This is a genomic window from Paraburkholderia fungorum (assembly GCF_046026025.1).
GTDB lineage: Bacteria > Pseudomonadota > Gammaproteobacteria > Burkholderiales > Burkholderiaceae > Paraburkholderia > Paraburkholderia fungorum_E.
In genome coordinates, this window is record NZ_JAQQFL010000009.1 from 171813 (window position 1) to 227609 (window position 55797).

Annotated in this window: 55 protein-coding genes (1 of these 55 cut by a window edge); 39 read left to right on the forward strand and 16 right to left on the reverse strand. The window is 61.8% G+C overall.

The features are described from left to right. The 4 genes in view from PQR67_RS12895 to phnG are tightly spaced (each overlapping or abutting the next) and all read right to left on the reverse strand, a layout consistent with a single transcriptional unit that may run on beyond the window. On the reverse strand, positions 1-809 hold the 5' portion of the coding sequence (locus tag PQR67_RS12895) for an alpha-D-ribose 1-methylphosphonate 5-phosphate C-P-lyase PhnJ (RefSeq protein WP_408459168.1). It extends 115 nt beyond the left edge of the window; only the first 809 of its 924 coding nucleotides appear in the window; the start codon lies at positions 807-809; its stop codon lies beyond the left edge, outside the window. Then, positions 806-1978 carry a carbon-phosphorus lyase complex subunit gene (locus PQR67_RS12900; protein WP_408459171.1) on the reverse strand — a complete coding sequence of 391 codons (1173 nt, stop codon included), beginning with the start codon at positions 1976-1978 and terminating at the stop codon, positions 806-808. Before PQR67_RS12900 ends, PQR67_RS12895 begins: the two co-directional genes overlap by 4 nt. Further along, positions 1978-2649: a phosphonate C-P lyase system protein PhnH gene (gene phnH, locus PQR67_RS12905; RefSeq protein WP_408459174.1), complete on the reverse strand. Its 672-nt coding sequence runs from the start codon at positions 2647-2649 to the stop codon at positions 1978-1980. The genes PQR67_RS12900 and phnH overlap by 1 nt, the downstream gene beginning before the upstream one ends. After that, on the reverse strand, positions 2649-3134 hold the full coding sequence (gene phnG, locus PQR67_RS12910; RefSeq protein WP_408459177.1) for a phosphonate C-P lyase system protein PhnG: 486 nt from the start codon (positions 3132-3134) through the stop codon (positions 2649-2651). Before phnG ends, phnH begins: the two co-directional genes overlap by 1 nt. A gap of 181 nt (positions 3135-3315) precedes the next feature. Here phnG and phnF point away from each other — a divergent pair, with 181 nt between their 5' ends. From phnF to phnN, 3 genes are read left to right on the forward strand one after another with little or no spacing between them, the layout of a single operon-like run. Further along, positions 3316-4074 carry a phosphonate metabolism transcriptional regulator PhnF gene (gene phnF, locus PQR67_RS12915; RefSeq protein WP_408459180.1) on the forward strand — a complete coding sequence of 253 codons (759 nt, stop codon included), beginning with the start codon at positions 3316-3318 and terminating at the stop codon, positions 4072-4074. Then, a complete protein-coding gene (locus PQR67_RS12920; protein WP_408459182.1) occupies positions 4071-4793 on the forward strand; it encodes a DUF1045 domain-containing protein in 723 nt (240 codons plus the stop codon). Before phnF ends, PQR67_RS12920 begins: the two co-directional genes overlap by 4 nt. A gap of 2 nt (positions 4794-4795) precedes the next feature. Continuing rightward, positions 4796-5404 (forward strand): phosphonate metabolism protein/1,5-bisphosphokinase (PRPP-forming) PhnN, encoded by a 609-nt coding sequence (gene phnN, locus PQR67_RS12925; RefSeq protein WP_408459185.1) that lies wholly within the window; start codon positions 4796-4798, stop codon positions 5402-5404. 6 nt (positions 5405-5410) lie between these two features. Here phnN and PQR67_RS12930 read toward each other — a convergent pair whose 3' ends face one another. Further along, complete coding sequence (locus PQR67_RS12930) at positions 5411-6319, reverse strand: LysR family transcriptional regulator (RefSeq protein WP_408459188.1); 909 nt, start codon at positions 6317-6319, stop codon at positions 5411-5413. Positions 6320-6449: 130 nt separating this feature from the next. Here PQR67_RS12930 and PQR67_RS12935 point away from each other — a divergent pair, with 130 nt between their 5' ends. Then, the gene (locus tag PQR67_RS12935; protein WP_408459191.1) at positions 6450-7640 is read left to right on the forward strand and encodes a M20 aminoacylase family protein; all 1191 of its coding nucleotides are present in this window, start codon (positions 6450-6452) and stop codon (positions 7638-7640) included. Positions 7641-7735: 95 nt separating this feature from the next. Next, the gene (locus PQR67_RS12940) at positions 7736-9037 is read left to right on the forward strand and encodes an MFS transporter (RefSeq protein WP_408459194.1); all 1302 of its coding nucleotides are present in this window, start codon (positions 7736-7738) and stop codon (positions 9035-9037) included. Between the two features lie 95 nt (positions 9038-9132). On the opposite strand, the gene PQR67_RS12945 is transcribed toward PQR67_RS12940, so the two are convergent. Continuing rightward, the gene (locus PQR67_RS12945; protein ID WP_408459196.1) at positions 9133-9957 is read right to left on the reverse strand and encodes an IclR family transcriptional regulator; all 825 of its coding nucleotides are present in this window, start codon (positions 9955-9957) and stop codon (positions 9133-9135) included. 309 nt (positions 9958-10266) lie between these two features. Here PQR67_RS12945 and PQR67_RS12950 point away from each other — a divergent pair, with 309 nt between their 5' ends. From PQR67_RS12950 to PQR67_RS12975, 6 genes are all read left to right on the forward strand, one after another. Then, complete coding sequence (locus PQR67_RS12950) at positions 10267-11028, forward strand: enoyl-CoA hydratase/isomerase family protein (protein ID WP_408459199.1); 762 nt, start codon at positions 10267-10269, stop codon at positions 11026-11028. An 86-nt stretch (positions 11029-11114) separates the two neighbouring features. Then, positions 11115-12176 (forward strand): ABC transporter substrate-binding protein, encoded by a 1062-nt coding sequence (locus PQR67_RS12955; protein ID WP_408459202.1) that lies wholly within the window; start codon positions 11115-11117, stop codon positions 12174-12176. Between the two features lie 11 nt (positions 12177-12187). Next, positions 12188-13258, forward strand: coding sequence for an ABC transporter ATP-binding protein (locus tag PQR67_RS12960; protein WP_408459204.1), 1071 nt, complete (start codon positions 12188-12190; stop codon positions 13256-13258). Positions 13259-13277: 19 nt separating this feature from the next. Next, a complete protein-coding gene (locus PQR67_RS12965; protein WP_408459207.1) occupies positions 13278-15059 on the forward strand; it encodes an ABC transporter permease subunit in 1782 nt (593 codons plus the stop codon). Between the two features lie 26 nt (positions 15060-15085). Next, entirely contained in the window at positions 15086-16627 is a 1542-nt protein-coding gene (locus PQR67_RS12970; RefSeq protein WP_408459209.1) for an AMP-binding protein, read from the forward strand. A gap of 84 nt (positions 16628-16711) precedes the next feature. Continuing rightward, positions 16712-17548 (forward strand): IclR family transcriptional regulator, encoded by an 837-nt coding sequence (locus PQR67_RS12975; RefSeq protein WP_408459341.1) that lies wholly within the window; start codon positions 16712-16714, stop codon positions 17546-17548. 987 nt (positions 17549-18535) lie between these two features. Here the strand turns inward: PQR67_RS12975 and PQR67_RS12980 are convergent. Continuing rightward, on the reverse strand, positions 18536-19135 hold the full coding sequence (locus tag PQR67_RS12980; protein WP_408459212.1) for a TetR/AcrR family transcriptional regulator: 600 nt from the start codon (positions 19133-19135) through the stop codon (positions 18536-18538). 433 nt (positions 19136-19568) lie between these two features. Between PQR67_RS12980 and PQR67_RS12985 the strand changes: the two genes are divergently transcribed. Further along, positions 19569-19904, forward strand: a complete 336-nt coding sequence (locus PQR67_RS12985) for a hypothetical protein (protein WP_408459215.1) — start codon at positions 19569-19571, stop codon at positions 19902-19904. A 256-nt stretch (positions 19905-20160) separates the two neighbouring features. Then, positions 20161-20727 carry a hypothetical protein gene (locus tag PQR67_RS12990; protein ID WP_408459218.1) on the forward strand — a complete coding sequence of 189 codons (567 nt, stop codon included), beginning with the start codon at positions 20161-20163 and terminating at the stop codon, positions 20725-20727. Between the two features lie 262 nt (positions 20728-20989). On the opposite strand, the gene PQR67_RS12995 is transcribed toward PQR67_RS12990, so the two are convergent. The 3 genes from PQR67_RS12995 to PQR67_RS13005 form a co-directional block, all read right to left on the reverse strand. Further along, positions 20990-21439 carry a hypothetical protein gene (locus tag PQR67_RS12995; protein WP_408459221.1) on the reverse strand — a complete coding sequence of 150 codons (450 nt, stop codon included), beginning with the start codon at positions 21437-21439 and terminating at the stop codon, positions 20990-20992. Between the two features lie 22 nt (positions 21440-21461). Then, complete coding sequence (locus tag PQR67_RS13000) at positions 21462-22196, reverse strand: hypothetical protein (RefSeq protein ID WP_408459224.1); 735 nt, start codon at positions 22194-22196, stop codon at positions 21462-21464. A gap of 77 nt (positions 22197-22273) precedes the next feature. Next, the gene (locus PQR67_RS13005; RefSeq protein ID WP_408459227.1) at positions 22274-23455 is read right to left on the reverse strand and encodes a lysozyme inhibitor LprI family protein; all 1182 of its coding nucleotides are present in this window, start codon (positions 23453-23455) and stop codon (positions 22274-22276) included. Positions 23456-23555: 100 nt separating this feature from the next. On the opposite strand from PQR67_RS13005, the gene PQR67_RS13010 reads away from it, so the two are divergent. Together PQR67_RS13010 and PQR67_RS13015 are read left to right on the forward strand one after the other, a co-directional pair. Continuing rightward, complete coding sequence (locus PQR67_RS13010; protein ID WP_408459230.1) at positions 23556-24308, forward strand: tetratricopeptide repeat protein; 753 nt, start codon at positions 23556-23558, stop codon at positions 24306-24308. Positions 24309-24373: 65 nt separating this feature from the next. Next, positions 24374-24640, forward strand: coding sequence for a GNAT family N-acetyltransferase (locus tag PQR67_RS13015; protein ID WP_408459344.1), 267 nt, complete (start codon positions 24374-24376; stop codon positions 24638-24640). A 79-nt stretch (positions 24641-24719) separates the two neighbouring features. On the opposite strand, the gene PQR67_RS13020 is transcribed toward PQR67_RS13015, so the two are convergent. Together PQR67_RS13020 and PQR67_RS13025 are read right to left on the reverse strand one after the other, a co-directional pair. Then, positions 24720-25463, reverse strand: a complete 744-nt coding sequence (locus PQR67_RS13020) for an SDR family NAD(P)-dependent oxidoreductase (RefSeq protein ID WP_408459233.1) — start codon at positions 25461-25463, stop codon at positions 24720-24722. Between the two features lie 11 nt (positions 25464-25474). Next, on the reverse strand, positions 25475-25888 hold the full coding sequence (locus PQR67_RS13025) for a DoxX family protein (RefSeq protein WP_408459236.1): 414 nt from the start codon (positions 25886-25888) through the stop codon (positions 25475-25477). 93 nt (positions 25889-25981) lie between these two features. Here PQR67_RS13025 and PQR67_RS13030 point away from each other — a divergent pair, with 93 nt between their 5' ends. From PQR67_RS13030 to PQR67_RS13045, 4 genes are all read left to right on the forward strand, one after another. After that, a complete protein-coding gene (locus PQR67_RS13030) occupies positions 25982-26362 on the forward strand; it encodes a winged helix-turn-helix transcriptional regulator (protein ID WP_408459347.1) in 381 nt (126 codons plus the stop codon). Between the two features lie 392 nt (positions 26363-26754). After that, a complete protein-coding gene (locus PQR67_RS13035) occupies positions 26755-27024 on the forward strand; it encodes a glutathione S-transferase family protein (protein ID WP_408459350.1) in 270 nt (89 codons plus the stop codon). A 260-nt stretch (positions 27025-27284) separates the two neighbouring features. After that, the gene (locus PQR67_RS13040) at positions 27285-28028 is read left to right on the forward strand and encodes a YoaK family protein (RefSeq protein ID WP_408459239.1); all 744 of its coding nucleotides are present in this window, start codon (positions 27285-27287) and stop codon (positions 28026-28028) included. Positions 28029-28346: 318 nt separating this feature from the next. Then, positions 28347-29786, forward strand: a complete 1440-nt coding sequence (locus PQR67_RS13045; RefSeq protein ID WP_408459242.1) for a DEAD/DEAH box helicase — start codon at positions 28347-28349, stop codon at positions 29784-29786. 78 nt (positions 29787-29864) lie between these two features. Here the strand turns inward: PQR67_RS13045 and PQR67_RS13050 are convergent, their stop codons facing one another. Next, positions 29865-30440 carry a TetR/AcrR family transcriptional regulator gene (locus PQR67_RS13050; protein WP_408459244.1) on the reverse strand — a complete coding sequence of 192 codons (576 nt, stop codon included), beginning with the start codon at positions 30438-30440 and terminating at the stop codon, positions 29865-29867. A gap of 145 nt (positions 30441-30585) precedes the next feature. Here PQR67_RS13050 and PQR67_RS13055 point away from each other — a divergent pair, with 145 nt between their 5' ends. From PQR67_RS13055 to PQR67_RS13075, 5 genes are all read left to right on the forward strand, one after another. Beyond that, positions 30586-31269, forward strand: a complete 684-nt coding sequence (locus PQR67_RS13055; RefSeq protein WP_408459246.1) for a glutathione S-transferase — start codon at positions 30586-30588, stop codon at positions 31267-31269. Positions 31270-31442: 173 nt separating this feature from the next. Beyond that, complete coding sequence (araD, locus tag PQR67_RS13060; protein WP_408459353.1) at positions 31443-33242, forward strand: L-arabinonate dehydratase; 1800 nt, start codon at positions 31443-31445, stop codon at positions 33240-33242. A 17-nt stretch (positions 33243-33259) separates the two neighbouring features. Continuing rightward, complete coding sequence (locus PQR67_RS13065; protein ID WP_408459249.1) at positions 33260-33994, forward strand: ribonuclease activity regulator RraA; 735 nt, start codon at positions 33260-33262, stop codon at positions 33992-33994. Between the two features lie 69 nt (positions 33995-34063). After that, positions 34064-35389 (forward strand): MFS transporter, encoded by a 1326-nt coding sequence (locus PQR67_RS13070; RefSeq protein ID WP_408459251.1) that lies wholly within the window; start codon positions 34064-34066, stop codon positions 35387-35389. Positions 35390-35500: 111 nt separating this feature from the next. Further along, on the forward strand, positions 35501-36568 hold the full coding sequence (locus tag PQR67_RS13075) for a LacI family DNA-binding transcriptional regulator (RefSeq protein ID WP_408459254.1): 1068 nt from the start codon (positions 35501-35503) through the stop codon (positions 36566-36568). A gap of 7 nt (positions 36569-36575) precedes the next feature. On the opposite strand, the gene PQR67_RS13080 is transcribed toward PQR67_RS13075, so the two are convergent. Beyond that, positions 36576-37472 carry a LysR family transcriptional regulator gene (locus PQR67_RS13080; protein ID WP_408459257.1) on the reverse strand — a complete coding sequence of 299 codons (897 nt, stop codon included), beginning with the start codon at positions 37470-37472 and terminating at the stop codon, positions 36576-36578. A gap of 104 nt (positions 37473-37576) precedes the next feature. On the opposite strand from PQR67_RS13080, the gene PQR67_RS13085 reads away from it, so the two are divergent. The 13 genes from PQR67_RS13085 to PQR67_RS13145 all read left to right on the forward strand — a co-directional run bounded on the left by PQR67_RS13085 (position 37577) and on the right by PQR67_RS13145 (position 51849). Next, a complete protein-coding gene (locus tag PQR67_RS13085; protein WP_408459260.1) occupies positions 37577-38485 on the forward strand; it encodes an HpcH/HpaI aldolase/citrate lyase family protein in 909 nt (302 codons plus the stop codon). 44 nt (positions 38486-38529) lie between these two features. Then, positions 38530-39735, forward strand: coding sequence for a CaiB/BaiF CoA transferase family protein (locus tag PQR67_RS13090; protein WP_408459263.1), 1206 nt, complete (start codon positions 38530-38532; stop codon positions 39733-39735). A 65-nt stretch (positions 39736-39800) separates the two neighbouring features. After that, positions 39801-40592, forward strand: a complete 792-nt coding sequence (locus tag PQR67_RS13095) for an amidohydrolase family protein (RefSeq protein ID WP_408459265.1) — start codon at positions 39801-39803, stop codon at positions 40590-40592. Between the two features lie 66 nt (positions 40593-40658). Then, a complete protein-coding gene (locus tag PQR67_RS13100; RefSeq protein ID WP_408459268.1) occupies positions 40659-42023 on the forward strand; it encodes a short-chain fatty acid transporter in 1365 nt (454 codons plus the stop codon). Between the two features lie 52 nt (positions 42024-42075). Beyond that, complete coding sequence (locus tag PQR67_RS13105; RefSeq protein WP_408459271.1) at positions 42076-43422, forward strand: 2-hydroxycarboxylate transporter family protein; 1347 nt, start codon at positions 42076-42078, stop codon at positions 43420-43422. 87 nt (positions 43423-43509) lie between these two features. Beyond that, positions 43510-44214: a FadR/GntR family transcriptional regulator gene (locus PQR67_RS13110; protein WP_408459274.1), complete on the forward strand. Its 705-nt coding sequence runs from the start codon at positions 43510-43512 to the stop codon at positions 44212-44214. Positions 44215-44277: 63 nt separating this feature from the next. Beyond that, complete coding sequence (gene ltnD, locus PQR67_RS13115; protein WP_408459277.1) at positions 44278-45168, forward strand: L-threonate dehydrogenase; 891 nt, start codon at positions 44278-44280, stop codon at positions 45166-45168. A 14-nt stretch (positions 45169-45182) separates the two neighbouring features. After that, the gene (otnK, locus tag PQR67_RS13120; protein ID WP_408459280.1) at positions 45183-46493 is read left to right on the forward strand and encodes a 3-oxo-tetronate kinase; all 1311 of its coding nucleotides are present in this window, start codon (positions 45183-45185) and stop codon (positions 46491-46493) included. Beyond that, positions 46490-47152, forward strand: a complete 663-nt coding sequence (otnC, locus tag PQR67_RS13125) for a 3-oxo-tetronate 4-phosphate decarboxylase (protein ID WP_408459283.1) — start codon at positions 46490-46492, stop codon at positions 47150-47152. The genes otnK and otnC overlap by 4 nt, the downstream gene beginning before the upstream one ends. A gap of 72 nt (positions 47153-47224) precedes the next feature. After that, positions 47225-48016: a 2-oxo-tetronate isomerase gene (otnI, locus tag PQR67_RS13130; protein WP_408459286.1), complete on the forward strand. Its 792-nt coding sequence runs from the start codon at positions 47225-47227 to the stop codon at positions 48014-48016. A gap of 25 nt (positions 48017-48041) precedes the next feature. After that, positions 48042-49022, forward strand: coding sequence for a D-erythronate dehydrogenase (denD, locus tag PQR67_RS13135; RefSeq protein WP_408459288.1), 981 nt, complete (start codon positions 48042-48044; stop codon positions 49020-49022). Positions 49023-49519: 497 nt separating this feature from the next. Then, positions 49520-50722: a 3-oxoadipyl-CoA thiolase gene (pcaF, locus tag PQR67_RS13140; protein WP_408459291.1), complete on the forward strand. Its 1203-nt coding sequence runs from the start codon at positions 49520-49522 to the stop codon at positions 50720-50722. Positions 50723-51276: 554 nt separating this feature from the next. After that, the gene (locus tag PQR67_RS13145) at positions 51277-51849 is read left to right on the forward strand and encodes a hypothetical protein (protein WP_408459294.1); all 573 of its coding nucleotides are present in this window, start codon (positions 51277-51279) and stop codon (positions 51847-51849) included. A 96-nt stretch (positions 51850-51945) separates the two neighbouring features. Here the strand turns inward: PQR67_RS13145 and PQR67_RS13150 are convergent, their stop codons facing one another. Both PQR67_RS13150 and PQR67_RS13155 read right to left on the reverse strand, forming a co-directional pair. Then, positions 51946-52326: a DUF2917 domain-containing protein gene (locus tag PQR67_RS13150; RefSeq protein ID WP_408459297.1), complete on the reverse strand. Its 381-nt coding sequence runs from the start codon at positions 52324-52326 to the stop codon at positions 51946-51948. A gap of 248 nt (positions 52327-52574) precedes the next feature. Further along, positions 52575-53579 (reverse strand): DUF535 family protein, encoded by a 1005-nt coding sequence (locus PQR67_RS13155; RefSeq protein ID WP_408459300.1) that lies wholly within the window; start codon positions 53577-53579, stop codon positions 52575-52577. 277 nt (positions 53580-53856) lie between these two features. On the opposite strand from PQR67_RS13155, the gene PQR67_RS13160 reads away from it, so the two are divergent. Together PQR67_RS13160 and PQR67_RS13165 are read left to right on the forward strand one after the other, a co-directional pair. Next, positions 53857-54561, forward strand: coding sequence for a response regulator (locus PQR67_RS13160; protein WP_408459303.1), 705 nt, complete (start codon positions 53857-53859; stop codon positions 54559-54561). 181 nt (positions 54562-54742) lie between these two features. Continuing rightward, positions 54743-55528: an alpha/beta hydrolase gene (locus PQR67_RS13165; RefSeq protein ID WP_408459305.1), complete on the forward strand. Its 786-nt coding sequence runs from the start codon at positions 54743-54745 to the stop codon at positions 55526-55528. Positions 55529-55797 lie beyond the last annotated feature (269 nt).

Below are 55797 nucleotides of genomic sequence, written 5' to 3' on the forward strand. Positions count from 1 at the left end.
TCGACGATCATTTCGTCAAGGAAGCTTTCGGTCGATCCGCACAGCGCGCACGCGTGCTGCCACTTCTGCACTTCGAACGGATGATCGTCGAAGTCGAGACTGCGCACGGGGGTGTACGGCGGGATGGCGTAAATGCGCCGCTCGCGGCCCGCGCCGAACAATTGCAGCGCGGGGTTCATATGCATCTTCGGGTTGTCGAACTTCGGAATCGGTGATGGCGAGCTCAGATAGCGGTGGTTGACCATCACCGGGTAGTCGTACGTGGTGGCGATGCTGCCGTGATGGACGATGTCCTCGTACAGCTTCACGCTGATCAACCCGTAATCGGCCAGGGCGTGCAGCTTCTTGCATTCGGCCACGCGCGGCTCCAGGCGAAACAGCGGTTCGGGCATCGGCACCTGATAGACCAGAATCTGTTTGTCGGTGAGCGGTGCTTCGGGAATCCGGTGGCGTGTCTGGACGATCGTCGCTTCGGTCGTGCGGCGCGTGGTCGCCACGCCCGTGGTGCGCGCGAAAAAGCGGCGGATATTGACCGCATTGGTGGTTTCGTCGGAGCCCTGATCGATGACCTTCAGCGTATCGTTCTTGCCGATGATCGCCGCGGTCACCTGAATGCCGCCCGTGCCCCAGCCGTACGGCAAGGGCATTTCCCGCGAGCCGAACGGCACCTGGTAGCCCGGCACGGCAACCGCTTTGAGCAAGGCGCGGCGCAGCATGCGCTTGGTCTGCTCGTCGAGGTAGGCGAAGTTGTAGCCGTCCGCGGCGCTGTCGTACGAAGCGGTGGTGAGGGAGGTGTCTGGCGCGTTCATGCGGCTTGCTCCTGCTGGTCCTGGCCGTGGTCCGTGTCCTTGCCCTGATGTTTGCCTTGATCGTTATCCTGACTTTTGTCCTCTACACCGTGTTGCGCGCGCAGGCGTCGAACGAGTTCGAGTTCGGACTGGAAGTCGACATAGTGAGGCAACTTCAGATGCTGAACGAAGCCGGACGCTTCGACGTTATCGCTGTGCGAGAGCATGAATTCGATGTCCTGCGTCGGCGAGGCGAGCGTTTCGCCGAGTTCTTCAGCGCGCAACGCACGATCCACGAGTGCCATGGCCATCGCTTTGCGCTCCGAGTGTCCGAACGTGAGGCCGTAGCCTTGCGTGAAGGCGGGGGGCACGTCGCCGCTGCCGGCGAACTGATTGATCATCTGGCATTCGGTGACATCGATATCGCCGATCTCGACGGTCTCGCCCAACTCGTCGAGTTCCATTTCGACGGCGATCGTGCCGAAGCGGATCTCGCCGGCAAACGGATGCGAATGCGCGTAGCCGCGTTGCGTGGCATAGCCCATGGCGAGCAGAAAGCCTTCGTCGCCGCGGGCGAGATTCTGCAGGCGCGTGGAGCGGTTTGCGGGAAAGGCGAGCGGTTCGCGCGAGAGGTCGCCGGGTTCCGGCGCGTCCGGCGTGGGGCGTTCCTGTTCGATCAGTCCTTCCTTGTCGAGCAGCGTGACCACGCGCGGCATGGCCTCCGCTGCCGCGCTCTGGGCGGCCTGATGAGCAGGGGGAGCCGTATCGGTTCCGGCATCGCTTTCGGCGAGCAACGCGAAATCCAGCAGACGTTGCGTGTAATCGTAAGTCGCGCCGAGCACCTGACCGCCGGGCACGTCTTTGAACGTGGCCGAAATGCGGCGCGCCACGTGCATGGCTTCGGTATCGATCGCTTCCGTGTAACCGAACCGCGGCAACGTGGTGCGATACGCACGCAACAGAAAGATCGCCTCGACCAGATCGCCCGCGGCCTGCTTGATCGCGAGCGCGGCAAGTTCTTCGTCGTAGACCGAGCCTTCGGTCATCACGCGCGCGACGGCGAGGCGCAATTGTTCGCGAATTTGTGCGACGCTGAGTTCGGCCAGCCGCGTATCGCCGCGACGCGCCTTGTCGAGCAGACGCCACGACGCTTCGATCGCGCGTTCTCCACCCTTGACGGCAACGTACATTAGTTCACCTTTGCTTGAGTTGTGCGCGGCAGGCCGATCAGCGTGCTGCCGCAGACGAGATAGCAATCGATGCCGCATGGAAAGAGCGGCGCGAGGGCGGCGCGTTCGTGCCAGAAATGCTCGGGCAAGCCGGCCGGCGCGATCGTCGTGGTGTGCTGGATGCCGGGGCCGCTGAGCACGATCGGCGTGCCACCCGTCAGTGCTTCGACGCGGATCAGCAAGGTCACCGATTGCTCAGGCGACTCCGCTGCGCCGAGCGGAAAACTTTCCAGCGCCGGCATGACGCCCGCGTCGTGAACATAGGCAAAGGCGGCAAGGCCCGGTTCATCGACGAGCGGGGCGCCGGTGTGAAACCGCAGTGCCGACGCCAGCGCCGTATCGGCTTGCGCGAGCCATACCGGCGTAGCGTAGTCGCACAGCGTCAGCAGTGCGGCGAATGCGGCGAGCGCGGCGGGCGTCTCCCGCACTTCCGGCAAACCCTGTTCGACGACGCCGACCGTGCCGGGGCGCGACAGCGCATCGAGCAGCGTGCGGAATACCGCCTGGGTGTCGTGAACCGGATCGGCGAAACCGGGCGTTAGGGTGGCCAATGAGGTCGCCAGTGAGGTTGCCAATGCGGTGGCCGATGGAGCAGCCGACGAAGTCGGCAATGGATTCTGTGAGTTTTCCATCAGTCACCCCTGACCATGGTGAAGAATTCGACGCGGGTCGCCGCAACATCCTGGCGGCGCTCTGCGCGTTCGGCGGCCTGCTGTGCGGCAAACGGCTCGATCAATTGCTGATGCAAGGCCGCGTGATGCTCGGGCATTTGCAACAGCGCGTCTGCTAACGCAGCCAGTTCTGCGCGGCGGCGGTCGCGGCCCAGATGGCAAGCCACGCCGACTGCCGCAGCGGCCTCGCCCGTGACGCGCAAACGCAACGTGGCGCGCGTGACGGTGGCTTCGCCCAGATTGAACGGGTCGCCGCTGCCGCCGACGCGGCCGCGCACCATCGCGAGGCCGATTTCGGGTGAGCGCAGCCAGTCGTAAGCGGGGGGCGGGACGCCTTGCAGCGCGCGACCCAGTGCAGCTTCGAGATCGGCGCGCGGCGTGCGGGCCAGCACGGCCATCCATGCGCGGCGCATGGCGGAGGAAGGCGAGGCGAAAGTGGCACTCATCGAATTTCCTGTTGATCCAGCGAGTGGACATTTGAGCATCTATTCGTCTAAACGTCTAGACGTTTAGAGATATGCTTGCGAAGCGTTGTCGCGCATACGCACCGATTCACATTTCCATCACGGCTTGCGCACTACAATGCATGACATAGCGAATATTTGAACCCAAGGGAATGACAGCACCATGACATCGAACGACAACGCGACGCCGGGCACGCTGCTCGAACGCGGCGCGGGCGTTGCCGTCTGGCGGCAGATCGAGCAGATTCTGGCGGCGGAAATCGCAGCGAGCGGCTTTGGTGAAGAGGGCCGTTTGCCGAGCGAGGGCGAGCTGGCCAAACGCTTCGACGTGAACCGGCATACCGTGCGCCGCGCCATGCTCGGTCTGGCCGCATTAGGTCTCGTCAGCGTCGAGCAGGGGCGTGGCACCTTCGTGCAGCCCGGCGCGATCGACTATACGATTGGCCGCCGCACGCGGTTTACAGAAAACTTGCGGCAACAGAATCACACGGCTGCTGGCACCATGTTGTCGGCCGCGCGCGTGAAGGCTGAGCCGAACGTCGCGAAGGCTCTGGGCCTGCGGGCGGGCGCGTCGGTCTACCGGGTCGAGTCGCTGCACGAATCCGATGGCGTGCCGCTCACATTTGCGCGCAACTGGTATCCGGCGGCGCGTTTTCCGGATTTGCCCGAGGTACTGGAGCGCACCGGCGGCGTGACCAAGTCGATGGCGGAATTCGGCGTAACCGACTATTTGCGCAAGTGGAGCCGTATCGGCAGCGTGTTGCCTGAGCCGGAAGTGGCGCGGCGTTTGAATATCAACCGGCAGCAGCCGGTGCTGTGGGTCGAGAACGTCGACGTCGATCTGGAAGGCACGCCGGTCAAATATGGTTTCACGCATTTTGCGGCAGACCGTGTGCAACTGCTGGTGGAGCACGACGTATGAGCGGCGCGGTGTGGGGCGCCGAGGCTCGTTTCGCCGTGTACTACACGCCGTCGCGCGAGTCGGCATGGTGGCCGGCGGGTTCGGCGTGGCTGGGGCGTGATGCGGAAAGCGGCGCGCGATGCGTGCCGCCGCAACCGGATGCGCTGGCGCGTCCGCTGGCCGATCTCACCGAAGCGCCGCGTCGCTATGGTTGGCACGGTACGCTGGTTGCGCCGTTTCATCTTGCTCAAGGTGTGACCCAGCAGGACCTGCTCGCAGCGGCGCGCGGATGGGCCGGCACGCAAAGCCCATTCGCTTTGCCTGTCGAAGCCGCGACGCTTGGCGACTTCGTCGCACTGCGTCCTGCTGATCAGGATGGCGAAGCGAAGCTTCGCCGCGTTGCGTCCAGTGCGCTGCAAACGCTCGATGCATTGCGCGCCAGGCCGTCCGCTGCCGCGCTCGCCCGCCGTCTCGCGGCGCCGCTGAGCGAGCGGCAGCGTGCCTTGCTGATCGAATGGGGTTATCCGTACGTCTTCGACGAATTCCGCTTTCACATGACGCTGTCCAGTTCGCTCGCCGATGGCGCCGAGCGCGCGACCCTGGTGGCATGGTGGCAGGCACGAACGCCCGCGCTCGGGCCGCTCGCTATCGATCACGCGGCGCTTTTTGTCGAACCTGCGCCCGGCGAGCCGTTTGTCTTGTGGCAACGCGTACCGTTCCAGACCCGCGAGGTGAAATAACAATGGCAGGTCGTTTGATCTATGTAATGGGGCCGTCCGGTGCAGGCAAGGATTCGTTGCTGAGTTTTGCGCGCAGCCGCCTGATGGGTGAGCCGATTCTGTTTGCGCATCGCTACATCACGCGGCCGAGCGGCAACGGTGAAGCGCATGTTGCATTGAGCGTCGAAGAATTCGCGGCGCGTTCGGTGCTCGGTCTGTTCGCGCTCGAATGGTCGAGCCACTCGCTGCGCTATGGCATTGGTGTCGAGCTCGATGCATGGCTTGCGCGCGGTTGCACGGTCGTCGTCAACGGATCGCGCCAACATTTGCAGCATACGTTGGCGCGTTATCCGCACGCGGAAGTCGTGCATGTGAACGCGGCGCCGCATATCCTCGAAGCCCGGCTCGGGGCGCGGGCGCGGGAATCGGCGGAACAGGTCGCGGCGAGACTCGCGCGCCGGGCGCCGTTTTCGCTGCCGGAGGGGATTCGCTGCACGACGATCGATAACTCCGGCGCGCTGGAAGACGCGGGGCACGCGCTGATTGCTTTTTTGCAGGCGGAAACGGAGGTTGGTGACGTTAGCAACGTTCAGGACGTTGCCGGTGTTGCCAACGTTCTCAACGCTCGATAAGCGCGACTACCCGGGCGCGGCCATCCGCTCCCGGGTCGCTTCCTGCAGGCAGGACACAAACTGCTGAACCGCCGGCGTGGGCAGTAGAGCACGCCGCGAAATGATGCTGAGATCGTAATTCGGCAGCGCTTCTTCTATCTGCGCAACGCGGATACCAAGCGGCGCGACCATCTGCGCAAGCGGCCGCGTAAAGCAGCCGATCACGTCGGTTTGCGACACCAGGCCGAGCGTCACCGCGAACGACGACGGCGCCCGCACCAGCCGCTTCGGCACCGGCAAGCCGTGCGCGTTGAACATCGCCATCATCACGCTATGCGGAAAGTGATCCGCGCCCACCGTCACGATCCACTCCGCGTCGAGCAATTCATGGAGACGCCTGACGTTCGCGAGCGGATGTCCGGCGCGCATCGCGATGACGAACTGCGTCGAGTAGAGCGGCGCCTGCACCAGATCGCTGTCGAGTGCCTGCACATGATGGATCGCCGCGATATCGAGCGCGCCGTTGCGCAATCGTGCGACGGCATCCGGGATCGTGACTTCTTCCAGATGCAGATTCACCAGCGGCATGACCTGGCGAAACTTCGAGACGGCGTGCGGCAGGGCCGTCAACGCGATCGACGGCATCGTGCCCACGCTCACCTTGCCAGCCAGTTCTCCCTTCACCTGCTCGACCGCTTCGGCAGTGCGGCGCATATCGCCCAGCAACTGTTCGGCACGCGGCAACAGCGCCAGCCCGCACGCGGTCAACTCGATGCCGCGCACGCTGCGCACCATCAATTCGGCATTCAGCGCGCTCTCCAGCTCGCGGATCGTGTGCGTGACGGCCGGTTGCGTCACGCCGAGCTCGCGCGCGGCGGCGCGCAAACTGCGGTGATGGGCGGCGGCGACGAACGCTTGCAACTGTTGCAGCTTCATGAGGGTAATCCCGTATATAAAGCTTGTTAATCAGGGTGAAAAAAACAGCATCTTATTCGAACAAAACGGCGTGGCTATAGTGCTTGCCTGTTTGCCGCGTCATGCGGCGTGAATTCCCATGGAGCGATAGATGAGCGAAGCCGCGCGTTTTACTGAAGTGTCCGACCTGGTGCCTGCCGCCGAAAGCCTGCGCGAGATCCGTCATCACATCCATCACCACCCGGAACTGGCCTACGAAGAAGTGCAAACCGCCGCGCTGGTGGCTGAGAAGCTCGAACAATGGGGCTGGCAGGTCACGCGCGGGGTCGGCCAGACGGGTGTGGTGGGGACGCTGAAGGTGGGTGACGGCACGCGCAGTATCGGCATTCGCGCCGACATGGACGCACTGCCGATCATCGAACAAACCGGCTTGCCGTATGCGAGCGGCACCCACGGCAAGATGCATGCATGCGGCCACGACGGCCACACGACGATGCTGCTCGGCGCCGCGCAGCACCTTGGCGCTACGCGCAATTTCTCGGGCACCGTGCATCTGTACTTCCAGCCGGCCGAAGAAAGCGGCATCGACAGCGGCGCGATGAAGATGATCAACGACGGCCTGTTCGAGCGTTTCCCATGCGACGCCGTGTTCGGTCTGCACAATCATCCGGGCGAGGAACCTGGGGTGATGCTGTTCCGCAAGGGGCCGTTCATGTCGGCGGGCGACAAGGCGATCATCACCATCGAAGGCGTCGGCGGTCATGCGGCGCGGCCGCACCTCACGGTCGACCCGGTGGTGGTCGCGGCGAGCATCGTGATGGCGTTGCAGACCATCGTCGCGCGTAATGTCGATCCGTCGCAGCCGGCGGTGGTGACGGTCGGCTCGATGCATGCGGGCACCGCGAACAACGTGATTTCCAGCAGCGCGAAGCTGGAGCTGAGTGTGCGTTCGTTCAGCCCCGAAGTGCGCGCGCTGCTGAAAAAGCGCATTACCGAACTCGCCGAAAGCCAGGCCGCGAGCTATGGCGGCAAGGCGGTGGTGGAGTACATCGAAGGCTATCCGGTGGTGGTCAATTCGGATGCCGAAACGGATTTCGCGGTGAAGGTGGCGCGCGAACTGGTCGGCGACGACAACGTGGTCGAGCAGACCGACATCCTGATGGGCAGTGAAGATTTCGCCTTCATGCTGCAGAAGCGCCCCGGCACGTTCCTGCGGATCGGCAATGGCGCGGGCGAAGACGGCTGCATGGTGCACAACCCCCATTACGACTTCAACGACCGCAATCTGCCGGTCGGCGCGGCGTTCTGGACGCGGCTGGTGGAGCGGTATCTGGGGCAATGAGGCGCCTCAGGTGCCTCAGGTGCCAATGACGAGCCGATGAGCGGGCAATGAGTTCGCACCGCCGGACATAACCATAACAACGAGGAAGACCCGCGATGAATGCCACAACGGATGCGAGCCGCGCCGTCGACGCCACCCGAACCACCAGCCGCGGCGCGATCGCCGCAGCGGTGATCGGCAACTGGCTCGAGTTTTTCGACTTCACCGTGTACGGTTTTTTTGCCGTGATCATCGGCAAGCTGTTTTTCCCGTCGGCGGATCCGACAACTTCGCTGCTCCTGTCAGTGGCGACGTTCGCGGCAGGGTTCATCACGCGGCCGCTCGGCAGCGTGATGCTCGGCGTCTATGCCGACCGCAAAGGCCGCAAGGCGGCGCTCAACCTGACCATCATGCTGATGGCGGCGAGCACCGGCGTGATCGCCATTGCGCCGACGTATGCGCAGATCGGCCTCGCCGCGCCCCTGCTGATCGTGCTGGCGCGTCTCGTGCAAGGCTTTTCCCAGGGCGGTGAGTTCGGCGCGGCAACCTCGACCTTGCTGGAGCAGGGCGGCGGAGCCCGGCGTGGTTTTCGGGCGAGCTGGCAACTGGCGACGCAAGGCGGCGCGGCGCTGATGGGCTCCGGCCTCGCGGCGGCGCTGTCGGGCGCGCTGCCCAGGGAGTCGCTGGAAAGCTGGGGCTGGCGCATTCCGTTTCTGATCGGCGTGTTGATCGCGCCGGTCGGCATCTATTTGCGCCGCCGTCTCGCGGACGATCCAGCCGGCACGCACAGCCACGCCATCGAGCGCGGCGTGCTGCACGAACTCTTCACGGATCATTTGCGTCCGCTCCTGCTGATTACGCTCACGGTCATGGGCGGCACGGTCTCGACCTATATTCTGACCTTCTACATGCCGACCTATGCGATCCACACGCTCGGCCTGCCGATGTCGCTGTCAATGCTGGTCGGCGTCGCGTCGGGACTCGTCATGCTGATCACGTGCCCGTTGTTCGGCATACTGTCCGATCGTATCGGCAGCCGTAAGCGGCCGATTCTGTTCGGGCGCGGCGTGCTGGTGTTGCTGCTGTTTCCGGCCTTCATGCTGATCAACCGCTTCCCGCAGTTGCCCGTCATCATGTCGGCGACCGCGCTGATGCTGCTGTTCTACTCGATGGGATCGGCGTCGGAATTCGCCTTGATGTGCGAGTCGTTTCCGCGGCGCGTGCGCGCTACCGGTATTTCGATCGCGTATGCGCTGAGCGTGTGCGTATTCGGCGGCACCGCGCAACTGGTTGCGACATGGCTGATCAAACTGACCGGCAGCAAGCTGGCGCCGGCCGCGTACGTGGCTGGATGTGTGATCGTGTCGCTGATCGCGGTGTCGATGCTGAAAGAGACAGCGGATAAGCCGATCGATTGATCGCGCGGCCCCTCGCCGGGGCCTCGCCTGTCACTGGCCTTGCTGGTCTTTTGGCATCTCGCCGGCCTATCACTGGCCTCTCATTGGCCTATCATTCAGCCGCGCCGCGCGACCATCTCCGAGACGGTTTGCGCGGCCTGCTGCAACGGCTCCAGAAACGCCTTCACCATCTGCCTGGCCGAATTGCGCTGAGCGTTGCCGCTGATATTCATCGCCGCGATCACACGCCCCTGGCGGTTGCGAATCGGCGCGGACAACGAAATCAGACCGCCTTCCAGTTCCTGATCGACGATTGCCCAACCCTGGCGTCGCACCTGCGCGATCAGCTTTTTCAATTCTTCCTTGTCGGTCACCGTGCGCGGCGTGTGCGCGTAGAGCGGCGCCGAACTCAGGGTCGCATCGAGCGCGTCGTCGTCGAGCGCGGATAGCAGCACACGGCCCATCGACGTGCAATACGCCGGCAAGCGGCTGCCGATCGACAGGTTGATGGTCATGATCTTGTGAGTCGGCACGCGCAGCACGTAGACGATTTCGGTGCGATCGAGCACGGCCGCCGAGCAACTCTCGTGAACCTGCGCCGAGAGGTTTTCCATCACCGGTTCGGCGAGATTCCAGAACGGCATCGAGGTCAGATACGCGAAACCGAGGTCGAGAATCTTCGGCGTGAGGCGGAACAGACGGCCCTCGGCCTCCACGTAGCCGAGCGTCTGCAGGGTCAGCAGAATGCGGCGTGCCCCAGCGCGTGTCAGGCCGGTGGCGGCGGCGACGTCGGTGAGGGTCTGCTCGGGGCGGCTGGCATCGAACGCGCGGATCACCGAGAGGCCTCGCGCGAACGACTGCACATACGAGTCGCCCGGTTTGTCCGAGGCCGGTTCGGCGTTGTCAGGAACGGCGGAAGACGGCGGCAGGGCTTTGCTCATGGACCTTGAAAGATGCGTTCGAAGAAGGGCGCACGGCGCTCGCATGGCTCAGCCGGCGCGATGCTGTGCAAAGGCGTGACGATAACTTAAGCCTTCTGATTCGCCAAACAAAAAACGGGCCTGGCTCGCCGACAGTATAGGTCGCGGCCACCCGGCAGTTTCTTTCTTCCTCCCCCTCATCTGTTTCGCCTCCGTGCGCCGATCCGCGGCACGTCCCCCTCGCGTAAACCCCAGAAAGTTTCACCTTGCATGTGTATTTTGGCAAAAGTATATTGCAATACACCATCAACTATCTCTATGAGATAACAAATGAACGAAGACATCCTTGTTTCACACCATGGGCGCGTCGCCGTCATCACGTTGAACCGCCCGGCGCGCCTGAATGCATGGACGACCACGATGCGCGAGATGATCATCGACGCCCTGGCGCGCTTCGACGCGGATGACGGTGTTGCCGCGATCGTCATGACGGGAGCGGGCGACCGTGCGTTCTCCGCAGGGCAGGATCTGTCGGAGGCGCATGACTTCGACGGCGAACGGGCGGTCGCATGGGTCAAGGAGTGGGAGCGCTATTACACGGTCCTGCGCGGTTTGAGCAAACCGCTCGTCATGGCCTTGAACGGTACGGCGGCCGGCTCCGCGTTTCAGGTTGCCTTGCTGGGTGACATCCGCGTCGGCCATCCGGGCGTGCGCATGGGGCAGCCGGAAATCAACGCGGGGATTGCCAGTACGACCGGCCCGTGGATCATGAGCGAGATGCTCGGCATGTCCCGCACCATCGAATTGACGCTGACCGGCCGCCTGATGGACGCCGAGGAATGTCACCGCATCGGGCTGATTCATCACATCGTTCCGGCGGATCAGGTGTTCGCCAAGGCCCTCGAAATCGCCACAGAACTGGCGGCAAAACCACCGGTCGCGATGCGTCTCGACAAGCAGCGTTTCCGTGAAATGACGGAGCCGAGCTTTCGCGACGCGATCGAGGCGGGCGCGCGTATCCAGCGCGAAGCCTACGACTCCGGTGAGCCGGCGCGAATGATGGAAGCGTTCTTCCGCGAACGCGCGAAGTAGAGCAAACCAAAGCAAACCAAACCAAACCAAACCAAACCAAAGCAAGCCGCGACCGTTTCTTTTCATTCTGTGCGGGAGACCTGAGCATGACGCAAGACTTCAACCTGACCCGGCGCCGCTTTCTGCAAGGCGTCGGTAGTGCTGCACTCGCGGGCGCCATGCCGGTGCTGGCCGGCGCGCAGTCGAAACAGATCGTCGTTTCCGATCCCGGTGGCCCGTACACCACCGCATATCGCCAGGCGTTTTACGATCCGTTCGAAAAAGCCACCGGCATCAAGGTGGTAAGCGTTGCGCGGGAATCGCAACCGGTCGCGCAGCTTGCGGCGATGGTGCAGACAAAAAATTATGTGTGGGACGTCACCACGCTCACGCTCTCGGCGGACATTCCGTACCTGGAATCCAAAGGGTTTCTCGAACCGATCGGTCTGAAAGCCAGCGACTTCCCCGATGTGATGCCCGAAGCGGTGACGCCGAACTGGCTCGGCGTCGACGTCTATGCCACCGTGCTCGCGTACCGGCAGGACAAGTTCGGGCCAAACGGTCCGAAATCCTGGGCGGACTTCTGGGACGTCAAACGCTTTCCGGGCCGGCGCTGTCTGCGCCGCAGTCCGCTGGACACGCTCGAGCAGGCGCTGCTGGCCGACGGGGTGTCGCTCGACAAGCTTTATCCGCTCGATGTCGATCGCGCATTCCGCAGTCTCGACCGGATCAAGCCGCACGTGAACATCTGGTGGACGTCCGGCGCTCAGGCCATGCAGGCGATCCAGAGTGGCGATGTCGACATGATCTCGGCGTGGAACGGCCGGGCCCAGGCCGCGCGCGACGGCGGCGCACCGGTCACGATCGTATGGAACCAGGGGCTCTATTCGATTGAGGGGTGGGGCATTCCGAAAGGCACGCCGCGCGCCGACTTCGCCCGGCAGTTCGTGCGCTTCTGTGGCGATGCGCAGCGCCAGGCCTTGCTCACCGGCACGCTTGCCTACGGTCCGACCAACCGTAAGTCGTTCGACGCGATCCCGGCCGCGCGCGCGGCGATTCTGCCGACCGCACCGGACAATCTCCGGGACATGCGCCTGCCGAGTCCGCAATGGTGGGCCGATAACCGTCAGAAAGTGACCGAGCGCTTCAACACCTGGATCATTTCCTGAGGAGTGGCGCGATGAGTGCGAAACTTGAAACGATCGGGATTGCGAAAAGTTACGGTGACACCGTTGCGTTGCAAGCGACCGATCTGACGGTGCAGGCCGGCGAATTTCTCACCTTGCTGGGTCCCTCCGGATCGGGCAAGACCACGCTGTTGCAGATGATCTCCGGTCTCGTCGCGCCGACGGCCGGGCGCATCGAAATCGACGGTCGTGACGTGACGCATGTGGAACCCGGCAAACGCGGCATCGGCATGGTGTTCCAGAGCTATGCGCTGTTTCCGCATATGAGCGTGTGGGATAACGTGGCGTACGGTTTGCGCATGCGCCGCAAGTCGCGTGAGGACGTCAGGCGGGCCGTCGACGACGCGCTGACGATGGTACGCATGGGCGATTACGCGAAGCGCTACCCGAAAGAGCTGTCGGGCGGCCAGCAGCAGCGTATCGCGCTGGCGCGCTGCTTCGCCTACCGGCCCTCCGTGATTTTGCTCGATGAGCCGCTCGGTGCGCTCGACAAGAAATTGCGTGAGCACATGCAGTCCGAGATTCGCCGTTTGCACAAGGAACTCGGCGCGACCTTCGTCTACGTGACACACGATCAGGACGAAGCGTTGACGCTCTCCGATCGCATCTGCCTGATGAATCAGGCTCGCATCGAGCAGGTGGGCACGCCCGTCGATCTGTACGACCGGCCGGCCACGCGCTTCGCGGCCGGTTTCATCGGACATTCGAATCTGCTCGAAGGCGCGCTCGATCACGAACGAGGCCCGGGTGGCGAACCGATTCTGCTGACGGCGGGCGGCCGCGTGCCGTTGCCGCAAGGCGGGGCGGCTGTAGCGGGCTCGCCTGGTGCAAAACACTGTCTGCTGCTGCGCCCTGAAGCACCGCGTCTGGTCGAGCCGAAGCGCGGTTTCCTCGACGGCACGATCTCGGACATCGTGTTCTTCGGCAGCGATACCCGCGTACAACTGACCCTGTCCGACGGCAGCCACCTGAGCGTGCGATGCGAGCGCGGTCTGTCGCCGTGCGTCGGCGATACGGTCGGTCTGGTGTGGGACCCGCATCGCACCACGCTGCTGCACGCGTGACGACCGCCAAGGAAAGATCATGACTATTGCCCTTGAGGCGCAGCCGTCCCACGAGGCCGCGCGCCCACGTCGGTTCGGATGGCTCACGAACGTGGTTCGCTTCCTGCCGATCGTCCCGACGCTGCTGTTTCTGCTGTTCTTTTTCATCGTGCCGGTCGGCGAGATACTGCAAGGGGGCCTCTTTAACGCGGACGGCACGTTCGGCCTCGGCCAGTTCGAGCGGATTGCACGCACGCCGGTCTATGCGAAGGTGCTGTGGATCACGTTTTCGATCTCGTTCCTCACGGCGGCTATTTCGATCCTGCTCGGCTATCCGGTCGCGTATCTGCTGAGCCGCTTGTCACCGCGCGCGCGTGAGCGCTGGCTGCTCTGGATCATGCTGCCGTTCTGGACCAGTTACCTGGTAAAAACCTATGCGTGGATGCTGTTACTGTCGAAGACCGGCGTGCTGTCCACCATCGCGCTCGCGCTGGGTCTCGTCAGCGAAACCAGCGGCACGATTCCGTCGCTCACCGGCGTATTGATCGGCATGGTTCACGCAATGCTGCCACTCGCGGTGATGACCATGTTGCCCGTCATGCGTGGCATCGACGATCGTCTCGCGCAGGCTGCCGAGACACTGGGTGCCGAGCGCGGCATGAGCTTCTTCACCGTGTTTCTGCCGCTTTCTTCGCCGGGTGTCGCCGCCGCGGGGTTGCTCGTGTTCATTTCGAGCCTCGGTTTCTTTATCGTTCCCGCGCTGCTGGGTTCGCCGAAGGAAACGATGATCGCGCAACTGGTGATTTCGTCGGTGCTCGAACTGTTCGATATGCGCTTTGCCGGCGCATTGTCCACGGTGCTGCTGCTGTGCTCGATTGCGATCTTCCTCGTCTACGACCGGTTGGTCGGACTCTCCTCGCTGACGGGTGAAGTGCAGGACAAGCGCCGCGGCTCTCGCGCACAAGGCCTGAAGCTGGCGATGCTGATGGCGGCGGGCCGTTTGACGGCGCCGCTCGTCAAACGGCGCATGATGCGTCCGGCGAACGACGGTGGGGGCGTGGGCCCGCTGCGTATTTATACCGTCGCAGTACTGATGGTCCTGGTTGCACCGGTCCTGTCGGTCATCCCGTATGCCTTCACGCGCAGCGACTTCATTGCGTTCCCGCCGAAGCTGTTCAGCTTCAGATGGTTCGGCACATTCCTGCAGTCGCCGGTATGGCAGAGCGCGCTTCTTCGTTCGTTCGAGGTAGGTCTCGGCACGGCGATACTCTCGCTTGCGCTGGGTTTCGGCGCGACGCTTGCGCTGACCCGTATGTCGCAACGCGCGAGCAAGCCGCTGTTCGCGCTGCTGGTGGCGCCACTGATCGTGCCGCGTATCGTGGTTGCGGTCGGCTTGCTGTATCTGTTTGCTAATCTCGGCCTGACGGGCACCAATCTCGGCCTCGTGATTGGACACACCGTGCTGGCGATTCCTTACGTCGTTGTGACGCTTGCGGCCGGTTTTCGCCAGTTCGACTGGCGTCTCGACGACGCCGCGAGGGTCATGGGCGCGTCGCCCGCAAGACGCATTGCGACGATCGTGCTGCCATTGCTGATGGCGAGCGTGACGGCGGCCTTCCTGTTCGCCTTCATCGTTTCATTCGACGATCTGACGATTGCGATTTTCGTTAGCGGTGGTATCAACACCACGCTGCCCAAACAGATGTGGGACGACATCCAGCTTGCCATTACACCGACACTCGCAGCGGTATCGACGACGCTCATCGTTCTGATCGCTCTGGTGGTTTTCATTTCCTCCCGGCTGCGGCACGCAACGCGCTAACGGTACGGTTTCCACTCTATTTGACCATGCACAGCTATTCCGAATACTTCCCCCAACGTCATCCGCACGATGCGCTGGATTGCGCGCCGCTGATCGCCGCCGGTTTGCGCAGCAACGCGCCGGGCGCCGTGCTCCATTTCGACGAACACGCGGTGACGCGCGCCGAAGCCGCGCAACGCATCGCCCAATTGCAGCGCTGGTTCGCGGACCAGAAGCTGGTGGCGGGGGACCGCGTCGCCGTGATGCTCGGCAACAGCGCCGAGCATATTCACCTCATCTATGCGCTGATTCTCAGCGGCCTGGTGTGGGTGCCCGTCAATACGAAGCTGCGCCGCGCAGGGCTCGAGTATCTGATCGAGCACGCGGAGCCGAAACTGTTCGTCTCGGAACCCGCGTTCGACGAGGTGACCGATAGTATCGAGTGCGGCAACGCGCGCCGGGTCGAGCTGCCGGCTTTCGATCCCGACGATACCGGCGCAACGGTCTTCACTCCTTCTATCGATCCGGCCGACCCGTTGTGCGTGATCTATACGTCCGGCACGACAGGCGCGCCCAAGGGCGTTGTCTTTACGCATCGAATGATGCGGATCGCGAGTGAGGCAGCCTTGCAGGTCGCGGAGGTCCGTGCGGGCGACAGACTGTTCTTGTGGGAGCCGCTGTGCCATATCGGCGGCGCGCAGATGCTGTTGCTGCCCTTTCTCGAAGTGCTCGAGTTGCACGTCGTGCCGCGTTTCTCCGCAACCCAGTTCTGGGCGCAGATTGCCCGCTCACGGGCGACGCAATTGCACTATCTCGGCGGGGTGCTCGACATCCTGATGCAGCTTCCGGACGACGCTCAACCGGATACGCACACGCTTCGCGTAGCATGGGGCGCGGGTGTCGGCGCCTCGGCGTGGACGGCGATCGAGTCGCGTCTGCAGGTTCGGCTGCGCGAGTGCTACGGCATGACCGAGTGTTCGAGTTTCGCCACGCTCAATGCAAGCGGCAAACCCGGCTCGATCGGCAGGGCGCTGCCATGGATCGAGGTGGCGCTGCTCGACGAGAACGGCAACCCGGTCGCGGACGGCGAAGCGGGCGAAATCGTACTGTCGAGCCACGTGGAAGGCACATTCTTGCCGACCTACCTGAAGAACGAAGACGCAACCCGCTCCGCGCTGCGTAACGGTAAGCTGCACACCGGCGACAGTGCGCGGCGTGATGCCGACGGCGATCTGTTCTTCGTCGGCAGGCGCACGGATAGCATGCGCGTGCGCGGTGAGAATGTATCGGCGTGGGAGATCGAACGCGTATTCGCGCAGCACCCGGCCATCCGGGCGAGCGCGGCGATCGGCGTTGTCTCGGCGATCGGCGAGCAGGACATTCTGCTCAACGTCCAGTTCAAGGACGTCGCCGTTGACTGGGAGTCCGTGCATGCGTGGGCGGCGGAGCGTCTCGCGAGCTTCCAGTTGCCCCGTTATTATCGGGCGGTGACGCACTTCGAACTGACACCCAGCGAGCGGGTTAAAAAGCACCTGCTCAAACGCGATGTCAGCGATGCCTGGGACCGATCGACGAGTGTGGTCGCGTGACGCAAGTTATTGCCTATAGATAGGTTAATATCTTCATGCGATAATTGGAGCCTGTTAGAACAACAGGTTTTCATCGTGACCACTGTGCCGCCCCAAACTCCCCGCAAGAAAAAGAGCGACTCGGCTTCCGTGCCGCAAGCGCCCGCTGATCCGACAGCGTCGTCGCTGTACGTGCAGTCGGTTGAGAAAGCGATGACCGTGCTCACGGCTTTCGACGGCAGCAAGCGGCAGTTATCGCTCTCGGAGATCGCGGCGCTCACCGGCTTCGACATGAGTGCGACCCAGCGCTTTACGTTCACACTCGCGGCGCTCGGCTATCTGTTCAAGGATCCCGAAAGCCGCAAGTATGAGCTGTCACCGAAGCTGCTCGATTTCACGTACCACTATCTGACTTCGAACGATCTGGTCAGCCGCGCCACGCCCTATTTGCAGCAACTCGGATCTGAGACCGAGGAGGCCACCAACCTCACGGTCCTGGACGACACCGATATTATTTTCGTGCTGCGAATTGTCAGCCGCAACGTCTTCAATGCGCATGTCATCACCGGCTCGCGTTTGCCGGCTTATTGCACGGCGCCGGGACTGGCTATTCTCGCGACCTTCGACGACGGCGAGGTCGACGATATTCTTGCCCGTACGAATCTCGTTGCGTACACGGCCGCCACGGTTTACCAGCCGCGCAAAATCAAGGAGCGCATCACCCAGATTCGCAAGCAAGGCTACGCACATGCGGAAGACGAATACTTCGTCAGCGACATCTCGACCGCCGCGGCGATTACCAATGCGAAAGGGCGTGGGGTGGGGGCGGTCAACATCGCCGTGGCGCGGCCGCGGTGGCAGGCGGATCGCGATGAGCGCCGCTTTGCCGACCTCGTGATTTCGACGGCCTCGGCGATTTCATCGCGGCGAAGGGCCGATTGAGGTTCTGTTCTTTTCTTCGACGGGCGCGTTGTCGCCGCACGTGAAAAAACCCGTCGTGTTCTTATGGATGTACCTGGGGTCAATAATCGTTTAGGGTTGTTCAACAAGTGACGGACAAGACCATGAAACGCTTTGATGACTTATTTTTTCCTGTGGTCTGACAGATTGCATTTTCTCTTTATCAGACTCATGGAAGCTTTTTCTTCGTTCAATTTGGGGTTCCGCACTTGCGACTGCGGGTCGTCGGTCGGATATACAAATGACGGGTCCCTCGTGAGCGAATCGGCAGCCGATTCCGGTAAACCGGGTGGGAAGTAGCGTGATCGATTCAAAGATGCGAGCGGTTAGGAGACAGAACCGGAAAGCCAACGCCGACAACCAATTGCGCTCGTCAGGTGAGCCGCCGCGCGTTAGCCCCTGCTGTTCGAGGAGTCGATCGGCGAACGGATCAAGCTCCTGCGAATGTCGCAGGAAACCGCTTCCGTAACAACGGAAGCTTGCTACGCTGTTTGGCGATCAACGCTTCAAACCATGGACGAATGCTTCTGATCCCAACTCCAGTCAACAAGTCGCAGACCGGAGTGGTAGCATTGGCTGACGCAGGAAGAAGCAGAATTGCGGTGCTGGCGGCCAACGCGCCGGGGATCAGCAGACCATACACATAGGCGCACAATCTGGTTGTTTCAGGTTCTGGCAGTGCCTTCGGAATCGCCAGAATCTTTAGCCGACCTCATGGGTCGTTTTTTTTGTCCCGGATTATGCGAAAAACGAACATCGTCATACTCGCGATCGGCAAAGGAGGGGCGATCCCGACCTTCCTCACGCGGCGCACGGAGCTGCTTCTGATGTCGGGCAGTTAACTGTTATCGACTGGTCCGCACGGAGCACTTCGGCATGGATCTCAGCCGGGCGCACGTTCTTCGTGTCGAGTGGGACCGGCAGTCGCGCCAACCTTGTCGAGTGAACGTCCGATGAAAATTGCGACGATCAACTTGCGGTGCTGGCGCGGCTGCCGGCACCCGGTTCGATGTTGAAATCCCGCAGCATCACTTCAACAGCCCCCCATGCGCGCAATGCCGAGGACGGGTCATTGAATGCCCGTGCCTCTACCGTTGCGCCGTCGAGCAGCATCATGCAGACGCTGGCGAGTTGTTGAGCGCTGGCAGGCGGCATGTACTCTCTTAGCATCGTTCCGATCCAGCCCACCATTTTTTCACGATAGCGAATCGCCACCTCTGAAACTTTCGGATAGGCGGTACCAAATTCGGCAAGGGCTCGCTCGAACAGGCAACCGGCAAACTCAGGCGTCTGGAACCACGCTTCGTACCAGTCGAAAACCGCCTTGACCTGCTGGACTGGATTTCCCGTTGCCTGGACACGCTTCTCAAGACTATCGATGATGAAGTGATACCGCTGCTCCAGCACCTCGCGTACGAGGTCGTCCTTGCCGGCGAAATGACGGTACAGGGTCATTCTTGCGACGCCCGAGTCGTCGATGATCCAGTCGACGCCGACCGGATGAAAGCCATGCTTCGAAAACAGTTCGGTGGCCTTGTCGACCACCTGCTGGCGCTTGCTTTCGCGCATTTCGGATACTCCCGCGATATTGGGCGCCAGTTTAGCACTGATGCCTGCTACGGATGATAGGTGCTTGAAACGTTAGGCTCGGAAGCTGTCGATTTCCAGCAAAGCAGAACGATCTATATCATTCCGACCTGTTGCAGATCGGAAATCTCAACCATTTGAAAGCGAAAGCGTAATGACGATGAAAATCCTATGCACGTCGCGTCTCCACTCAAAACTCGCTCGGCGCGGACACCCTCCGTCATCGTGATTGAATGGGCGACAGGGGCAAAGGACAGCAAATCAATCATGGACGGAGTTCGGACTTGACCTGGAGATATACCGATCTATATCATTTGGTATCTAGCTTGGTGATTGCTGGCGCGGAGCGCGAGATCGATATCCGGCGCGCTCGTGAGAGGCATGCAAATAACGATGACGCTATGGGAGTAAGTGTATGTCTTTGAGAAAGCGCAAGGCGGTGGCAGTCATCCTGCTGGCATTGGCGGTCGTGGGCTGCTCACCCGCCCAGAATAGATACACAATGACCCCGGAAGAAGTGAAGCTCTATCACCTTCAGCTCCAGCAACAGCAGGAACAAGCGTCGAAGTGGGCTACTGCGCATCCCGCTGAAGCGAGGGCGCTGTGGGACAAGAATGCGCAGTCGATTGAAGATAATGACCGGAACTTCGCGCGATTCAAGAGACAAACTCCGCAGCGGCCGCAACCCGATCAGCAGCACATGTGCTCACAGACCTTTGGATCGACGGTTGGCCTTGTGCCGTGCCCGTAGGGTCAGTTTAGTCGGGGGATGTGCTGTCGCACCCAGGTCGCACGAGTTGTGGAGATAGCGTCTGACGGACAATGGGTGGGATGGCGCCCCGAAGATTCTGGCGTCACCCCCATCCATCGGGATCTTCTCTCCTGGAGCCTGGATTGTGGCCGCATTCCGTCTCGCGACGTGTCGATGGTGAAGCGCTCAGCCACTGCGTGGTGTGGGGCATTTCGCTGGCCGGCGTCGTGAATTTCTTTGATCGAAGGTGCTGCCGATGTCGAAAATACGGATTGTGTTGACGGCTCTGACGGCGATCCTGGCTGCTCATTGGGCTGCAGCCTGGACGCCGGCCTATGGCGCGAGCAATGATGAAGCGATGGTCAATGAGCCTTTCTACACGGGAGACAGTGGCCTCTGGGTCCTGATGCACGACGCCCGGAATGACGGCTACCAATGTTCCGTCAGTTTCGTGACCACCAACGGAACATATTCAATTCACGGCCCGGTGGACCCAGAGATGGCAAAGACCGGGAAGGGGACGTTGTGGTTCGACAGCCCGAGCATTCCCAGGACCGATAACTCAACGCAGCGCGTGATGCTTGCTGTTCATGGGAATGGCGGTGCGCTCAACTGGCCCGCCCTGCAGACCACCATCGGCAATGCGCCTCACGGCACGTTCATGGTCGCCGTCCAGATCATGTCGGTGCTCAAGGACAAGGCAGACATGAACGACCTTTCGGTTTCGTTCGCTGGCAAAGAGGTGTTCCGGGCCCAGCTGGTTGAGCAGCAAAAGGCTTATGCACGGCTTAGCGAATGTATGGCGGCGCGCTCGGGAAACTGACATCAGCGACCTGTTGGTGAGCCTTGCAGCTCTTCTCGGGCAACCTATCCGGCTTGAGCAGAGCTGAGCGCTGATTACGCCAGGAGCCATCAACAAGCTTGCCCGTGCAGATCGGTCAGATCAACGGTGATGCGGGCACTGTCTTCCAGGCGGTCGATCAGGTAGGGACGCCGACGACCACACAGCCAGCGCGACCTTCGTGATTCTCCTGATCATTTTCTGTTTCCGGTTGATTCGGTTCATAACCTCGAATGGCAGGCACTCACATTCCTTGCGGTACCGGCTGGAATCCAGGCGACGCGAAGCCGCCTTCCCTGGTGCCGCTCAGCGTGGCGCCACTGCAGGTCCACGCGAAGCGCTCGTACGTATAGTTCGTCATGATCCAGCGATTGCCGATCGCATCGCCGCCCGGCGCGCGAATCTCCCAGCCCACCTCGACGTTGTAGTGCGCTTCGTCGCGCCCGTTGCTCGCGACGCCCTCGGTATCGACCTTCTTCTCGCGCGTAGCACTGTCTTTGAACGGTTGAGGACCGTCTTTCGCGCCGGTCATGTGTTCCGCGTACATCTGGCGCAGTTTCTCCACGCACGCGTCGAAACTGGCGAACGATTGCGTAGGCATGGGCATCGGCGGTATGTGGCCGCTCGCCTGGACCGACGACGCGAACAGCGTCGCGACGCTCAACGACAATAATCTTGCGTCCAACGACTTCATGATGAGGCTTCCTCTTCGAGCGTCAAAGACCGACTTCGCGCACGTCGAGCTTCGACATCGGAATCGCGGACTCCATCACGATCTTCAACGCGTTGCCGGGCGTGATCGCCTCCTTCGCCATTTCCATGGCCCGCTGTATTGCGAGTCCATAAGCGATATGCCAGTCGTCGAAACGGTTGCCGCAATACTTGCCGACATTCGGTTGCAGTATCGGCCAGAAGGTCTGAACGAACTCGACCGGCAAGTTCCCCGCGCGCTCACCAGGATAACGAGGAACACCGAATCCGCCACTGGCGCAGGTTTTCGTCACATGCACGAAAATTTCGTCGAGCTCCGGAAGCTCGCCGCCCAGATGCTGCACCTGTCCCACTCCCAGCGACCAGATCGAGTACGAACTCTCCGCCAGCGGCGCGTTGAGCTCGTCGCCGAAATAGAAAACTCGCCCCTGCCCGTTCTTCATGAAGTGAAACGGCAGCGGTTCGTTGCGCTGGTCATACGCCGCGCGAATACCCATCTGGCAGGAGAAGCCGGCGAGCGCGCCGAGCCCCGTGAACAGCGATTCGACGTTCACACCCCGCTCGGTCTTCAGCATCTCCATGAGCCGGTGAAACACTTCCTGACCCGCGACCTTCGCGCCGATCAGCGGATCGTCGGCCTGCATTGCCGCGATGGTGCGCAACATCGCGGTCATGGCCGGATGTTCCCGCTCGTGCGGTTGCGCGTCCGCTTTGTCGGCGTATGGATTCTCTGTCAACATGATTCTCCTCATTAAGGACTCAGGTCGAGGGCGTCGACGCTCGCGCCCTAGTCAATTCACCGCAGGCGTGCCTCGCGTCATTTGCCGCTTTGCTTCGCGACTTGCGCCGGGGGATAGTGGCTGTCGGTGAGGCACACGCGCAACCAGTCGAGGGCGACGCCGGCATCAGCGTCCGTGTCCAGTTGTGGCCAGTTTTGCGACGAAGCGGTACGCCCCGGCGACTGGGCAGGATGCCGATTCCACTGCGCGGTGGGATCGGCAGGATTACCCGCATCGGGACATTGACCGGCATCGGCCTCGCCATCGCCACATACGGCGACTTCTTCGAGCTTGCCTCGCACGACGTTCGCAACCGACTGCACCTGCGAGACATGCCCGCTCGCCCAATCGTCCTGCACCATGCACACCCGATCCAGATTCTGATAGCGGCGCACGCCAAAGCATCCATAGGAGAGCGTGCCGCCACCAGGCAGGAAATCGCAGCTCATATCGAAACCCGCAAAGGCCCCGCCCGTAAATTGACCGAGGAACTTTCGCTGCGCCGACGCCAGTTCGATCAGGTGAGGCAAAGCCGGATTGGCATGCGACGTTTCCGTCAGCTCCGCGGTCCGAGATCGCATGGCTTGAAGCAGAGATTGCGCCAGAGCGCCTTTATCCGGCGCGCCGGGGAAATCCATCGTGCCGTCGAATCCTTTGTCGCGCGCGCTAATCCAGCGCTTTTGATTGCGGACCAGCATGACCCGGATTTCCGTGTCGCTTCCGGCTTTGGCAAGGATTTTCGCGTACGCCTCGCCCATTGCGGCATCGGCATTCTGCAGGTCCTTATGCGCACAGATGAGACGCTCGACCGAGGACGCCGCCTTTCGACAATCGATCGCATAGGCACTTGATGTCGCCATGCCTAACGCGATAAATACACACAGCAATACACCTGATTTCATTTCGAATCCCTGAAATAAAATGTGCCGCCTGCCGATTCCTGATCGGAGCAAAGAAACTCCTGTCGATACTTTACGACAAGTCCCATACTTCGATGGCCAGCACCTGTGAGGCCCGGCATCGGCAATCCTGTCGGCATAGCGAACGAGTTCGCCCTTAAAGCCGGGAAAATAGATATTTGTCGCTAAACGCCCGGTGAAGGCACTGCGGAAGTTTGTCAGGCAGCACCCAGTGCCCAACGATTGCCGCAGAAATAGCGGTTTTCGATCCGTGAGCCGACGCCCTTGATTAATCGGTTTTTCGAGCGCTACCTGTGCCACGACACATATCTGATTGACACATGGTAGACCGATTAGTATCTTTACGTACGCAGTCAGGCCATCACATCACCTTTATGTGACACTATTTCGTCATGTCGTCGTGAAGCGCTTCATCACCCGCAAGTGGCGCCGGCTTGGCATCCCATTTCAAAACGGAAATACCACGCCGATGAAATTCTTGTCCCTCCCCCGTCTCGCGTTCGGTGTCGCGGTCATACTTTCCTTGATCACACTGGGCGGATGCGCGGTGCCCTCATTCAAGACGCAGGCCGAGCGTGAAGCCGACGTGGCTGCACACGAAAAAGCCGCCGCGGAATCTGGCAATGTGATGGCCGAATACCTTTACGCCTCGCACCTCGTAGGTCAGAACGACCTCGCCGGGGCCTTCGTCTATTTCCTGAAAGCCGCGCAGGCCGGCGATGCTTTGGCACAAGCAAAAGTCGCCGGGTACTACTACTACGGAAGTGGTGGCGTAACCAAAGACTATGCCGCCGCCGCGTCATGGATGCGGAAATCCGCCGAACAAGGCAACGAACGCGCGCAATTTTCGCTGTCTACCATGTATGCGGAGGGGGTAGGCGTGCCGAAGGACAAGGCCAAGCAGATTGAATGGCTGGAGAAGGCGGCCTGGCAGTACAACCGCGACGCGCTGAACGCCCTTACTCGCGTGGGCGATCCTCACAGAGTCGTGCCGCAGGTGGAAGCGAACAGAGAGGCGTTCCTCCGGGAACAGAACGCGAAGGTTCAGGCCGAACGGCTCCAGCAGGCGGTACAACAGCAGAATTCTCAACCAGCGCAGCAGCGGATGTGCTCGGTGAATAACGGTCAGGTAACCTACCAGGTACCGTGCTGAGGGAATGGCGCTGATTCCCTCTCAACGTCCTTGAACGGCCGCCCGTCAGATCAGACGTTCAAACCATAGTCGGGACTCTCACGTTGATCTCCTCCCGTCTTCCAACGGGAATGCGAGCATGGATTGAAGATGTAATCGTCGATCCAGATGCTCGCGGTCTTGGTGTCGGAGTATCTCTATGTCAAACCGCCATCCGGCACGCAACCGAACTCGGAGCAATAAGTATCGACCTGACCTCGCGTCCGCCTCGGGTCGCCGCGGACTGGCTCTATCAAAAGCTAGGGTTTCGGCGAAGAGAGACCAATGTTTATCGTTATACCGTAGCCCCTTAGAGATCGACTTTCGAAGAACGCGACCGCGAGCGGATGGAGCGGTGGGATCAAGAGACGAAGTGCGGTCATCCTTTTCGGCTTACCGCGCGCTGTCGATAATCATGCCGCCGTCAGGCGTAAGGCTGTATCCGGTCAGGAATTGCGCATCCTTGCTAGCGAGGAACAGGACCACCGGCGCAATGTCGTCTTCCGGCGATCCGTAGCGGCCGAGAGGATTGGCCGGTGGGGGGACATTGGCTTCCGCGTCCCATGTTTCGGCCACCGGCAGGACGTTGTTCACAGTGATCTTGTCGGCAGCCCATTCGCGCGCGGCGGTTCGGGTTAGGGCGCGCACCGCCTCTTTGGCCATGTTGTAGGGCCCATAACCCACCAGGCCGATGACGCCCGCCATTGAGCCGAAGTTGATGACGCGCCCCTCTCCGCTCGCCTTGAGGTACGGGTAGGCCGCCTGCATCGTTCTCAGGTATGCAATCGGACCCGTTTCAAAATTACGCTGCAACTGCTCCACCGACAGACCAATGATGGACGAGAACGGCGCGGACGGATCGAACGCATTGTTGACGAGAATGTCGATCTCTCCGTAGGTGGCGATGACCTTGTCCACCGCAGCCTTGATCTCGTCTGCATTGCCGACGTCACACGGTACGCCGAGCGCCGTGCCGCCCGCTGCGTGAATGTCAGCAACGACCGCGTCCACATTTGTGGGGGTGCGGGAAAGAACGGCTACTTTCGCGCCTTCCGCCGCGAACAGTTTTGCAGTGGCGCGGCCAATACCGCGGCCAGCACCAGTGACGATGGCTACTTTTCCGTTGAGCCGGTCCATTGTTTTCGCCTTCAATTGAGTGTTTCGTGAATTGGTTTTGTCGGGCTAGGCGCATACGGCGACGGAATCTCGCGGGTGTCGTTCTGCGTGACGAACGATGCGATCAACAGCACCAGGCCCACAGCTGCCGGCACGGCGCCCTTGGGGTTACGCACACCGAGATGTGCCATACCTGACAAGAGCAGGTGATAGAAGGTGCCTGCATAGGCCAGGTCACTCAGTGGAACATTCAGCCGTAAGAGAATCGCGGTAGGCCCGAGGATCTTCACAACGATCATGAACGGCACGAGATGAGCAGCGGAATAGCCCAGCTCGGTCTGAGTCTGCTTAACGTAGACTCGCTTGGTCACGTAGATGCAGGCAGAGGCTAGATACAACACCGATAACAATGCCGTGCTGATCCAATACATATAGTTCTCAAACATGAAGTCTTCCTTTGCGAGAAATTCAATCGATGTGCCGTGAGGATGTCGTCTAATATGGAACATCGCAAGTAGGATGAAAAAGTGACTCTTAGTATGGAAAACCAGACTAAAGGCAACGACGAGATCAACATGCACGACGAAATGCGCCGCGCATTCGCGTTGCTCTCGGGCAAGTGGAAGCTGGAAATAATGTGGCTGCTCAACCAACGCGTCTATCGTTTCGGAGAGCTACGCAAGGCGATTCCGGGCATCACGCAGCACATGCTGACGGCGCAGCTTCGCGAGCTAGAGGCGGACGGCCTGGTGTCGCGCACGGTGTTCGCGGAAGTCCCGCCGCGCGTCGAGTACGAGATCACGCCAAAGGCGCGCGGGCTGGGGGCTACGATGGAGGCGCTGATGGCATGGTGGAGCGAGTACGGGAGAACCGTGCCGGCTAGGCCGGCCTTGCGCGGTCGCAAACCCGTGACCAAGTAAATGAGAAAAGAGCGTTGCCTTCGATTGCGCTTTACTGGCAACTGATGCGACGAAAAACTTCGAGCATGTCTTCGATTGGCCGTTCCAGATCGGAAGCTGTCGTATCGCTTGCGGTGAGCCGAGCGACGGGGGCTGGGTTGATACTTTTGAAAAAGTCGGCGACTGAGTATCACACGAGGTTTTCATGGTCTTTCTATCATTAACCGAGGGCGGCGAGCGGTTTGTAGAGCGATCTGAGAGGTCGAATTTGTGGTCCGTGGTGGCAAAACAGCCGGCCGCGACTTTTTCAACAGCATCGGTCGAACTCGGTCCTTCATCGAACTTCCCACTTCTGCCATGAAGCGACGCTCTGGCCAAGATAGTCAAAAATATTGCAGCATGCCGTCGTAGAAGTGCCACGCCGAAAATTGAGGCTCCCACGTTTCACTAACGTAGCCTATCGCGCTCGCGCCTTCTCATGCGCTGAATTGTCCCGGCTATCCGACGACCGAGGGTTTCTGATCGGCGATAGCGTGACATTGGCCGATGTGTACGCCGCCCCAATCCTCGCGTGCTTCACACAGGCACCTGAGGCCGTTTTACTAATGGAAGGATGCGAGAAACTGAATTACTGGTGGCGACGATTCACGACCCGGGACAGCATGTTTCGGACGCAGCCGTGATCAGCCGCGTGCGGCACGCACGGCCACAAAGTGACGTTCGGAATAAGTGACGTTCGGAATTTCAGGGACGCAGTCAGCTATCAATTCATGACCCGACATTCCCATTCCTGTCTGCCGTCCACGACCATGCGGCGACCGCCAGTTGGACAGAGCCGACGCAGGGAGCTAGCCCCGAACGAATCAGATTCGTCGCATGTTAGGATCGACTAACTCCTGCGCAGCCTTTCTGGGCCACGTCGCCGATACCGAGGGTAATCAGCATGCCCATCAACTATCTTCGCGGTTTCACGAAACCTGAGCGCAGCGACGCGACGAATCGCCGCCTCGGGCGATCGCTCGCGTTCGTCGCCGGTGCGGCCAACGCTGGCGGATTCCTTGCTGTGGGGCAGTACACATCCCACATGTCCGGCATTGTGTCGGCGCTTGCCGATAACCTCGCGCTTGGCGACATCAATGTGGTCGTGGCGGGATTGAGCTCCTTGCTGTCGTTCCTTGTCGGGGCTGCCACGTCTGCGATCCTGATCAACTGGGGGCGTCGTAGGCGCCTGCATAGCCAATATGCGATGCCGTTGATGCTCGAAGCGTCGCTGCTTCTCATCTTCGGCTTTCTCGGCTCGAATCTGGAAACGCACCACGTGCTGTTCGTGCCGGCTACCGTCTGTCTTCTCTGCTACGTGATGGGACTGCAGAACGCTATGATCACAAAGATTTCAAAGGCGGAGATTCGGACGACGCATGTCACCGGTCTTGTGACAGATATTGGCATCGAGCTTGGCAAGCTGTTTTATTGGAATGTCGGGGCAATGCCCGGCAATTTGGTCCGCGGAGATCGACAGAAACTAGGACTTCTCGGATCGCTGTTACTGTCGTTCCTGATGGGCGGACTTACTGGCGCGGTAGGCTTTAGACACCTGGGGTTTGTGTCGACCGTTCCTCTTGCGATCATCCTTCTTACTCTCGCCGTTGTCCCAATCGTCGACGATATGCTTGCTCATCGTAGTTAGGCGAAGCGCCAGGCGGCATAGCTTGATAGGTGTCTGCATTCGCGTGCAAAGGATCGACACAGGTATCGACGCCGTCAGCGTTACGCCGATGGATCACGCACAATAATCACGGCGCGTTCATGGCACGCGGCGTCCACGGGCGGGCATCGGGCAAGTGCTGCCCATCGGTGTCTCGTAGTACAGCTTGCCGGCGCGGCGCGACGCCCGGCACCGCTACGTTTTTCAGTGGCGATCAACGTCGATCTTTTTGACCATTGATCTGCGCGGTGCAATCAGACGGTAGCCGCTAGAATTGCGGCTTTAGCCCGGAATACACCCATGTCTTTTGCCTCGCTTGGCCTGATCGATCCCTTGCTGCGTAATCTGCAGGACCTCAATTACCAGACACCTACGCCGGTGCAGGCCAAGGCGATTCCTGCTGTGCTCAGTGGCCGCGACGTCATGGCTGCGGCACAGACCGGCACTGGCAAAACGGCGGGTTTTGCGCTGCCGCTGCTGCAGCGGCTAGTGCAACACGGCCCGGCGGTGTCCAGCAACCGCGCGCGTGTTCTGGTGCTGGTGCCCACGCGTGAGCTGGCCGAACAGGTGCTGCAAAGCTTTATCGAATACGGCAAAGGCCTCGACTTACGATTTCTGGCTGCCTATGGCGGTGTGAGCATCAACCCGCAAATGATGACGTTGCGCAAAGGCGTGGATGTGCTCGTTGCCACGCCGGGCCGTTTGCTGGATCTCAACCGCCAGAACGCAGTGCAATTTGATCAGGTACAAACGCTGGTGCTGGATGAGGCCGACCGCATGCTGGATCTGGGCTTTGCGCGCGAACTCAACGCCGTCTTTGCTGCCTTGCCCGGCGAGCGCCAGACCCTGCTGTTCTCTGCCACGTTTACCGATGATATCCGCGTCATGGCGGCGGGCATTCTGCGCGGCCCCATCAATATCAGCGTCAGCCCGCCCAATGCCACGGCCAGCAAGATCAAGCAGTGGGTGGTGACGGTGGATAAAAAGAACAAGCCTGACCTCTTCATGCACCTTGTGGCTGAGAACAACTGGCAGCACGCGCTGGTGTTCGTCAAAACCCGCATTGGCGTGGATTACCTGGCGGCCATGCTGGATGAAGCGGGCTATGCGGTCGACACCATCCACGGCGACAAACCGCAACCCGCGCGCCTGCGTGCGCTGGAGCGCTTCAAGACGGGTGAAGTTCATATGCTGGTAGCCACCGATGTGGCTGCGCGCGGGCTGGATATCGACGACTTGCCGCTGGTGATCAACGTCGATCTGCCGATCGTGGCGCAAGACTATGTGCACCGTATCGGCCGTACCGGCCGCGCGGGCGCCAGCGGCGTGGCGGTGTCCCTTGTGTGTGCCGATGAAGCACCGCAACTGGCCGCGATCGAAGCGCTGATCCGGCAAACGCTGCGCCGTGAAGAAGAGCCGGGTTTTGAAGCCGAACACCGCGTGCCGCAAACTAGCGCAACGGGCGAGATCATCAAGAAACCCAAAAAGCCCAAGAAGCCTAAAGTTCCGCAAAGTGCGCCGGGCGCCGTGCAGGTGCCCAGCAAAAAACCGCGTCCGCAAAGTGGCGAAAACAAACGCAAGCCTGCGGCGCAGCGCGCTGTGGCCGCGGGTAAAGGCGCTAGCTTATCCAGCGGTAGCCCATTCAGTGTGCAAAAGCCACGCAGCAAACCCGCCGGCAAGCCAGCTTCGGGTTCACCTAAGCCGGCTGGCAAACCCGCCGGTGGCAGCGGAAAACGCTAACCCTGATCCGTAGGGACGAGTAACGCCAGCCCTGGATGCCGATACGTGAGTCCGCATGGGCCGATTTTCTCGCTTCTGCTATGCCGGCAGAAGACCCGCAACGCGATAGCTTTCGATTAGCCCGTCGTAGAGAGAAATATCCGAGCGACTCCTGGCAATGAGCTGAGCACCAGCGACGGCGGCGAAGATGGCGCGAGCACGCCGTTCGCTATCCTCGGAGCTGACCACAGCCGCAGCGGATAGCACCCGGCTCAGCCAGGCAACATTCACATCGGCAAAGGTCTGGACCTCTTTCGTCACCATTTCCGGCAGGTCGTCAGTTTCGGCGGCCATGAAGCTGCACAGGCATATGCGATTACCGCTCTCAAGCGCCTTGCGAAACGTATCGGGATAGTGGCGCAGGCAGTCCATCGGATCCGCGGATTCGGCCAAAAGCGCATCCAGGGTCGCCGCTGACTCCTCCCAATAACGCCTTGCCACGGCTGCCCCAAGATCGGCCTTGCTGGCGAAGTGATGATAGATGCTCGCGGCCTTGATGCCGACATCGTCAGCGAGATCGCGATAATTCAAGCCGCCATAGCCGTGGGCCTGCGCAATCTTTGTGGCGGCCACCAGGATTCGCTCCCTGGAACTCAAGCCTGAGTCGTTCTTCACTACCACCGCCTCCGCAAGCTGGAATGACCGTTGACACAGGGGAGTATAGCCTCTATTGTTAACCTAACGATCGTTAGGTAGGTCGGTGAGCGATATCTCCCCATATCGTCCGACCCCGTGTAACAGACTGCATAGAGAGGCAAGCATGACTTCCAGCACCATCAATTTCGACGTAACCGCACTCCCGCCCATGACGATTTACGATTTCCCCCAGGGACCTTATCCGACACGCGTTCGTATCGCTCTGGCCGAGAAAAATCTGCAATCGCGCGTCGAGTTCGTGATGGTCGATCTTTACAAGGGGGAGCACAAAAGGCCGGCGTTTATCTCCGGGAAAAACTACTCGGGCACACTGCCGGTCCTCGAACTCGACGACGGAACCTGCATCGCCGAATGCACCGCCATTACCGAATACATCGATGCACTCGATGGCGCACCCACGCTGACGGGCAGGACACCGCTCGAAAAGGGCGTGATCCACATGATGAGCAAGCGCGCCGAGCTGGAGTTGCTCGATGCCATCAGTGTCTATTTCCACCATGCCACGCCAGGGCTTGGACCCAACGTCGAGCTCTATCAGAACGCAGAGTGGGGGTTTCGTCAGCGCGACAAAGCCCTGAGGGGCATGCGCTACTTCAATGACGTTCTGACAAAACAGCCGTTTGTCGCTGGGGATGCCTTCTCGATGGCCGACATCACCCTCATTGGCGGGCTGGTCTTTGCGTCGATCGTGAAGCTGCCCGTGCCTGCCGAGTGCGAGGCCCTTCTGGCCTGGTACACGAGAATGCGAGAACGCCCGAGCGTCAGGAACCAGCCGGCGTTCGCCTGAAATCGCAACCGTGACCGGCCTTACCCGGCACGGTTTTCACTTTCTGTTGCACCCGGCACCCGCCTAAGTGGAATCCCTTAGCGACGCTGCCGGATGGTAGCGCTACCATGCGTGTCACCCAGAAGCTTCACCGGATTCAAATCGTGAAGCGTAATGGTATCGCTACCATGGAGATGTCCGTGTCATCGAACCGCAAAACCCCTGAGCAGCTTCGCAGCTACCGCTGGTACGGCGTGAACGACCTGCGCTCGTTCGGCCACCGTTCACGAACCGCGCAAATGGGTTACCACCCGTCGGATTACATGGGCAAGCCGGTGATTGCCGTCGTCAACACGTGGAGCGAGATCAACTCGTGCCACACGCATTTCAAACAGCGCGTCGAGGAGGTGAAGCGCGGCGTCTGGCAGGCCGGCGGTTTTCCGGTCGAAATGCCGGTGATGACACTGGCCGAGCCGTTCCAGAAACCGACCACCATGCTGTATCGCAACTTCCTCGCGATGGAAACCGAGGAATTGCTGAAGTCCTATCCGTTCGACGGCTGTGTGCTGATGGGCGGTTGCGACAAGACCACGCCCGGTTTGCTGATGGGCGCGATCAGCATGAATCTGCCGTCCATCTATCTGCCGGCGGGGCCGATGCTGCGGGGCAACTGGAATGGCCGCACGCTGGGCAGCGGCTCGGACACGTGGAAATACTGGGCTGAATTGCGCGCCGGCAAAATCACAGAAGAAGAGTGGAAGGGCATCGAGAGCGGCATTGCGCGATCGCCGGGGCACTGCATGACGATGGGCACCGCGTCGACGATGACCAGCGCCACCGAGGCACTCGGCCTGACGCTGGCCGGCTTCTCGTCGATCCCCGCAGTCGATTCGCGGCATGCGCAATTTGCTTCGCTGACAGGACAGCGCATCGTCGAGATGGTGTGGACCGATCAGAAGCCGTCCGACATCCTGAGCGCCAAGTCGTTCGACAACGCGGTGACCACCGTGCTTGCCATGTCCGGTTCGACCAACGCGATCGTCCACCTCGTCGCCGTGGCGCGCCGCGCCGGCATCGATCTGACGACGGCACGCTTTGACGAACTGGCACGCATCACACCGGTGCTCGGCAATCTGCGTCCCGCAGGCCAGTATCTGATGGAAGACTTTTTCTACGCCGGCGGCCTGCGCGCGCTACTGGTCGAGTTGGGCGAACTGATCGACGGCACGCAGATGACGGTCAATGGCGCGACGCTCGGCGAGAACATTGCCGGCGCGGAAATATTCGACGACGACGTCATTCGCAAGCGTGCCAATCCACTCGTTGCCAGCGACGGCCTCGCGGTGCTGACCGGCAATCTGGCGCCGGATGGCGCGGTGATCAAACCCGCGGCGATGGAAGCGCATCTGCAGAAACACCGGGGTCCGGCGGTGGTGTTCAAGGACTACGCCGACATGGCGGCGCGCATCGACTCGGAAGAGCTGGTCGTCGCAGCCGATTCGGTGATCGTGTTGCAGCATGCGGGTCCTGTGGGCGCGCCCGGCATGCCGGAGTGGGGCCAACTGCCGATTCCACAAAAGCTATTGAAGCAAGGTGTGCGCGACATGGTGCGGATTTCCGATGCGCGCATGAGCGGCACCAGTTACGGCGCGTGCGTGTTGCACGTGGCGCCCGAATCGTTCGTGGGTGGTCCGCTCGCATTGGTCAGGGATGGCGACATGATCGAGCTGGACGTGCCGGCCCGGCGTTTGCATCTCGCCGTGAGCGATACGGAACTCGCCGCGCGCAAGGCCGCGTGGCAACCGCCCAGGCGGCCGTTCGAGCGCGGTTTCGGCGTCATGCATCAACTTCACGTGACGCAGGCCAACAAGGGGTGTGACTTCGACTTCCTTGAAGAACCGTTGAGTGCAAGCGCGCCGCAAAGTCCGGTGCAGGCCGCGCCGACGGAGCCAGCCTCGCCGGGCACGACGCGTACCGAACCTGAAATCCACTAACTCGACCCAGACCTCTCATGACCGCATCCAAGCTCACCATCAGCGACGCCACACTCGAGCAGCTACGGCACGTCAGCACGGCAACGCTGACCACGCAACTTTTCAAGCGCGGCTTGCGCAACGTATTCCTGCAAGGTGTCGCGCCGCTGGTCAAACCGGCGCCTGGCGCACCTAACGTTGTCGGCCCGGCATTCACGCTGCGCAACATCCCGGCCCGGGAGGATATCGACCACGTCGGCGTGTTCCAGGACTCGGACCATCCGCAGCGCAAAGCCGTTGAAACGGCGCCGCCCGGCAGCGTGCTGGTGCAGGACTGCCGCGGGGAACGCGCGGTCGCATCGGTCGGTTCGATTCTCGCGCTGCGGCTGGCCAAGCGTGGCGTGGCCGGCATGGTTTCGGATGGCCCGGTGCGCGATAGCGGCACGATCGCGGAACTGGGTTTGCCGATCTGGTGTGCCGGCGCGAGCGCGCCGCTGAATCTGGCGAAACATCATGCAGTCGATATGAATGTGCCGATCGCTTGCGGCGGTGTGCCGGTGTATCCGGGCGATATCGTCGTCGCCGATGTGGACGGCGTGGTCATCGTGCCGCGCGAAATGGCAACCGACATCGCGCGTGACGCCACCGAGCAGGAGCAACTCGAGCTGTTTATCACGCAGCGTATCGAAGAGGGCCGGCCGCTGCGCGGCACGTATCCGCCCAACGAGGAAACGCTGGCCGCATACGCCCAATGGCGTGCACAAAAACAATAATGCGCTGACGCTGTTTCGAGCCGTCAATTAGCCATTGCTCGCGCGACCGGCGCGAGCGCAGGAGACACAGTGAATATGACGACACCGGCGATCGACGAATCGCGCCTGATCAATCGCCTGGCACTCCGTTTGATGCCGTTGCTCGGGGTGCTCTATCTGGTCGCCTACATCGACCGTTCGAATATCAGCTTTGCCAAGCTGCAAATGATCGGCAGCCTCGGGCTTTCCGAGGTCGCGTACGGGCTGGGTGCGTCGCTGTTTTTCATCGGCTACCTGCTGTTCGAAGTGCCGAGCAATGTGTTGCTGCACAAGTACGGCGCGCCGCGCTGGATGGCGCGCATCATGTTCACGTGGGGCATCGTCACGATACTGCTCGCGTTTACGCAGAACGCGACGATGTTCTACGTGCTGCGTTTTCTACTCGGCGCGTCGGAGGCGGGGCTGTATCCGGGCGTGATCTACTACCTGACCTTGTGGTTTCCGTCGCGGCATCGCGTGCGCATGCTGGGTTATTTCACTGTCGGCAGCAGTCTGGGCAACATGGTGGGTGCGCCGATTTGCGGCTGGCTGCTCGACAAGGGCGGACTCGCGGGACTGCACGGCTGGCAGCTCGTGTTCATCGTGACCGGCTTGCCGTCGATTTTGCTGACCTTTGTCGTGTTGCGCCTGCTGCCGGCATCGCCGAAACAGGCAAAATTTCTCTCCGTCGACGAACAACAATGGCTCACCGGCACGTTCGACGCAGAACGCGCGCAGATGAAGGAACGCTACGCGGGCCACGCCTCATTGCTCAGCGTATTGACGGAGCCGCGAGTGATCGGCATGGCGTTTTATTACATGATGCTGTCGATTTCCGTCTACGGTGTGAGCTACTGGCTGCCGACGCTGGTGAAAGGCTTCGGTGTCAGCAATACGACCAATGGTCTGCTGAACATCATTCCCTGGCTGATGGCGACCATCGTGCTGGCGTGGTTGCCGTCAAAGCTGCGCGGCGGCAATCGTGCCATCGTCGCGATGCTGGTAGCGGCGCTGCTCGGCGTGGCGTGCTTCCTGAGCGCAGTGTTTCTGCCGACGAACACACTGCGGTTTGCCGCGCTTTGCTTCGGCGCGCCGTGCATGTATCTGCTGATTCCGTGTTTCTGGACGCTGCCGCCGAAGTTCCTGTTTGGCGCGCGTGCTGCGGCCGGCATTGCGGCGATCAATTCACTTGGCAATATCGGCGGCTTCATCGCGCAGAATCTGGTGCCGTGGGTACGTCAGACCACGGGTAGCGTGAAGGCGCCCATGCTGATTCCGGCGACCTGTCTGCTGGTGTTCGCCGTGGTCACAGTGTTCATCCTGCGGCGCAATCGGGGCGGCTCCATCGCGCCAGGCCCTGTGCCCGTAACCGAGTAGATCCGCTTGGGGTCCTTGTGACCCAGCACGTTAGAGCTTCTCGTCGCCGGCGGCCTATGCCGATCTATGGCGGTCTACAATACGCGCGACCCATCACCTAGTCACCGAGCCATGCCGAATCACAAGCCTACCGCCACTGCCAGCCCCGCTATGACGGAGACGGTGGCGCCAGCGAAACGCTTGCGTGGCGGCGCCAAGGGTCTGCGCATCACGGATGTCGCCGCGCAAGCGGGCGTCGCGCCGATTACGGTGTCGCGTGTTTTCAATAGTCCCGAGACGGTCGCGCCCGAAACGCTTGAACGGGTGCGGCAGGTCGTGCAGAAGCTCGGCTATGTACCGAATCGCCTTGCGGGCGGATTGTCGTCGGCGCGTTCGCGGCTGATCGCGGCGATCGTGCCGACCATCTCTCACTCGCTGTTTTCCACCACGATCCAGGTATTCAGCGAGACGATGTCGCGCGCGGGCTATCAGGTGCTGCTGGCCTTGAGCGGCTATAGCGATTCGAGCGAAGAGGCGCTGCTCGACGCGGTGCTGAGCCGGCGCCCGGAAGGGGTGTTGCTGACGGGTGTCGCCCATACGGACTCGTTGCGCGAACGCTTGCGCAACGTGGGTCTGCCGATCGTCGAAACCTGGGATATGACTGACGCGCCGATCGACATGCTGGTCGGCTTTTCGCACTATCAGATCGGCGCCGCCGTGGCCGAACACTTTCTGCAACGGAACCTGCGGGCGCCTGGGCTCGTGCTGGCGAACGACGAGCGGGCGCTCGCACGCCGCAACGGCTTTTGTGACCGGCTTGCGCAGGCAGGGATTCGCAACATTGCCGAGGTGCGGGTGTCGCCACCGAGTTCGATCGCACTCGGCAAAGCCGCATTGCCGACGCTGTTCGAGCAGGCGCCGCAACTCGACGCCGTGTTTTGCGGCTCGGATCTGCTGGCGATCGGTGTGCTTGGCGCGGCGAGGCAGCTCGGCTTGAGCGTGCCATCGCAACTGTCAGTCTGCGGTTTCGGCGACCTCGAATTCGCCACCGAAACGACGCCGCAACTCACCACCGTGCGCGTGGACGGCACCCGCATCGGACTCACCGCCGCGCGCTGCCTGCTCGATCGTCTGGCCGGCGACGATAACGTCAAAGTGACTGACGTCGGTTTTCATATCGTCGAGCGCGAGACGACCTGACGCGGTATTACCTGACTTGCATTCCGGGTTGAGCCGCTCCAACGCTTTCGTCCGCGCAGCGGAGGAAGCCCGCGATCAATCGTCCTCTCGGTGAGGCCCGGTGCCAAAGAACCCCGAAGCGCCGTGGTTCGGTGTTCGCCGGCAACGCTATCTTTGCAATGCCCAATCCCACGGTCAATGGCGACACGATGTCGGGCGCGAGTGAGACGCCAAGTCCACGGTCGACCATCATCGCGATGGCCATCAGCGAATTCAGTTCGAACAGTTCGTGCGGCACGATTTTCGCCTCGCGCAGGTAGTCGTCCGCCTGCTTGCCGCCGCCGAGCGAACGGTCGTAGCGAATGAACGGCTCGCGGCGCAGCAGTTCGTGAGGATCGTCTTTTGCGAGCCGTGACGGGGCGAGTACGACGATCGGCTCTTCTCTCAGCAGATGCCAGTCGTAGGCCTTCGGCAGCGCGAATGCGGGATGCAGGCAGACGGCCACGTCGAGGTCGCCGCGTTGCAGCGTGTCGTACAACTCCATCGACGTGCCTGCCCGGATCAGCACCTTCGCCTGCGGGAAAGCCGTGGCGAAACTGGCGAGCGCGTCGGGCAGCAGGCTGAGGAGGGCCGTGGTGATCGTGCCGATACGTAATTCGCCGGCGGCCTGGCCTTCGAGCGCGAACGCTTTCAACTCGGACAATTCACGAACGAGGCCGCGCGCGCGTTCTATTACGCGATGCCCGGCTTCCGTCGGAATGACCGTGCGTCCGGCGCGCACCAGGAGCGGCACGCCCAGTTCGCGCTCGAGCGACTGGATCTGCTGCGCCACGGCGGCGGGCGTGACGCCCACACGGCGTGCCGCTTCGGCCATTGAGCCGCTATCGACAACCAGCAGGAGATTGGCGAGAAATTCGGTTTCCATAAAGATAGATTATCTACCGTTTAAAGATAGGATTGGATAGTTTATCTAAATCCTGAGCGGACTTAGACTCGTTTCCAGTCGAGCAGAAGAGAAGGACTGGAGACATGAGAAGCAAATTATTCGTGCCGGCGTCGCGCCCGGAACTCTTTGTCAAGGCGCTCGCGAGCGCGGCTGACGCGCTCTCGTTCGATCTGGAAGATGCGGTTTCAGCCGAGCGCAAACCGCAGGCGCGTGAGGCGCTTCGCGATCTGCTGTGCTCAAGCGACGCCACCGGCCAGAGAAAAGTCCTGATCGTGCGCGTCAATGCGCTCGACACACCGTACTGCCGCGCTGACATCGACGCGGTTGTTCAACCCGGTCTGAACCTGATCAATCTCCCCAAGCCCGAAACCGCGGATGACGTGCGGGCTGCCGTAGCGCTGATCGAGCAGGCGGAGCGCGCCAACGGCGTCGTCGCACCGGTCGGACTGCTACTCAATATCGAATCGCCGAAAGCGTTCCGCTGTGCCGCTGAACTGGCTGGTGCGCATCCTCGCGTAAGGGGTCTGCAGTTGGGTCTCGGCGACCTGTTCGAGCCGCTGGGCGTGGCTCGCCGGGAGCCCTCCGCAATTCAGCAGGCGATGTTTGGCCTGCGTATCGCGGCGGGTGAGGCCGGCGTGTTCGCGTACGACTCGGCGTTCGCCAACATCCGCGACGAAGCCGGTTTTCGCGCCGAAGCACAGCTTGCACGTGCGCTGGGCTTTCTCGGCAAGACCTGCATCCATCCGAGCCAGATTGCCATCGCCAACGAGGTTTTTCTTCCCTCAGACGAGGAGATCGAGCATGCAGTGCACGTTGTCGAAGCAGCACGCGAAGCGGACAGCAAGGGGCTGGGCGCGTACGTCGTCGATGGACGGATGATCGATCCGCCGTTCGTGGAGCGTGCGCGTGTGCTGGTCGGCCATGCCGAACGCCTCGGACTTCTCACCAGCCAACAACGCGCGGCGCTCGCCGGCGCGGACCTCGCCCATTGATTTGGGCACGAGCGGCGAAACACTAGAGAGACACGGAGTTCCCCATGCAACGATCGTCGAATCCATCGCCCGCCGAAGCCCGCGGCCCGCTCGCGGGCGTGCGCGTACTCGACCTGAGCGCCTATATCGCAGGCCCTTACGGTTGCACGCTGCTGGCCGATCAGGGTGCCGAAGTGATCAAGATCGAGCCGCCCGTGGGCGACAACCTGCGCAAATATCCGTCGACCCTCGAAGCCGAAAGTCGTGCGTTCCTGGGTGTCAATCGAGGCAAGCGCGGTCTCGTTCTCGACCTGAAGCAACCCGAAGCGCTTGCCGTGCTCAAGCGCCTGGTCGAATCGGCCGACGTGCTCGTCCACAACTTCCGCCCGAATGTGCCGGCGCGCCTCGGAATTGCCTACGAACAACTGCGCGAGCTCAATCCGCGTCTGATCTACTGCTCGGTGACGGGTTATGGCGAAACCGGGCCGAATAAGGAGAAGGCCGGCTACGACCAGGTGCTGCAAACAATGACCGGCATGTGCACCTTGCAGGGAAAGCGTGGTGGGCCGCCGGAGATTCTGTACGGCTCCGTGGTCGATTATTACGCGGCCGCGCTCGTGGCGGCGGGCGTGTCGTCCGCGCTGTTTGAGCGTGAGCGTAGCGGCGCGGGACAGTACGTCGGGGTGTCGCTGCTGCGCAGCGCGCTCACCATGCAATCGGCTCGCATGATCTGGGCCGACGGTGAACCCAAGGACGTCGGCCGTGACATGCGTTCGGGCGGCATCACGGGCATTCATCCGACTCGCGAGGGCTACCTTTATATCTCCGCGAATACACCGCACTTCTGGCAATCGCTCTGCGAGAAGACGGGCCTCGAAGCGCTGGCGCGGGACGAGCGCTATGACACGGTACGCAAACGCGCCCTTCATTGCGACGAGATCGTGCCGACGCTCCATGCCGCATTGCAGGCGCGCACGGCGCTCGAATGGGAAGCGCTGTTCGGCGATGCCGTGCCGTGCGCGGCTGCGCGCAGTGTCGAGGATATGTTCGACGATCCGCAGGTCGTGGCCGAGGAGATGGTGAGCAGTTTCGAGTATCCGGGTGTCGGGCGCTATCGCGGCTTCAGGCAGCCGATCCGTTTTGGCGCGACAGCGGGGCCGGAGCCGGTTGCCGCGCCGGCGTTCGGCCAGCATTCCGATGCGGTGCTGCGCGACGTCGGCCTGACCGATACGCAGATCGCGTCGCTTCGCGCCACGCGCGCGGTGTTGTGAAGGGGCGTTCCATGGATATCCAGCAGCCTCGGTTCGCAGCGCCGCCAGGCGCATGTGATTCGCACATGCATATCTACGACCGCCGCTTCCTCGTGGGTAAATCGGGCGTGGGCTTCGTGGAAGACGCAAGCGTGGCCGATTACCGCAAAGTGCAGGCACGCATCGGTACGCAGCGGACCGTCGTCGTGACGCCGCGCAGGTATGGCACCGATAACAGCGTGACACTCGACGCCATCGCCCAACTCGGACTGAACCGTGCGCGCGGCGTCGCGGTGCTACGACCCGACGTGAGCGACGAGCAACTGGCCTTGCTGCACGAAGGGGGCATCCGCGGCATTCGCTTCACGCTGTATACCGCTGCCAATGCCGTTGTCGGCTTCGACATGGTCGAGCCGCTCGCCTGCCGCGTCGCGGAACTCGGTTGGCACGTTCAACTGCATTGGACAGCCGCACAGATCGTCGAGCATGAAGCAATGCTCGCACGGCTTCCGGCAACCGTCGTGTTCGATCATCTGGCGCGCTTGCCCTTGCCACAGGGGGCGTCTCATCCGGCATTCGCCGTCGTGCGGCGTCTTGCCGAAAACGGCCGCGTGTGGGTCAAGCTCTCGGGCGCTTATCTCGACTCTATTGCTGGTCTGAATGGCGGCTACGCCGACAGCACGGAGACCGCGCGTGCATGGATCGACGCGCTGCCGGAAAGGGTGGTCTGGGGCAGTGACTGGCCGCACACGACCGAGTTGCATAAACCGGACGACGTCATGCTGTTCGACCTGCTTGGCGCATGGGCCGACGACGATACAACACGCCGCCGCATTCTGGTCGACAACGCCGCGACACTCTACGGCTTTCCGACCTGAGCACGACACCACTAACCTGAGCGCGCACAGAACGCGTCGGGCATAGAGAACATCCGGAGACAAACCATGAAACCCGCCGCCGCAACAGCACCCGTACGCAAGACGCGCTTCACCGAAGCGACGATCAGCCTCTTCGAGCGCACGATTCCAGACCCGTTCGTGCTTGCCATACTCATTACGGCGATTGTCGCGGTGCTGTCCGCGCTCTTCGCTCCGCACGCAACGTTGGGGCGCCTGGTCGATGGCTGGTACAAGGGTTTCTTCGACATCCTCACGTTTGCCTTCCAGATTACGCTGGTGCTCGTGACCGGTCACGCGTTCGCTCATGCGCCACCGGTGCAGCGCATCTTCAAGGCCCTGGTTTCGATTGCGCGTACGCCCGTTCAGGCGGCGACGCTCACCTTCGTTCTCGTCGCTGTGGCGTCGTTCTGCAATTGGGGGCTCGGCCTCGTCGTCAGCGCGTTGCTGGCTCGTGAAGTCGCTAAACGCATGCGCGTCGATTTCGCGTGGATCGTTGCAGCCGGTTTTTCCGGCTGGGTAGTATGGGCAAGCGGCATCTCGAGTTCGATCGCACTCGCGCAGTCGACGCCCGGCAGCGCGATGAACGTCGTGCAGAAGTTGACCGGCCAGGTCCTGCCGTTTAGCGCGACCGTTTTCACGAGTTTCAATCTGGTGCCGACTGTCGCGATGCTGATTGTCATGCCGTTCGTGCTGGCCTGGCTCAAGCCGCGTGACGCGGATGCGGTGGTGCTCGACAGGGAGAAGAATCCGGATGCGCCCTTGCGTGAAAAGCCGCAGGGCAAGCTGAGCTTCGCTCGCTGGATTGAACACTCATGGCTGGGCAGTGCGTTTATCGGCGCGGCAGGCATTGCTTTTCTCGTGCTCGCGCAGGTGCAGCACACCGCGTTTTCAGGTGTGAACGCCGTGATCTTTGTGATGTTCATCGCCGGCGTCATTCTGCATGGGTATCCATTGGCATACGCGGATGCAGTGAAGAACGCAGCAAAGCAGACCGGTTCGATGATGCTTCAGTATCCGCTGTACGGCGGCGTCATGGGGATGATGGACGCCACCGGACTGCCGGACGTGATCTCGCATTTCTTCATCGCGATTTCGAACGCGCACACGTTGCCGTTCTGGAGCTATATCTGCTCGCTGATCGTGACGTTCTTCATTCCGAGCGGCGGTGGCCACTGGGCGGTGCAGGGACCCTTCGTCGTGCCCGCCGCGGTGGCGCTGCATGCATCCGTGCCGGCCACGACGATGGCCGTTGCCATGGGCGAGCAGGTCTCGAACATGTTGCAGCCGTTCTGGGCCGCGCCAGTCGTCGCGATGGCGGGCGTCGGCGTCCAGCGTGTGCTCGGCTTCACCGTCATGACTTTCCTGGTAGGAACGGTGGTCTACGGCGCTGCGTTGCTGCTGCTCGCTTGACGGGCAAGCGAGATGGGCAAACGAATAAGACGATATGAACGGAGACAGGCAAATGGAATCGGCAACGACGCATGAGATAACAGGCCGGGCGCAATCGGAAGCGCGAACATTCAGAGCGCGCTGGTGGGCCCTGTTCGACACGAGTGTGGGTTCGCTGCCCGTGCCGGTGTATTGCGTACTCCTTGGTGTGCTGGCCGCGATGACGATGAGAGGCAAGCTTGCCTCGGATCTGCCTACCGGCATTGCACTGGTTGCCGTTGGCGGCTTCACATGCGCCGAACTGGCAAAGCGTATTCCGTGGATTCGCCATGTTGGCGCCACGTCGATTTTTGCGGCGTTCATTCCTTCCATGCTGGTGTACTACAAGCTGATGCCGGCACCGGTCGTCAAGGCGGTCACCGACTTCACGAAGAGCTCCAACTTCCTGTATCTCTTCATCGCGGCGATCATCGTCGGCAGTGTGCTCAGCATGGATCGCCGTACGCTGATCAAGGGCTTTGTGCGCATCTTCATTCCGGTCGCCAGTGGCTCGGTCGTGGCCGCGTTGGTGGGTACAGGGGTCGGTGCGGCGCTCGGCATGGACGTCAAACATGCACTTTTCTTCGTCGTGGTGCCGATCATGGCGGGCGGCGTCGGCGAGGGCGCGCTTCCCTTGTCGGCGGGCTACGCGCAAATCATGGGCGTCGAGCAGGGCCCGTTGTTTGCCCAGGTTCTGTCCGCCGTCATGCTGGGCAATATTGCCGCGATCTGCTGCGCGGACCTGTTGAGCTATCTCGGCACGCGTAAGCCGAAGTGGACGGGCAACGGCCAGTTGACGATGGACGGGATCGGCGATGGCGAGATCACGGGCGCGCCGCTCACATTCGAATTCGATGTGAGTTCGGTTGCGGCAGCAGGTGCGACCGCGATCGCGCTCTATCTGCTCGGCGTGTTGAGCCATCAGTTGTTCGACTGGCCCGCGCCGGTCGTCATGCTGGTGCTGGTGGTCGCCGCACAACTGTTTCAGGTGGTGTCGCCGCGCGTGAGAAGCGGCGCACGCTTCATGTATGGATTCTTTTCCACGGCGGTGACCTATCCGTTGATGTTTGCCATCAGTGTTGCGATGACGCCATGGGGCGAGATCGTCACGGCTTTCCATTGGGTCAATATCGTGACGGCCGTATCCACTGTGCTGGCGTTGACGGTGACAGGATTTTTCGTTGGGCGGCTGATCGGGATGTATCCGGTCGAAGCGGCGATCGTCAATGCAACGCATAGCGGACTGGGGGGAACGGGCGATGTTGCGATTCTGACTGCCGCCAACCGGATGGAGCTGATGCCGTTTGCACAGATTGCCACGCGCATCGGCGGTGCGATTACCGTCATGACCGCGCTGGCCGTGTTCGCGTATCTGCGCTAAGACGTGGTTGAACCCAGGGTTTGAACGGATGCCGTCGAGATCTCAAATTTGTATGATGACCCGACAACATGATCCATCGGGACGTCCATGTTCGAGAAGATTCCGGTCCGCGCGCTGAGCGATACCGTCGCGCAGCAGTTGCTCAAGCAGATCGACAAAGGCACCTTCGCGCGTGGCGGAAAACTGCCGACCGAGGCAGTGCTGGCGCAGCAATTCGGCGTGAGCCGCACGGTGATTCGCGAGGCGATTTCGCGGCTGAAGAACGAAGGTGTGGTCGAGCCGCGCCAGGGCAGCGGCGTGTTCATCGCCGCGCACGGCGCGATCCGGCCGCTACGGATCGACTACGCGGAAGCGGTCGAAGCGGGTTCGGTGCTGCAGATTCTCGCGCTGCGGCGAGCGATCGAGGCCGAGGTGGCCTCGGAAGCCGCCCTGCGCCGCAGCGACGCGGACATGGTGTCGATCGACGCCGCGCTCGCCAGGATCGACGAAGCGGTGGCTGAAGGCGAGAACGGCGTCGCCGAAGATGTCGCTTTCCACCGCGCCATTGCCGTGGCCACCGGCAACCCGTATTTCCTCAAGACGCTCATTTTCCTGAATCAGTACCTCGAAGCCGGCACCCTGGTGACGCGGCACAACGAAGCGCTGCGCGACGACTTTTCACGTCAGGTGCGCGAAGAACACGCGGCCATCGTCGCGGCGATCCGGGCGGGCGATCCGGCTGCGGCGCGCAATGCGGCGAGTACTCATATGAACAACGCGGCACGGCGGCTCGCCGAAGCGGGTATTTGCTGAGCTGAGGCGCCTCGAATCGGGCGCTATCGGCACGCTTGCAACTCACCAACGTAAAGGTCAGGCATGTCCAGAAATGTCGGCGTTATCGGTCTCGGAGCGATGGGCATGGGCGTTGCGCGCTCGCCGTTGCGCGCCGGCTTTCGGGTCCACGCGTGCGATCTGCGCAGCGAGATTCTGCAAACGTTCGTTGCGGCAGGCGGCATCGGTTGTGCGTCGCCTGCTGAGCTTGGCGCGCAATGCGAGGTCGTCGTCACGCTGGTCGTGAATGCCGGCCAAACCGAAACGGTGCTGTTTGGCGCGCAAGGCGCGGTTGCCGCGATGAAGCCCGGTAGCGTGGTGATCGCGAGCGCGACCGTCGCGCCGGACTTCGCAATCGAACTCGGCAAGCGGATCGAGGCGGCTGGCTTGCAGATGCTCGACGCGCCGGTGTCCGGTGGTGCGGCGCGTGCCGCTTCCGGCGAAATGACGATGATGACGTCCGGCCCGGACACCGCCTATGCGGCGTGCGAGTACGTGCTGGCCGCGATGGCGGGGAAGGTCTATCGGCTGGGTCCGGCGCACGGTGCCGGCTCGAAAGTGAAGATCATCAATCAGTTGCTGGCCGGCGTGCATATCGCCGTGGCCGCCGAGGCGATGGCGCTCGGTCTGCGCGAAGGTGTCGATCCCGACGCGTTGTACGAGGTCATCACGCATAGCGCGGGTAATTCGTGGATGTTCGAGAACCGCGTGCCGCATATTCTGAGCGGCGATTACACGCCGCTCTCGGCGGTCGATATCTTCGTCAAGGATCTCGGTCTGGTGCTCGATACCGCGCGCGGCTCGAAATTTCCATTGCCCTTGTCGGCGGCGGCGCATCAGATGTTCATGATGGCGTCGACAGCAGGGCATGGCGGCGAGGACGATGCCGCCGTGATCAAGATTTTCCCCGGCATCCAGTTGCCGGCGGCGACGTAAGCGCGGAGGCTGTCATGACCAGCTCATCCGGACGCGCGCTGCTCGGCTGCATCGCCGACGATTTCACCGGCGCCACCGATCTGGCCAATATGCTGGTGCGCGGCGGCATGCGCACGGTGCAGACCATCGGTGTGCCCGCATCGAACGATGCTGTCGATGCCGATGCGCTGGTCGTCGCGCTGAAATCGCGCACGATCGCCGCGGCCGATGCGCTCGCGCAATCGCTCGCCGCACTCGACTGGTTGCGCGCGCAAGGATGCCGCCAGTTCTTTTTCAAATACTGTTCGACGTTTGACTCGACCGACGCCGGCAACATCGGTCCGGTCACCGACGCCTTGCTCGATGCCTTGTCGACCGGGCCACGCGCTACGGCTTTCACGATCGCCTGTCCGGCGTTTCCGGAGAACGGCCGCACGATCTATCGCGGCTATCTGTTTGTCGGCGATACGTTGCTGAACGAATCGGGCATGGAAAATCATCCGCTCACGCCGATGCGCGATGCGAACCTCGTGCGCGTGCTTCAGCGGCAGACCCGGTCGAAAGTCGGCCTGGTGCGTTACGACACGGTGGCAAAAGGCGCGGAGGCCGTGCGTGAATCTTTCGATGCGCTGCATGGCGACGGCGTACGAATGGCGATTGCCGATGCGGTGTCGGACGCGGATCTTCACGTACTCGGCGAGGCATGTGCCGACTTCACGCTGATCACGGGAGGCTCCGGGATTGCGCTGGGCCTGCCTGCCAACTTTCGCCGCGCCGGTTTGCTCGCGCAACGCAACGACGCCGCACGATTGCCGCGCATTGAAGGATTGTCGGCGGTGCTGGCCGGTAGCGCCTCGAAGGCGACCAACGCGCAAGTGGCGGCCTGGCGCGAGACACGGCCTGCGTTCCGTATCGACCCGCTGGCGGCGGCGCGCGGCGAACCGGTGGTCGAGCAGGCGCTGGCCTTTGCACAGCCACACCTGGATAAAGACGAAGCCATGCTGATCTATGCCACCGCCACGCCCGACGAAGTCAAAGCGGTGCAGCGCGAGCTCGGTGTCAACGAAGCGGGGCAGCTGGTCGAATCCACGTTGGCGTCGATCGCGCGCGGTTTGCGCGAGCGCGGCGTGCGCAAGTTCGTGGTGGCGGGCGGTGAAACCTCGGGCGCCGTGGTGCAGGCGCTCGAGGTGCACACGTTGCGGATCGGTGCGCAGATCGATCCGGGCGTGCCCGCCACCGCAACGACGGACGCCGAGCCGCTCGCGCTTGCATTGAAATCCGGCAACTTCGGCGCAATCGATTTTTTCGAAAAGGCGCTGCGTCACCTCGATGGAGCCGCGCCATGACCGGCACGCCCTCACTTCACACGACGAACGAAGCACGCGTGCGCGAAGAAATCTGCGTGACCGGTGCGAGTCTCTATCAACGCGGCTATACGGTGGGCAGCGCGGGGAACATTAGCGCGCGCCTCGACGACGGCTGGCTGATCACGCCGACCGACGCCTGCCTCGGCCGGCTCGATCCGGCCGATATCGCCAAGGTCGATGCCGGCGGCAATGCGGTGTCCGGTGGCAAGCCGTCGAAAACATTGGCGCTGCATCGGGGCATCTATGCACATAACGGTGAGGCGCGCGGCATCGTCCACACGCATTCCACCCATCTGGTTGCCTTGACGCTCGCCGGCGTATGGCGCGACAACGATGTTCTACCGCCGATCACCCCGTACTACGTGATGAAAGTGGGCCACGTCCCTCTGATTCGTTACCAACGGCCCGGCGACCCGCAAGTGCCCGAGCAGATCGCCGCGCTCGCGGGCACCGTTCGCGCGGTCTTGCTCGAACGCCTCGGACCGGTGGTGTGGGAGCGCTCGGTGACGCAAGCGTCGTATGTGCTTGAAGAGCTCGAAGAGACCGCGCGTCTGTGGCTGATGACCAATCCACGCCCCGCGCCGCTCGACGATGCGGCGCTCGAAGAACTTCGCAGGGTGTTCGGCGCGCGCTGGTAGGCGCCGGCAAAAGCAAAGCCAGGTGGCGCTGCCATGCTGACAGATCCAAACCGTTTTCAGGGAGTTTTCGCTATGCCTCGCTTCGCCGCCAACCTGACCATGATGTACAACGAGCACGCGTTTCTCGACCGTTTCGCCGCTGCGGCAAAAGACGGCTTCAAGGCCGTGGAGTTTCTGTTTCCCTACGATTTTCGTGCCGGGGAAATCAAGGCGCGGCTCGAAGAGAACGGCCTGACTCAGGCGCTTTTCAATGCGCCACCCGGCGACTGGGCCGCGGGCGAACGCGGCATTGCTTCGCTGCCGGGCCGCGAAGATGAATTTCGCCGCAGCATCGAAACCGCGCTCGATTACACGCGCATGCTCGGCAATCGCACATTGCATGTGATGGCCGGTTTGATTGGCGCGGACCAGCCGCGCGCGCGGCATCGCGAGGTGTATCTGAAGAATCTCGCCTATGCCGCCAAGGCAGCGCGGGAAGACGGCATTACCGTCGTGATCGAACCGATCAATACGCGCGACATACCCGGCTTCTTTCTGAACCGCCAGGACGACGCGCAGGCGATTTGCGCGGAAGTGGGCGCGCCGAATCTCAAGGTGCAGTTCGACTGCTATCACTGCCAGATCGTCGAAGGCGACCTGGCCGTCAAGCTCAAACGCGATATGGCAGGCATTGGCCACATTCAGGTCGCGGGCGTACCGGAGCGCCACGAACCCGATATCGGCGAACTGAACTATCCGTATCTGTTCGATCTGATCGACTCGCTCGGTTATGACGGCTACATCGGTTGCGAGTATCGGCCGAGGGCCGGCACCTCAGCGGGACTCGGCTGGCTTGCACCGTATCTGAACGCCGCTCGTCAATGAGAACAAAGGAAGGACGAAGCCCATCATGAAAGTCCTGATTACCGGCGGGGCGGGTTTTCTTGGCCAGCGTCTCGCGCGCGAACTATTGGCGCGTGGTGCTGTGAAAGACCAACACGGCCAGCCACAAGCGATTACCGAACTGGTGTTGCTCGATGTGGCCCACGGAAACGATTTCGGCGACCGCCGCGTGCGCTCGAAAGTAGGCGACATCGCAGAGCGCAGCGTGCTCGACAGCGTAATCGACGACCGCACCGCGGCGATCTTCCATCTTGCCGCGATCGTAAGCGGACAGGCCGAGGCGGATTTCGATCTTGGCATGCGCATCAATCTGGACGCGTCGCGCTTGCTGCTGGAAACCTGCCGGCAGCGTGGACACACGCCGCAGGTGGTGTTCACGAGTTCGGTGGCCGTGTATGGCGGCGATCTGCCCGAGGTCGTGCAGAACGACACCGCGCTGAATCCGCAATCGTCGTACGGCACGCAGAAGGCGATCGCGGAGTTGCTGCTCAACGACTACACGCGGCGGGGTTTCGTCGACGGCCGGGTGTTGCGCCTGCCCACCATTAGCGTGCGGCCGGGCAAGCCGAATGCGGCGGCGTCGTCGTTCGCGAGCGGCATTGTTCGCGAGCCGCTGAACGGCGAAACCGCGGTGTGTCCGGTGGCAGGCACGACGCGCCTGTGGCTGCTGTCGCCGCGCAAAGCGATCGAAAGTCTGATCGCCGGACTCGAACTCGATTCCGCTACGCTCGGCAACCAGCGCGCGCTGAATCTGCCGGGAATCTCGGTGAGCGTCGACGAGATGGTGGCGGCGCTGCGCGAGGTGGCGGGCGACGAGGTGGTAAGGCGGATCGTGTGGGCGCCGGATGCGCGGGTGGAGAAGATTGTCGGCGGCTGGCCGGGGCAGTGGGATGCCGCGCGCGCCGAACGGCTCGGGTTGAGCGCCGAGCGCAGCTTCGCCGACGTGATTCGCAGCTATATCGCCGACGAGGGCATCCAGATTCGCTAGCGGGTAGCGCGCCTGCCGCACCTGCCGCACCTGCCGCGGTTGTTGTTTCAGGGACGCCGTGGGTCGGAGAATGATTCAACGCCTCGTCCTGGCTGACAGGCGCAAGGGCACTGCTGCCGGAACGAGCGACGCGCGCGTCAATCTTCATATCTATACATTGCCATTGCAACGTGGCCGCGGGCCGGCATGTATTCCCTGGCCGGGGGGCCGGCTTTGCTTGACATGATTTCGGCCGTGCGCCTATTATCGTGTCTAGTTGTTCGATATATGACCGTGTGTTCGTATAAAGAACAAATGACCGTCACCCCGGCCCCATCGTTTACTATCCTGCGCTAAGCTGAATTGACGCGACGGCTGCCATGCGGCCGTTTCCCATTGCACTCGCCGGGTCGATACCGCGCAGCAGCCGGCTCGCGCCGGGTTGTCATTCTGCCAGGCGCCGCTAACGGGTATGGCCGGCAGCACAGCACACGCAGCACACCAACTGGAGACATCACATGACCGAAGCATTCCTGTGCGACGCGATTCGCACCCCGATCGGCCGCTATGCGGGTTCGCTGTCGTCGGTTCGCGCCGACGACCTAGGCGCGGTGCCGCTCAAAGCGCTGATGGAGCGCAATAAAGACGTCGACTGGAACGCGATCGACGACGTGATCTATGGCTGCGCGAACCAGGCCGGTGAAGACAACCGCAACGTCGCGCGCATGTCGCTGTTGCTGGCCGGTTTGCCGCAAGGCTTGCCGGGCTCCACGGTGAACCGCCTGTGCGGGTCGGGTATGGACGCCGTGGGCATTGCCGCGCGTGCGATCAAGTCGGGCGAGGCCGCGTTGATGCTGGCCGGCGGTGTCGAAAGCATGAGCCGCGCGCCGTTCGTGACGGGCAAGGCGACCAGCGCGTTTTCACGCGAGGCCAATATCTTCGACACGACGATCGGCTGGCGTTTCGTGAACCCGCTGATGAAGCAGATGTACGGCGTCGATTCGATGCCCGAGACCGGCGAAAACGTCGCGACCGACTACAAGATCAGCCGCGCCGATCAGGATGCATTTGCGCTGCGCAGTCAGCAGAAAGCCGCGCGCGCGCAACGCGACGGCACACTCGCACAGGAAATCGTCGGCGTGACGATCGCGCAGAAGAAGGGCGATCCGATCACCGTGTTACAGGACGAACACCCACGCGAAACCAGTCTTGAAGCGCTCGCCAAACTGAAGGGCGTGGTGCGGGCGGACGGCACGGTGACGGCTGGCAATGCTTCGGGCGTGAACGACGGCGCGGCGGCTTTGCTGCTCGCCAACGAAGCAACGGCAAAACGCTTCGGTCTTACGCCGCGTGCGCGTGTGCTGGGTATCGCAACGGCCGGCGTCGCGCCGCGCGTGATGGGCATCGGCCCGGCGCCTGCCACGCAGAAGTTGCTGGCTCGCCTGAACATGACCATCGACCAGTTCGACGTGATCGAACTGAATGAAGCATTCGCCTCGCAAGGTATTGCCGTGCTGCGCGCGCTCGGTGTCGCGGACGACGACGCACGCGTGAATCCCAACGGCGGCGCGATCGCGCTCGGCCACCCGCTCGGCATGAGCGGCGCGCGTCTGGTGACCACCGCGATGTATCAACTGCATCGCACACAAGGCCGTTTTGCGCTGTGCACGATGTGTATCGGCGTCGGTCAAGGCATCGCGATCGCTATTGAACGTGTGTAACGGTTTGGCGTTTGTGCGGGCAGGCGCCGCAGAGTCTTTAGCATTGAGGCCGCCCGCATAGCACCGCGCGGGCCGCATCATGAACAGCCCCTTTGCTCCGGCGTTGGGGCTGTTTTATTTTGTGCGGCGCATGGACGCACCGGTAATTGAATGCGTGTTTAATCGATGTAAATGGCGGATTTAGATTGCATTGTGACGAATGGCGTCGATAAAAAAATAATGGCGAATCGGATCGCCATGCAGTATGCGTTTAATGCTTTACGCATATTATGCATTGCCATCGCATATGAATGGCTGACAGGATAAAAACGATGCTGTCAACCGGCGAGAGGCCGCAGGGACGCCGTGCTACGGCATTTCGCATCATGCCGCCCGCTGATTTGAAAATCACGATATAAATATCCGGAGCTTCTTGTAAGGCATGTACAATCATTGCGCCGCACCGCTTTGATAAGTGAAATCCTGAAACTGTATGCATTCCTGGCGTTAATCGGCATCCTGCGGTTTCAGATCGCCATAGCGCCAGATCGGATAATTTTTCGAGGAGAGCGTTAATGAAGGCAGCGACGATTGGAGCAGCGTTAATGGTGGCGGCTTTCGCCGCAGCGCAACCGGCATGGGCGCAGGACGCAATGGCCAGTGCCGCGCAAGGCATCGTCAGCGCGGTGCAACCGGTGCACGTGAAAGCGCAGATCGTGGGTATCGATCCGGGCACCCGCACGCTCACGCTCAAAGGGCCAGGCGGCAACGTGCTGGTCGTGCTGGTGAGCCAGCAAGTCGCCGGTTTCGATCAACTGAACGTTGGTGACCGGGTGGACGTGCTGTACAAGAATGCGTTGCTGGTGAAGGCTGATAAGGTCACCGGCGCGGACAAGGGCATTCGTGCACGCGTCGATACGCAGGTGTACGCCCCGGCCTCCGGCGGCTTTGAATCCGCGCGTCAGATCGAGGTGCTCGCCACCGTGCAGAAGATCGATCACAAGAAGCGCCTCGTCACGCTGCGCGGCGCGTACCAGACGCAAACGCTCGAAGTCGGGCCGGACGTCGATCTGAAGGGCGTCAAGGTCGGCGATACGATTCACGCGGTATTCGTTTCGGCAGCAGCCGTGCAGGTGACGCCGCAATAAATAGCCGGCATGCCTGATCGGCAAACACCCCTCGGTGCAGGGGTGTTTGCTTTTGCGCGGTACGAAAGTTCGATCATCGAAGCGCGGCGGGGCGCCTTATCGAACTGCCGGCGCTTCCAGTCCCAATCCTGCGAGCCACCCCAGCCAACGCCTCACGAGACCACGCCTCGCCGGCAGAGCGCAACTCAACGACACGCGCGCGGCGCGTTCACTGTCCGTGCTGAGCCATACGCGTTCGCCGCGGCGCAGCCGGAACTCATTACCCGGTTCGAGCCAATGATCGTAAGGCGAGTTGATACGTGTGAGCCATAGGCGCGCGCCCTGCACGCTGAGCGTGCTGTCGGCATCGGCACGCCATGTCAGCGTGGCGCCTGGCACTACGGAAAAATGTAGCACTACCTTCGGTAGGGATTCGTTCTGTCGACACGCAGACAGACTTGAGTCGTCATCCATGCATTGCGGGCTTGCCTGATCCATCTTGCTCTCCGTCATCGAGCCGGCGGACGGAGGCGCCCACAAAACAAAAGGCCCCTTCCGTTACCGGCGGGGCCTTTGGGTCCTGTTTGCAGATTCAGACTGCTAACGCGCACGTGCTCCCAAATGCCTGCCGATGATGGCATGCATTGTTCGATTTTTAATCGCGACCGGGATGGAGGTGAGCGTCAACATGAGATCGAGTGTGCCGTTTTGCCGCAGGTGTTGTCAATAAAAAAATCGCAATGGATTCAGGCGACAAAGCGAGGTGCGTGGCGTCGATCTGTCTTGCTCGCCGTGACGCTGTGACGAATCTGGGCGGCGAGTGCGCTTCGCAATGCATAACGCTTGCGTCGCATTGCGTTGCCGGTATCGTCGCCCTGACGTTCGGCCAGATAGCGAGCGGGCGGCGCAAGGACGAACCAGCCGTTCCAGCGCGCGAGCGCTCCGCATTCCATCGACAATCGATCGTAGTCCGCGGCCACACGACGTTTTCTCAGGCAGTAACGCCAGTTGGCATAGATGTGCGCCTGCTTCGAGACGATGAAGGTGCCGCCTGCATCGAGCGCGGCGGCGACACACTGCGCGAGGTAAATCACCAGCACTTTCGGTCGCAATCCATACCAGCGTTTGGTGAGTGCGCGAAACAGTTCACGGCCATTGATCGAATTGTTCGGACCCTGCACGGAGCCGATGCAAAGACGTGGCCGTCGCACTTTGCCGCCGAGATAGGCGAGACTGAACGTGCAGGAGACGATGCGTTGATCGCGCGCATCGCGGATGCACAGGGTCCAGTCGCCTTCCTTCTGAAATTGTTCGATCGACTCGAGCGACACATACCAGCGCTCGGCGCCCACCCCGAACGATGCGATCGTCGCCGAGCCGACCGCGGCGATACGCGCGGCGAGTTGCGGCACGCGTTGCTGCGTCAGCGCGTGATGATCGAGGCTCGCCATCAGGCGTTCGCGCGGGCTGAAGCGGGTATGAAGGAACGGCCGATGCATGCGCTCAAGCGCGGTGGGGTGGCGTTGCACCAGATCGTGCAAGGGCGCAACGGCGCAGCGTTTGAGCCAGACCTGCGTGGAGCGCCACGACATGAGCGAGCGCAGCCATAGGCGCATGCGTCGCCAGCGGTGAAACACGCTGGTGCCGGGATAGAGTGAATGGGCGGCTTGCTGAATGATCGCAAAGGAGGCAGTGGCTCTCGCGAACCACGGCGAGCGGGCGCGGGTCCCGTCGTTCGAAACGGTCGACATGGCAAATCCTTTGGCTATTTCAACCGAGCGGATGCTAGTCGCGCGGATCGCGCATACGTGTTGAATTGCTTGCGTGTTTGTCGAGTTTTGTCTAGCGTGTCGCAAGATGTACGGCGCATCCGCTATGCTGTGCGTCGAGCCGGCTCGTGCGGCCGTGGCCGGCCGGTCCGCGTGGTGCGGATGGGTACGCGGCGCGGCACCGTCGCTTGCTGGCCGTGCACCGTGCTATGCCGTTGCCCGCCGCTACTGAAACAACTAGCCCTGAACGATTCGTCCCATGCCATTCCGGATCCTGCTTGTCGAAGACGATGACCGCCTGTCGGCGCTGGTCGCCGGTTACCTGCGCAAACACGACTACGAAGTCGAGACCGTGCTGCACGGCAACGACGCCGTGCCGGCCATTCTCAAGCGGCGTCCGGATCTGGTGATTCTCGACGTGAATCTGCCGGGCAAGGACGGTTTCCAGATTTGCCGCGAGGCGCGCGAGCAATTCGACGGCGTGATCATCATGGTGACCGCGCGCGACGAGCAGTTCGACGAAGTGCTGGGCCTCGAATTCGGCGCGGACGACTATGTGCATAAGCCGGTCGAGCCGCGCGTGCTGCTGGCGCGCATCAAGGCGCAACTGCGCCGCGTGAGCGCGCGGCCGGCGGAGGTCGCCCAACCCGAGAGCTATATTTTCGGCAAGTTCGAGATCAGCCGTGCAAGCCGCACGGTCAAGCTTCCGGACGGCAGCCTGCCCGATCTGACATCGGCCGAATTCGACTTGCTGTGGGCGCTGGTGAGTTGCGCGGGCGAAGTGGTGAGCCGCGACGAGTTGATGCGACAACTGCGCGGGATCGAATTCGACGGCCTCGACCGCACGATCGACGGCGGCATTTCCAAGCTGCGCCGCAAACTGCACGACGACGCCGGCACCCCGCAGCGCATCAAGACGGTCCGTGGCAAGGGCTACCAGTTCAGCAAACTGGCGTGGGATTAAAGGCGTTTGCAGCGCTTGCCGCTGGCGCGCGAGCGGAGTTACGGCAAGCCGGCGTCAAGTTTCGACTGAGTAATGCGTCGAAATATCGACCGACAAAACTCCACAAATGCGGTAGCAAATCGACAGTTAAGTAAGGCGGAGATGATTAGTATCGCAGGCTTGTGCAACCACAGGCTTAGCGATGTCCGCTCGCGTTTCCCCACTTTCCCGCCATGCCGTGTTGATGATTCACGGCTTGGGTGGCACGCGCCATGATTTTGGCGCGCTCGATCGCAAGTTCGAGCAGATCGGTTGCGACGTGCATCTGCCGTCGCTGCCGGGTCACGGCTCGAACCCTGATGCGTTGAGCCGGGTGACGTTGAGCGACTACATGCAACTGCTGAGCCGCACGTACCGCGAGTTGGCCGCTCGTTATGAGCGGGTGGACGTCGCGGGCATTTCGATGGGGGCGTTGCTTGCATTGATGCTGAGCGCGCGCGAGCGCATGACCACGGGGCGCCTCATTTTGCTCTCGCCGCCCTTGTTTCTTGACGGCTGGGGCGGTTCACGTTTGCGTCCATTGCGCTATCTGATGTACTGCATCCCGGGGCTCCGCCGCCTGATTCGCGTGCCCGAGGGCGAGCCGTTCGGCATCAAGAACGCGCGCATTCGCAACCTGATCCGCCGCCATTTGCAGAAGGGGAGCGGCATCCACTATCCGTACGTACCGTTGGCGGCGATCGAGCAGGTGGACTGGATGCGTTTCGCGGTGAAGCGCGCCTTGGGCCGCGTAACGTGCGAGACTCTGGTGATGCATTCGGAGGAGGACGAGGTGACGAGCATCCGCTCCGCGGAATTCGTGTGCGAGCACCTGGGCAGCCGCGCGGTGACCTTCGTGCGCTTGACCGACAGTTACCACATGATCACACTGGACAACGAGCGTGAAAGGGTAGCGGAGCAAACCTTGGCATTCGTGCAGAGAGCGTAGGGACGGGGCAAACCGCAGGCCGAACAACTCTCAGATCTGAGCGAGGCAACCCGCAAGTGGCGGCCCGAACAAACCAAGCTAAACTGCCGACAGGTTCGAAGAAGAGGGCTACGGCGCGCGCAGCGCCGCCGGAAGTATGAGTGCCTTGTCACCAGGGCGGAGTGTGCGAGGACACAGATTCCAGATGCACCGCTACCTCCTCCGAGCCAGGGGACCCGCTTAAGAGCTAGCGGTGTAAAGCGGCTTTCTTTGCTTATCTTTCTTTGCCG

Bases quoted from the DNA above. Each gene is read 5' to 3' on its own strand.
- phnH (WP_408459174.1), bottom strand. From the start codon at position 2,649: ATGGAAAACTCACAGAATCCATTGCCGACTTCGTCGGCTGCTCCATCG.
- otnI (WP_408459286.1), top strand. From the start codon at position 47,225: ATGCCTCGCTTCGCCGCCAACCTGACCATGATGTACAACGAGCACGCG.
- PQR67_RS13020 (WP_408459233.1), bottom strand. From the start codon at position 25,463: ATGGACCGGCTCAACGGAAAAGTAGCCATCGTCACTGGTGCTGGCCGC.
- denD (WP_408459288.1), top strand. From the start codon at position 48,042: ATGAAAGTCCTGATTACCGGCGGGGCGGGTTTTCTTGGCCAGCGTCTC.
- PQR67_RS12960 (WP_408459204.1), top strand. From the start codon at position 12,188: ATGAGTGCGAAACTTGAAACGATCGGGATTGCGAAAAGTTACGGTGAC.
- PQR67_RS13095 (WP_408459265.1), top strand. From the start codon at position 39,801: ATGCATATCTACGACCGCCGCTTCCTCGTGGGTAAATCGGGCGTGGGC.
- phnF (WP_408459180.1), top strand. From the start codon at position 3,316: ATGACATCGAACGACAACGCGACGCCGGGCACGCTGCTCGAACGCGGC.
- PQR67_RS12930 (WP_408459188.1), bottom strand. From the start codon at position 6,319: ATGAAGCTGCAACAGTTGCAAGCGTTCGTCGCCGCCGCCCATCACCGC.
- PQR67_RS12945 (WP_408459196.1), bottom strand. From the start codon at position 9,957: ATGAGCAAAGCCCTGCCGCCGTCTTCCGCCGTTCCTGACAACGCCGAA.
- PQR67_RS13090 (WP_408459263.1), top strand. From the start codon at position 38,530: ATGCAACGATCGTCGAATCCATCGCCCGCCGAAGCCCGCGGCCCGCTC.
- ltnD (WP_408459277.1), top strand. From the start codon at position 44,278: ATGTCCAGAAATGTCGGCGTTATCGGTCTCGGAGCGATGGGCATGGGC.
- PQR67_RS12935 (WP_408459191.1), top strand. From the start codon at position 6,450: ATGAGCGAAGCCGCGCGTTTTACTGAAGTGTCCGACCTGGTGCCTGCC.
- PQR67_RS13045 (WP_408459242.1), top strand. From the start codon at position 28,347: ATGTCTTTTGCCTCGCTTGGCCTGATCGATCCCTTGCTGCGTAATCTG.
- pcaF (WP_408459291.1), top strand. From the start codon at position 49,520: ATGACCGAAGCATTCCTGTGCGACGCGATTCGCACCCCGATCGGCCGC.
- phnN (WP_408459185.1), top strand. From the start codon at position 4,796: ATGGCAGGTCGTTTGATCTATGTAATGGGGCCGTCCGGTGCAGGCAAG.
- PQR67_RS13150 (WP_408459297.1), bottom strand. From the start codon at position 52,326: ATGGATCAGGCAAGCCCGCAATGCATGGATGACGACTCAAGTCTGTCT.
- PQR67_RS13065 (WP_408459249.1), top strand. From the start codon at position 33,260: ATGACCGCATCCAAGCTCACCATCAGCGACGCCACACTCGAGCAGCTA.
- otnC (WP_408459283.1), top strand. From the start codon at position 46,490: ATGACCGGCACGCCCTCACTTCACACGACGAACGAAGCACGCGTGCGC.
- PQR67_RS13085 (WP_408459260.1), top strand. From the start codon at position 37,577: ATGAGAAGCAAATTATTCGTGCCGGCGTCGCGCCCGGAACTCTTTGTC.
- PQR67_RS12900 (WP_408459171.1), bottom strand. From the start codon at position 1,978: ATGTACGTTGCCGTCAAGGGTGGAGAACGCGCGATCGAAGCGTCGTGG.
- PQR67_RS13080 (WP_408459257.1), bottom strand. From the start codon at position 37,472: ATGGAAACCGAATTTCTCGCCAATCTCCTGCTGGTTGTCGATAGCGGC.
- PQR67_RS13145 (WP_408459294.1), top strand. From the start codon at position 51,277: ATGAAGGCAGCGACGATTGGAGCAGCGTTAATGGTGGCGGCTTTCGCC.
- PQR67_RS12955 (WP_408459202.1), top strand. From the start codon at position 11,115: ATGACGCAAGACTTCAACCTGACCCGGCGCCGCTTTCTGCAAGGCGTC.
- PQR67_RS13160 (WP_408459303.1), top strand. From the start codon at position 53,857: ATGCCATTCCGGATCCTGCTTGTCGAAGACGATGACCGCCTGTCGGCG.
- PQR67_RS12995 (WP_408459221.1), bottom strand. From the start codon at position 21,439: ATGAAGTCGTTGGACGCAAGATTATTGTCGTTGAGCGTCGCGACGCTG.
- PQR67_RS12970 (WP_408459209.1), top strand. From the start codon at position 15,086: ATGCACAGCTATTCCGAATACTTCCCCCAACGTCATCCGCACGATGCG.
- PQR67_RS13155 (WP_408459300.1), bottom strand. From the start codon at position 53,579: ATGTCGACCGTTTCGAACGACGGGACCCGCGCCCGCTCGCCGTGGTTC.
- PQR67_RS12920 (WP_408459182.1), top strand. From the start codon at position 4,071: ATGAGCGGCGCGGTGTGGGGCGCCGAGGCTCGTTTCGCCGTGTACTAC.
- PQR67_RS12950 (WP_408459199.1), top strand. From the start codon at position 10,267: ATGAACGAAGACATCCTTGTTTCACACCATGGGCGCGTCGCCGTCATC.
- otnK (WP_408459280.1), top strand. From the start codon at position 45,183: ATGACCAGCTCATCCGGACGCGCGCTGCTCGGCTGCATCGCCGACGAT.
- PQR67_RS12990 (WP_408459218.1), top strand. From the start codon at position 20,161: ATGTCGAAAATACGGATTGTGTTGACGGCTCTGACGGCGATCCTGGCT.
- PQR67_RS13100 (WP_408459268.1), top strand. From the start codon at position 40,659: ATGAAACCCGCCGCCGCAACAGCACCCGTACGCAAGACGCGCTTCACC.
- PQR67_RS13040 (WP_408459239.1), top strand. From the start codon at position 27,285: ATGCCCATCAACTATCTTCGCGGTTTCACGAAACCTGAGCGCAGCGAC.
- PQR67_RS13110 (WP_408459274.1), top strand. From the start codon at position 43,510: ATGTTCGAGAAGATTCCGGTCCGCGCGCTGAGCGATACCGTCGCGCAG.
- PQR67_RS13075 (WP_408459254.1), top strand. From the start codon at position 35,501: ATGCCGAATCACAAGCCTACCGCCACTGCCAGCCCCGCTATGACGGAG.
- PQR67_RS13165 (WP_408459305.1), top strand. From the start codon at position 54,743: ATGTCCGCTCGCGTTTCCCCACTTTCCCGCCATGCCGTGTTGATGATT.
- PQR67_RS12965 (WP_408459207.1), top strand. From the start codon at position 13,278: ATGACTATTGCCCTTGAGGCGCAGCCGTCCCACGAGGCCGCGCGCCCA.
- phnG (WP_408459177.1), bottom strand. From the start codon at position 3,134: ATGAGTGCCACTTTCGCCTCGCCTTCCTCCGCCATGCGCCGCGCATGG.
- PQR67_RS12940 (WP_408459194.1), top strand. From the start codon at position 7,736: ATGAATGCCACAACGGATGCGAGCCGCGCCGTCGACGCCACCCGAACC.
- PQR67_RS13030 (WP_408459347.1), top strand. From the start codon at position 25,982: ATGGAAAACCAGACTAAAGGCAACGACGAGATCAACATGCACGACGAA.
- araD (WP_408459353.1), top strand. From the start codon at position 31,443: ATGTCCGTGTCATCGAACCGCAAAACCCCTGAGCAGCTTCGCAGCTAC.
- PQR67_RS12985 (WP_408459215.1), top strand. From the start codon at position 19,569: ATGTCTTTGAGAAAGCGCAAGGCGGTGGCAGTCATCCTGCTGGCATTG.
- PQR67_RS13025 (WP_408459236.1), bottom strand. From the start codon at position 25,888: ATGTTTGAGAACTATATGTATTGGATCAGCACGGCATTGTTATCGGTG.
- PQR67_RS13055 (WP_408459246.1), top strand. From the start codon at position 30,586: ATGACTTCCAGCACCATCAATTTCGACGTAACCGCACTCCCGCCCATG.
- PQR67_RS13000 (WP_408459224.1), bottom strand. From the start codon at position 22,196: ATGTTGACAGAGAATCCATACGCCGACAAAGCGGACGCGCAACCGCAC.
- PQR67_RS12980 (WP_408459212.1), bottom strand. From the start codon at position 19,135: ATGCGCGAAAGCAAGCGCCAGCAGGTGGTCGACAAGGCCACCGAACTG.
- PQR67_RS13105 (WP_408459271.1), top strand. From the start codon at position 42,076: ATGGAATCGGCAACGACGCATGAGATAACAGGCCGGGCGCAATCGGAA.